This is a genomic window from Pseudomonas sp. N040 (assembly GCF_015637705.1).
Classification (GTDB): Bacteria; Pseudomonadota; Gammaproteobacteria; order Pseudomonadales; family Pseudomonadaceae; genus Aquipseudomonas.
Window position 1 is genome coordinate 55,508 of the sequence record NZ_JADOBE010000009.1, and the last position, 57,100, is coordinate 112,607.

General features: G+C 60.8%; 55 protein-coding genes (2 of these 55 cut by a window edge). 46 read left to right on the forward strand and 9 right to left on the reverse strand.

Annotation, left to right across the window (positions count from 1 at the left end):
• The 5 genes from tgt to ISX93_RS13735 form a co-directional block, all read left to right on the forward strand.
• On the forward strand, positions 1–167 hold the final stretch of the coding sequence (gene tgt / locus ISX93_RS13715) for a tRNA guanosine(34) transglycosylase Tgt (protein ID WP_195779447.1). The gene continues 946 nt to the left of window position 1, outside the view; the window shows 167 of its 1,113 coding nt (coding positions 947–1,113); the start codon falls outside the window, past its left edge; its stop codon occupies positions 165–167.
• Positions 168–212: 45 nt separating this feature from the next.
• Positions 213–548, forward strand: a complete 336-nt coding sequence (gene yajC / locus ISX93_RS13720; protein ID WP_195779303.1) for a preprotein translocase subunit YajC — start codon at positions 213–215, stop codon at positions 546–548.
• Positions 549–609: 61 nt separating this feature from the next.
• Positions 610–2,472: a protein translocase subunit SecD gene (secD, locus tag ISX93_RS13725; protein WP_195779304.1), complete on the forward strand. Its 1,863-nt coding sequence runs from the start codon at positions 610–612 to the stop codon at positions 2,470–2,472.
• 13 nt (positions 2,473–2,485) lie between these two features.
• A complete protein-coding gene (secF, locus tag ISX93_RS13730) occupies positions 2,486–3,397 on the forward strand; it encodes a protein translocase subunit SecF (protein ID WP_195779305.1) in 912 nt (303 codons plus the stop codon).
• A gap of 120 nt (positions 3,398–3,517) precedes the next feature.
• Entirely contained in the window at positions 3,518–4,060 is a 543-nt protein-coding gene (locus ISX93_RS13735; RefSeq protein WP_195779306.1) for a glycine zipper 2TM domain-containing protein, read from the forward strand.
• Positions 4,061–4,144: 84 nt separating this feature from the next.
• Here ISX93_RS13735 and suhB read toward each other — a convergent pair whose 3' ends face one another.
• Positions 4,145–4,960, reverse strand: a complete 816-nt coding sequence (gene suhB, locus ISX93_RS13740) for a type III secretion system regulator SuhB (RefSeq protein ID WP_195779307.1) — start codon at positions 4,958–4,960, stop codon at positions 4,145–4,147.
• A gap of 143 nt (positions 4,961–5,103) precedes the next feature.
• Here suhB and trmJ point away from each other — a divergent pair, with 143 nt between their 5' ends.
• From trmJ to ISX93_RS13850, 22 genes are all read left to right on the forward strand, one after another.
• The gene (gene trmJ / locus ISX93_RS13745) at positions 5,104–5,877 is read left to right on the forward strand and encodes a tRNA (cytosine(32)/uridine(32)-2'-O)-methyltransferase TrmJ (protein WP_195779308.1); all 774 of its coding nucleotides are present in this window, start codon (positions 5,104–5,106) and stop codon (positions 5,875–5,877) included.
• Positions 5,877–6,653, forward strand: a complete 777-nt coding sequence (cysE, locus tag ISX93_RS13750; RefSeq protein WP_195779309.1) for a serine O-acetyltransferase — start codon at positions 5,877–5,879, stop codon at positions 6,651–6,653. Before trmJ ends, cysE begins: the two co-directional genes overlap by 1 nt.
• A 135-nt stretch (positions 6,654–6,788) precedes the next feature.
• Positions 6,789–7,283, forward strand: coding sequence for a Fe-S cluster assembly transcriptional regulator IscR (gene iscR / locus ISX93_RS13755; RefSeq protein WP_195779310.1), 495 nt, complete (start codon positions 6,789–6,791; stop codon positions 7,281–7,283).
• Positions 7,284–7,312: 29 nt separating this feature from the next.
• Positions 7,313–8,527 carry an IscS subfamily cysteine desulfurase gene (locus tag ISX93_RS13760; RefSeq protein WP_195779311.1) on the forward strand — a complete coding sequence of 405 codons (1,215 nt, stop codon included), beginning with the start codon at positions 7,313–7,315 and terminating at the stop codon, positions 8,525–8,527.
• A gap of 47 nt (positions 8,528–8,574) precedes the next feature.
• On the forward strand, positions 8,575–8,961 hold the full coding sequence (gene iscU / locus ISX93_RS13765; protein ID WP_195779312.1) for a Fe-S cluster assembly scaffold IscU: 387 nt from the start codon (positions 8,575–8,577) through the stop codon (positions 8,959–8,961).
• A 25-nt stretch (positions 8,962–8,986) separates the two neighbouring features.
• A complete protein-coding gene (gene iscA, locus ISX93_RS13770) occupies positions 8,987–9,310 on the forward strand; it encodes an iron-sulfur cluster assembly protein IscA (protein WP_195779313.1) in 324 nt (107 codons plus the stop codon).
• 8 nt (positions 9,311–9,318) lie between these two features.
• Positions 9,319–9,840, forward strand: a complete 522-nt coding sequence (gene hscB / locus ISX93_RS13775) for a co-chaperone HscB (protein ID WP_195779314.1) — start codon at positions 9,319–9,321, stop codon at positions 9,838–9,840.
• A 42-nt stretch (positions 9,841–9,882) separates the two neighbouring features.
• The gene (gene hscA, locus ISX93_RS13780; RefSeq protein WP_195779315.1) at positions 9,883–11,745 is read left to right on the forward strand and encodes a Fe-S protein assembly chaperone HscA; all 1,863 of its coding nucleotides are present in this window, start codon (positions 9,883–9,885) and stop codon (positions 11,743–11,745) included.
• Positions 11,746–11,751: 6 nt separating this feature from the next.
• Complete coding sequence (gene fdx / locus ISX93_RS13785; RefSeq protein ID WP_195779316.1) at positions 11,752–12,090, forward strand: ISC system 2Fe-2S type ferredoxin; 339 nt, start codon at positions 11,752–11,754, stop codon at positions 12,088–12,090.
• A gap of 24 nt (positions 12,091–12,114) precedes the next feature.
• Positions 12,115–12,315 carry a Fe-S cluster assembly protein IscX gene (gene iscX / locus ISX93_RS13790; protein ID WP_195779317.1) on the forward strand — a complete coding sequence of 67 codons (201 nt, stop codon included), beginning with the start codon at positions 12,115–12,117 and terminating at the stop codon, positions 12,313–12,315.
• 93 nt (positions 12,316–12,408) lie between these two features.
• The gene (gene ndk / locus ISX93_RS13795; RefSeq protein ID WP_195779318.1) at positions 12,409–12,840 is read left to right on the forward strand and encodes a nucleoside-diphosphate kinase; all 432 of its coding nucleotides are present in this window, start codon (positions 12,409–12,411) and stop codon (positions 12,838–12,840) included.
• A 23-nt stretch (positions 12,841–12,863) separates the two neighbouring features.
• Positions 12,864–14,009: a 23S rRNA (adenine(2503)-C(2))-methyltransferase RlmN gene (rlmN, locus tag ISX93_RS13800; RefSeq protein WP_195779319.1), complete on the forward strand. Its 1,146-nt coding sequence runs from the start codon at positions 12,864–12,866 to the stop codon at positions 14,007–14,009.
• A gap of 12 nt (positions 14,010–14,021) precedes the next feature.
• Positions 14,022–14,783 (forward strand): type IV pilus biogenesis/stability protein PilW, encoded by a 762-nt coding sequence (pilW, locus tag ISX93_RS13805; RefSeq protein WP_195779320.1) that lies wholly within the window; start codon positions 14,022–14,024, stop codon positions 14,781–14,783.
• Positions 14,780–15,841, forward strand: coding sequence for a helix-turn-helix domain-containing protein (locus ISX93_RS13810; protein WP_195779321.1), 1,062 nt, complete (start codon positions 14,780–14,782; stop codon positions 15,839–15,841). Before pilW ends, ISX93_RS13810 begins: the two co-directional genes overlap by 4 nt.
• A 107-nt stretch (positions 15,842–15,948) precedes the next feature.
• Positions 15,949–17,061 carry a flavodoxin-dependent (E)-4-hydroxy-3-methylbut-2-enyl-diphosphate synthase gene (ispG, locus tag ISX93_RS13815; protein ID WP_195779322.1) on the forward strand — a complete coding sequence of 371 codons (1,113 nt, stop codon included), beginning with the start codon at positions 15,949–15,951 and terminating at the stop codon, positions 17,059–17,061.
• Between the two features lie 21 nt (positions 17,062–17,082).
• Entirely contained in the window at positions 17,083–18,372 is a 1,290-nt protein-coding gene (gene hisS, locus ISX93_RS13820; protein ID WP_195779323.1) for a histidine--tRNA ligase, read from the forward strand.
• 121 nt (positions 18,373–18,493) lie between these two features.
• Entirely contained in the window at positions 18,494–19,105 is a 612-nt protein-coding gene (locus tag ISX93_RS13825; RefSeq protein ID WP_229732216.1) for a tetratricopeptide repeat protein, read from the forward strand.
• Complete coding sequence (gene bamB / locus ISX93_RS13830; RefSeq protein WP_195779325.1) at positions 19,098–20,249, forward strand: outer membrane protein assembly factor BamB; 1,152 nt, start codon at positions 19,098–19,100, stop codon at positions 20,247–20,249. The genes ISX93_RS13825 and bamB overlap by 8 nt, the downstream gene beginning before the upstream one ends.
• A gap of 95 nt (positions 20,250–20,344) precedes the next feature.
• Positions 20,345–21,805 carry a ribosome biogenesis GTPase Der gene (der, locus tag ISX93_RS13835; RefSeq protein WP_195779326.1) on the forward strand — a complete coding sequence of 487 codons (1,461 nt, stop codon included), beginning with the start codon at positions 20,345–20,347 and terminating at the stop codon, positions 21,803–21,805.
• Between the two features lie 52 nt (positions 21,806–21,857).
• The gene (locus ISX93_RS13840; RefSeq protein WP_195779327.1) at positions 21,858–23,009 is read left to right on the forward strand and encodes a pyridoxal phosphate-dependent aminotransferase; all 1,152 of its coding nucleotides are present in this window, start codon (positions 21,858–21,860) and stop codon (positions 23,007–23,009) included.
• 83 nt (positions 23,010–23,092) lie between these two features.
• Positions 23,093–23,878, forward strand: a complete 786-nt coding sequence (locus ISX93_RS13845; RefSeq protein WP_195779328.1) for an amidohydrolase — start codon at positions 23,093–23,095, stop codon at positions 23,876–23,878.
• 43 nt (positions 23,879–23,921) lie between these two features.
• Entirely contained in the window at positions 23,922–24,260 is a 339-nt protein-coding gene (locus ISX93_RS13850; RefSeq protein WP_195779329.1) for a DUF5629 family protein, read from the forward strand.
• Positions 24,261–24,278: 18 nt separating this feature from the next.
• On the opposite strand, the gene ISX93_RS13855 is transcribed toward ISX93_RS13850, so the two are convergent.
• A complete protein-coding gene (locus ISX93_RS13855; RefSeq protein WP_195779330.1) occupies positions 24,279–24,659 on the reverse strand; it encodes a MerR family transcriptional regulator in 381 nt (126 codons plus the stop codon).
• A 74-nt stretch (positions 24,660–24,733) separates the two neighbouring features.
• Between ISX93_RS13855 and ISX93_RS13860 the strand changes: the two genes are divergently transcribed.
• Positions 24,734–25,789, forward strand: coding sequence for an SDR family oxidoreductase (locus ISX93_RS13860; RefSeq protein WP_195779331.1), 1,056 nt, complete (start codon positions 24,734–24,736; stop codon positions 25,787–25,789).
• On the opposite strand, the gene leuA is transcribed toward ISX93_RS13860, so the two are convergent.
• Both leuA and xseA read right to left on the reverse strand, forming a co-directional pair.
• Positions 25,786–27,456, reverse strand: coding sequence for a 2-isopropylmalate synthase (leuA, locus tag ISX93_RS13865; RefSeq protein ID WP_195779332.1), 1,671 nt, complete (start codon positions 27,454–27,456; stop codon positions 25,786–25,788). The genes ISX93_RS13860 and leuA overlap by 4 nt on opposite strands.
• A gap of 199 nt (positions 27,457–27,655) precedes the next feature.
• Positions 27,656–29,035, reverse strand: a complete 1,380-nt coding sequence (xseA, locus tag ISX93_RS13870; RefSeq protein WP_195779333.1) for an exodeoxyribonuclease VII large subunit — start codon at positions 29,033–29,035, stop codon at positions 27,656–27,658.
• Between the two features lie 123 nt (positions 29,036–29,158).
• On the opposite strand from xseA, the gene guaB reads away from it, so the two are divergent.
• From guaB to ISX93_RS13895, 5 genes are all read left to right on the forward strand, one after another.
• Positions 29,159–30,628, forward strand: a complete 1,470-nt coding sequence (gene guaB / locus ISX93_RS13875; protein ID WP_195779334.1) for an IMP dehydrogenase — start codon at positions 29,159–29,161, stop codon at positions 30,626–30,628.
• Positions 30,629–30,842: 214 nt separating this feature from the next.
• A complete protein-coding gene (gene guaA, locus ISX93_RS13880) occupies positions 30,843–32,423 on the forward strand; it encodes a glutamine-hydrolyzing GMP synthase (RefSeq protein WP_374987699.1) in 1,581 nt (526 codons plus the stop codon).
• A gap of 4 nt (positions 32,424–32,427) precedes the next feature.
• On the forward strand, positions 32,428–33,222 hold the full coding sequence (locus ISX93_RS13885; RefSeq protein WP_195779336.1) for a glycosyltransferase family 2 protein: 795 nt from the start codon (positions 32,428–32,430) through the stop codon (positions 33,220–33,222).
• A gap of 61 nt (positions 33,223–33,283) precedes the next feature.
• The gene (locus ISX93_RS13890; RefSeq protein ID WP_195779337.1) at positions 33,284–34,183 is read left to right on the forward strand and encodes a glycosyltransferase family 2 protein; all 900 of its coding nucleotides are present in this window, start codon (positions 33,284–33,286) and stop codon (positions 34,181–34,183) included.
• Between the two features lie 88 nt (positions 34,184–34,271).
• Positions 34,272–35,336, forward strand: coding sequence for a hypothetical protein (locus ISX93_RS13895; RefSeq protein WP_195779338.1), 1,065 nt, complete (start codon positions 34,272–34,274; stop codon positions 35,334–35,336).
• Between the two features lie 17 nt (positions 35,337–35,353).
• Here ISX93_RS13895 and ISX93_RS13900 read toward each other — a convergent pair whose 3' ends face one another.
• From ISX93_RS13900 to ISX93_RS13915, 4 genes are all read right to left on the reverse strand, one after another.
• Positions 35,354–36,946, reverse strand: coding sequence for a hypothetical protein (locus ISX93_RS13900; RefSeq protein WP_195779339.1), 1,593 nt, complete (start codon positions 36,944–36,946; stop codon positions 35,354–35,356).
• Between the two features lie 397 nt (positions 36,947–37,343).
• Positions 37,344–38,531: a hypothetical protein gene (locus ISX93_RS13905; protein ID WP_195779340.1), complete on the reverse strand. Its 1,188-nt coding sequence runs from the start codon at positions 38,529–38,531 to the stop codon at positions 37,344–37,346.
• Entirely contained in the window at positions 38,525–39,361 is an 837-nt protein-coding gene (locus tag ISX93_RS13910) for a hypothetical protein (RefSeq protein ID WP_195779341.1), read from the reverse strand. Before ISX93_RS13910 ends, ISX93_RS13905 begins: the two co-directional genes overlap by 7 nt.
• 68 nt (positions 39,362–39,429) lie before the next feature.
• Complete coding sequence (locus ISX93_RS13915; RefSeq protein WP_195779342.1) at positions 39,430–40,479, reverse strand: AraC family transcriptional regulator; 1,050 nt, start codon at positions 40,477–40,479, stop codon at positions 39,430–39,432.
• Between the two features lie 173 nt (positions 40,480–40,652).
• Here ISX93_RS13915 and ISX93_RS13920 point away from each other — a divergent pair, with 173 nt between their 5' ends.
• The 13 genes from ISX93_RS13920 (at position 40,653) to ISX93_RS13980 (ending at position 55,867) form a co-directional block, all read left to right on the forward strand.
• A complete protein-coding gene (locus ISX93_RS13920) occupies positions 40,653–41,495 on the forward strand; it encodes a TauD/TfdA dioxygenase family protein (RefSeq protein WP_195779343.1) in 843 nt (280 codons plus the stop codon).
• Positions 41,496–41,579: 84 nt separating this feature from the next.
• The gene (locus ISX93_RS13925; RefSeq protein ID WP_195779344.1) at positions 41,580–42,260 is read left to right on the forward strand and encodes a glutathione S-transferase family protein; all 681 of its coding nucleotides are present in this window, start codon (positions 41,580–41,582) and stop codon (positions 42,258–42,260) included.
• Between the two features lie 11 nt (positions 42,261–42,271).
• Complete coding sequence (locus ISX93_RS13930) at positions 42,272–42,712, forward strand: GFA family protein (protein ID WP_195779345.1); 441 nt, start codon at positions 42,272–42,274, stop codon at positions 42,710–42,712.
• An 8-nt stretch (positions 42,713–42,720) separates the two neighbouring features.
• Positions 42,721–43,734: a YeiH family protein gene (locus ISX93_RS13935; protein WP_195779346.1), complete on the forward strand. Its 1,014-nt coding sequence runs from the start codon at positions 42,721–42,723 to the stop codon at positions 43,732–43,734.
• A 53-nt stretch (positions 43,735–43,787) separates the two neighbouring features.
• On the forward strand, positions 43,788–45,083 hold the full coding sequence (locus ISX93_RS13940) for an MFS transporter (protein ID WP_195779347.1): 1,296 nt from the start codon (positions 43,788–43,790) through the stop codon (positions 45,081–45,083).
• A gap of 408 nt (positions 45,084–45,491) precedes the next feature.
• Positions 45,492–46,889 (forward strand): glutathione-disulfide reductase, encoded by a 1,398-nt coding sequence (gene gorA, locus ISX93_RS13945; RefSeq protein ID WP_195779348.1) that lies wholly within the window; start codon positions 45,492–45,494, stop codon positions 46,887–46,889.
• The gene (locus ISX93_RS13950; RefSeq protein ID WP_308705341.1) at positions 46,883–48,103 is read left to right on the forward strand and encodes an MFS transporter; all 1,221 of its coding nucleotides are present in this window, start codon (positions 46,883–46,885) and stop codon (positions 48,101–48,103) included. The genes gorA and ISX93_RS13950 overlap by 7 nt, the downstream gene beginning before the upstream one ends.
• Positions 48,104–48,358: 255 nt before the next feature.
• Positions 48,359–48,805, forward strand: a complete 447-nt coding sequence (locus tag ISX93_RS13955) for an aconitase X swivel domain-containing protein (protein WP_195779350.1) — start codon at positions 48,359–48,361, stop codon at positions 48,803–48,805.
• 16 nt (positions 48,806–48,821) lie between these two features.
• Positions 48,822–50,153: an aconitase X gene (locus ISX93_RS13960; protein WP_195779351.1), complete on the forward strand. Its 1,332-nt coding sequence runs from the start codon at positions 48,822–48,824 to the stop codon at positions 50,151–50,153.
• 121 nt (positions 50,154–50,274) lie between these two features.
• Positions 50,275–52,788 carry a glycyl radical protein gene (locus tag ISX93_RS13965; protein ID WP_195779352.1) on the forward strand — a complete coding sequence of 838 codons (2,514 nt, stop codon included), beginning with the start codon at positions 50,275–50,277 and terminating at the stop codon, positions 52,786–52,788.
• 97 nt (positions 52,789–52,885) lie between these two features.
• The gene (locus ISX93_RS13970) at positions 52,886–53,725 is read left to right on the forward strand and encodes an SDR family NAD(P)-dependent oxidoreductase (protein ID WP_195779353.1); all 840 of its coding nucleotides are present in this window, start codon (positions 52,886–52,888) and stop codon (positions 53,723–53,725) included.
• Positions 53,726–53,783: 58 nt separating this feature from the next.
• A complete protein-coding gene (locus tag ISX93_RS13975; RefSeq protein ID WP_195779354.1) occupies positions 53,784–54,908 on the forward strand; it encodes a 6-phosphofructokinase in 1,125 nt (374 codons plus the stop codon).
• A complete protein-coding gene (locus tag ISX93_RS13980; RefSeq protein WP_195779355.1) occupies positions 54,905–55,867 on the forward strand; it encodes a glycyl-radical enzyme activating protein in 963 nt (320 codons plus the stop codon). Before ISX93_RS13975 ends, ISX93_RS13980 begins: the two co-directional genes overlap by 4 nt.
• A gap of 496 nt (positions 55,868–56,363) precedes the next feature.
• Here the strand turns inward: ISX93_RS13980 and ISX93_RS13985 are convergent, their stop codons facing one another.
• Positions 56,364–57,100, reverse strand: the 3' portion of a protein-coding gene (locus ISX93_RS13985) for an AraC family transcriptional regulator (RefSeq protein WP_195779356.1). Its footprint extends 283 nt past the window's final position; only the last 737 of its 1,020 coding nucleotides appear in the window; the start codon falls outside the window, past its right edge — the gene reads right to left on this strand; the stop codon is at positions 56,364–56,366.

The window sequence follows — 57,100 nt, forward strand, 5'->3', positions numbered from 1 at the left end:
TGGACAAGTGCGGCGAAATGCTTGGCAGCATGCTCAATACCATTCACAACCTGCGGCACTACCAGCGCCTCATGGCTGGTTTGCGCGAGGCAATTCAACAGGGTACATTGGCCAGCTTCGTCGACGCCTTCTATGCCAAGCGGGGTTTGCCGACACCGCCAATTTAAGCGCAACTTTTTGTTTTAATTAGACTTTATAACTGGAGCAAGACAATGAGCTTTTTCATCCCTGCGGCTTATGCTGAATCCGCCCCGGCAGTAGCCGGCCCTGCCGGTACCGGTTTCGAGTGGGTATTCTTGGTCGGTTTCCTGGTCATTTTCTATCTGATGATCTGGCGTCCCCAGGCCAAGCAGGCCAAGGAAAAGAAAAACCTGCTGGGCAACCTGCAAAAGGGTGATGAAGTGGTCACCGTCGGCGGGATCGCCGGCAAGATCGCCAAGGTGGGTGATGATTTCATCGTTCTTGATGTATCCGACACCGTTGAACTCAAGATCCAGAAAGCCGCCATCGCTGCCGCGCTGCCCAAAGGCACGCTGAAAGCCATCTAAGCAAACTCTTTTCTACCAACACGGGGCGCTTCAGGCGCCCCGCGTCATAACGGGCGCAGTCATGCTCAACAGATTCCCTCTATGGAAGTACCTGCTGATCGTTTCGATCTTGCTGGTAGGCTTTATTTATTCCGCTCCGAACCTCTACCCGGATGATCCGGCGATCCAGATTCGCGGACAGAGTGTCGCGCTGAAGATTACCGATGCCCAAATGCAGCGTGCAGAGAGCGCCCTCAAGGCCGGTGGCATCGCGGTGAAGGCGGTTGAGCTCAGCCCGCAGGGTGGCATGCTGCGCCTCGCGGCAGCTGCCGATCAGTTGCCGGGGCGTGATCTGGTTGCCCGTGCTCTGGGCGACGAGTATGTGGTGGCGCTGAACCTGGCACCGACCACGCCGGCCTGGTTGCGCAGCCTGGGCGCAGGCCCGATGAAGCTCGGCCTGGACTTGTCGGGTGGCGTGCACTTCCTGCTCGAAGTAGACATGGACAAGGCGGTCACGGCGCGCATCAAGGTCTACGAGGGGGAAGTGAAGAGCCTGCTGCGCAAGGAGCGCCTGCGCTATCGCTCGCTGCCCCAGCAGGACAATGCGATCCAGCTCGGCTTTGCCGACAAGGCCCAGCTGGAAAAGGCCCATGGCCTGATACAGAAGAGCTTTCCTGATTTTGCCCTCACTGAAGCCGAACGCAATGGACAGGTGGTGCTGAGCCTGGCGCTGACCCCGGCCAAGCTGGCAGAGATTCGCGAGTATTCGATCAAGCAAAACCTGACCACCGTGCGCAACCGGGTCAATGAGCTGGGCGTGTCCGAGCCGCTGGTGCAGCGCCAGGGCGCCAATCGCATCGTTGTCGAGTTGCCAGGCGTGCAGGATACCGCCAGTGCCAAGGGTATTCTCGGCAAGACTGCCAACCTGGAATTCCGCCTGGAGGCGGACCGCGACGCACCGAAGGCGGCGACCGAGTCGTTCGAGTTCCGCGAACCGAACCGACCACCGGTGGCTCTGGAGCGCGGCCTGATCATCACTGGTGACAAGGTTACCGATGCCAGTGCCAGCTTCGATGAGAATGGCCGTCCGCAGGTCAACATTCGCCTGGATGGGCATGGCGGTGATCTGATGAACCGCGCTACGCGGAACAATGTCGGGCGCAGCATGGCGGTGATCTTTATCGAGCAGAAGCCGGTCACGCGCTACGTCAAGCAGACCGTGGATGGTGTCGAGAAGGAAGTGCCGGTAACGGCGTTCAAGGAAGAAAAGAAGATCATCAGCCTGGCCACTATCCAGTCGGCGCTCGGCAACAGCTTCCGCATCACCGGCCTGGATGGCCCGGGCGAGTCCTCCGAGCTGGCCTTGCTGCTGCGCGCCGGTGGCCTGGCGGCGCCGATGCACTTTGCCGAGGAGCGCACCATCGGCCCGAGCCTGGGTGCCGAGAACATCGAGCTGGGGATCAAGGCATCAATCTGGGGTTTTATCTTCGTTTCCCTGTTCATTCTCGCCATCTATAAGTTCTTCGGCCTGCTGGCGACCGTGGCGCTGGGTTTCAACATGGTGCTGCTGCTGGCGCTGATGTCCTTGCTGGGGGCGACTCTTACCCTGCCAGGTATTGCCGGTATCGTGCTGACCATGGGCATGGCGGTGGATGCCAACGTACTGATCTTCTCGCGGATTCGCGAGGAGATTGAAAATGGCATGTCGGTTCAGCGCGCCATTCACGAAGGTTTTGATCGGGCCTTCAGCGCCATCATCGATGGCAACCTGACCACGCTGCTGGTGGGCGGGATTCTCTTTGTCATGGGTACCGGGCCGGTAAAAGGGTTCTCGGTGACCATGTCCCTGGGGATTCTCACGTCGATGTTTACTGCGGTTTTTGTAACGCGGGCGATGGTCAATCTGATCTTCGGTAATCGTCAGCTCAAGAAGCTGTGGATTTAAAGGGGTAATGACGATGAAAACTGCAATCAATTTCATGGGCATCCGCAATATTGCATTTGCACTGACCATGCTGCTCACCGTCATCTCGCTGGGGAGTCTGGCTTTCAAGGGGCTGAATTTTGGCCTCGACTTCACTGGCGGTACCCTGATCGAGCTGGGATACCAGAAGCCGATTCAGCCCTCCGATGTGCGTGACCAGTTGCGCAATGCCGGTTATGCCGACGCCCAGGTGCAGAGCTTTGGTGCTACCACTGATGTACTGGTACGCCTGCGCGGCGATGATCCGCAGCTTGGCAACAAGGTTGCCCAGGCGCTCCAGGCGCAGACCGGGGATAATCAGCTGACGATCAACCGTGTCGAGTTTGTGGGGCCTTCGGTTGGCGAGGAGCTGCGCGACCAGGGTGGCTTGGGCATGTTGCTGGCTCTGGCTGGGGTGATGCTGTACGTGGCATTTCGCTTTCAGTGGAAGTTTGGTCTGGGGGCCATCGTTTCGCTCCTGCATGACGTTATCATCACGCTGGGCGTGTTCAGTTTCTTCCAGATCCCCTTTGATCTGTCGGTGCTGGCGGCCGTGCTGGCGATAATCGGTTATTCGCTGAACGACACCATCGTGGTGTTCGACCGGATCCGCGAGAACTTCCGCTTGCTGCGCAAGGCCGAGCTGATCGAGAACATCAATATCTCGACCACGCAGACCATGCTCAGAACTTTGGCTACGTCCATTTCGACACTGCTGGCGATTCTGGCGTTGATGGTGTTCGGTGGCGAGAATCTCTGGGGATTCTCGCTGGCACTGTTTATTGGTGTTACTGCGGGCACTTACTCTTCTGTCTATATTGCCAGTGTGATGCTGATCTGGCTGAAGCTGACCCGGGATGACCTGATCCCTCCGGTTGAAGCGGAGGCGGTTGACGATCGCCCATGAGCTTTGTGACGACTGTCGCGTTTTCCAGCAAGGCTCATCCCAAGTTGAACTAATGGTGGGATTTCAGGTCGAAGTTTTCGCTGGGGTACTGTGCCCCATTAATGGATTTTGGAGGTTAGCGTGGACAAGTCGATGCTCGTCGGTGCGGTTCTTGGTGCTGTGGGCGTTACTGCGGGTGGCGCGATAGCGACGTACACCCTGGTTGGCGGCGGCACGGAATATGCCAAGGTGGTTGCCGTGCAGCCGGTCAATGAGACGATCAAGACACCACGCCAGGTCTGCAAGGATGTCGTGGTGACCAAGCAGGCTCCGGTCAAGGATGAGCACCAGATTACCGGTACGGTGATTGGTGCGCTGGCGGGTGGCTTGCTTGGCAATCAGGTCGGTGGCGGCACCGGCAAGAAGGTCGCTACGGTCGCCGGTGCAGCGGCGGGTGGCTATGCCGGCAATAAGGTGCAAGAGAACATGCAGGAAAGCGATACCTATCAGACCACCGAGACGCGTTGCAGCACGGTCACCGACACCAGTGAGAAACTGGTCGGTTATGATGTCAAATACGAACTGGATGGCCAGGTCAACCAGGTGCGCATGGACTACGATCCGGGCAGCAAGATTCCGCTGGACGAACAGGGTCGCCTGATCCTCTCGCAGCAGGCCCAGTAACCTCTTCCCGGTTACTGTGGAACCAAACTAAAAAAGCGCCTGAAGAGGCGCTTTTTTAGTTTCTGCAGTAGGCCCGAGGCACATTCAGCGCTTCATGGCTTCCGGCAGGTGCGGCTGAATGGCGGTCAGCACGGCTTTGAAGCACTTGGTGTTGCCCGCTACCACATGGCCCTTCTCGAGGAACTCGTGGTTGCCGGTAAAGTCGCTGATCAGGCCACCGGCCTCCTGGACCAGCAGTGCCCCGGCCGCCATGTCCCATTCGGACAGGCCGAACTCCCAGTAAGCGTCAAAGCGCCCGGCGGCAACATAGGCCAGATCCAGGCTGGCCGCGCCGGCACGCCGAATCCCGGCGGTCTGCCCGACCAGGCTGCGGAACATGCCGAGGTAGTTGTCGAGGCTGTCCAGCTGGTTGTCGCGGAACGGGAAGCCGGTTCCAAGCAGGGCGCCTTCCAGGCTCTTGCGCGAGCTGACGCGCAGGCGGCGACCATTCAGTGCGGCGCCACGCCCGCGGCTGGCGGTGAATTCTTCCTGGCGTATAGGGTCGAGTACCACCGCGTGCTCCAGGCGGCCGCGATATTTGCAGGCGATGCTCACGGCGTAGTGCGGTACGCCGCGCACGAAGTTGGTGGTGCCGTCGAGAGGATCAATGATCCACAGGTAATCAGCGCCATCGCCGCTGCCTTCGCTCAGGCCGCTTTCCTCACCCAGTATGCCGTGGTTCGGGTAGGCCTTGCGCAGCGCTGCAATGATGCTCTGCTCGGCGGCAAGGTCGATTTCGGTCACGTAGTCTTTTGCATCTTTTTCGTTGACCGAAATGACGTCCAGACGCTCGGTCGAACGGAAAATCAGCTCGCCGGCACTACGGGCCGCGCGCAGCGCGATATTCAGCATGGGCTGCATGAAAATTACCTGGGGCTTTAAAGAGAGCGCGAAATTCTAGCAGAAAGCCTGTGCAAATGCAGGCGCAATAGCCGCCTGCTTGGTAATTGTGTTGGCTGTCCGGTAAGATCCGATCCCCCTTGAGGTTGGCTCCGGAGTAGGCATTGCTGCAGAGAATTCGCGTGGTGCTGGTCAATACCAGTCACCCCGGCAACATCGGCGGAGCAGCGCGCGCCATGAAGAACATGGGGTTGTCGCGGCTGGTGCTGGTTGACCCGCAAGACTTCCCCAGCGCCGAAGCTGTGGCTAGAGCTTCCGGGGCGAGCGATATTCTCGACGCCGCGCAGGTTGTGGCGACCCTCGAGGAGGCCTTGGCGGGTTGCAGCATGGTGTTTGGCACCAGTGCGCGTGAGCGGCGTATTCCCTGGCCACTGCTGGATCCGCGCGAGTCGGCCAGTGCCAGCATTGCGCAGTTGCAGGCGGGAGGCGAGGTGGCGCTGGTATTTGGTCGCGAATATGCCGGCCTGACCAATGAGGAATTGCAGCGTTGCCACTTTCATGTGCACATCCCGTCCGATCCTGAATTTTCCTCGCTTAACCTGGCCACTGCCGTTCAGGTGCTGACTTACGAGGTCAGAATGGCCTGGCTGGCTGCCGAGGGTTTGCCGACCAAGCTGGCCAAGGTCGAAACGACAGCAATGCTCAATGCGCAGCCGGTCACCATGGATGAACTGGAGCATTTCTACGGACAGCTTGAAGCTACGCTGATTGAAATTGGCTTCCTCGATCCGTTGAAGCCCCGGCATCTGATGCCGCGCTTGCGACGTCTCTATGGTCGTTGCGGGATAAGCAAGCTGGAAATGAATATCCTGCGCGGCATTCTTACGGAAACCCAGAAAACGGCTCGAGGCGAGCCGCACAAGCGGAGAGAACCCTGATGTTCGAGCGCGTGCGAGAAGATATTGAGAGTGTCTTTCACCGCGACCCGGCGGCGCGAAACTTTCTCGAGGTGCTGACCTGCTATCCGGGGTTGCATGCCATCTGGATCCATCGCCTGGCCCATGCCTTGTGGAGTTCCGGCTGGAAGTGGCTGGGCCGCTGGCTGTCCAATTTTGGCCGCTGGCTGACCGGCATCGAAATCCATCCGGGGGCGGTCATCGGCCGGCGTTTCTTCATTGACCACGGCATGGGGATTGTCATCGGTGAGACCGCCGAGATTGGCAATGACGTAACCCTGTATCAGGGCGTAACCCTGGGCGGCACCAGCTGGAACAAGGGCAAGCGCCATCCGACGCTGGAGGATGGGGTGGTGGTCGGGGCCGGCGCCAAGGTGCTGGGCCCCTTTACCGTGGGCGCCGGGGCCAAGATCGGCTCCAATGCCGTGGTGACCAAGGCCGTTCCGCCGGGAGCCACCGCCGTGGGCATTCCGGGGCGCATCATTACCCGTTCGGATGACGATCAGGAGGCCGTGCGGCAGGCGATTGCCGAGAAGTATGGCTTCGACTCCTACGGCCTCGGTTCGGACATGCCGGATCCGGTGGCGCGGGCCATCGGCCAGCTGCTGGATCATTTGCAGGCGGTGGATACGCGGCTGGAAGGCATGTGCAAGGCGCTCACGGCCCTGGGCAGTGACTATTGCGCCAAGGCGTTGCCGGAGTTGCGCAAGGAGGATTTTGACCAGGTCAAATGTGACGAAGACAATCCGCCTTCCTGAAGCCTGAGCGGCGTGTCTGCTATCATGCGCCGCGCCGCGCAATTCAATCCCTACTATTTTGCTTGGTCTTTTAGTTGACTTGAATGCTCGGGAATTGCATACTTCGAGTACCTAGACGCTTTTCTGGTACTTAGCATGCGACTCACAACCAAGGGCCGTTACGCCGTGACTGCGATGCTCGATTTGGCATTGCATGGTCAGCGTGGACCGGTTTCTCTGGCGGACATCTCCGAACGTCAGGCGATTTCGCTGTCCTACCTCGAGCAATTGTTTGCCAAGCTGCGCCGCAACAACCTGGTTACCAGTGTTCGCGGGCCGGGCGGTGGCTACAAGCTCGCGCGCGATTTGAAAGATATTCGGGTTGCCCAGGTGATCGATGCGGTCAATGAGTCGGTGGATGCGACCCGTTGCGGCGGGCAGGGCGGTTGCCATTCGGGCGATATCTGCCTGACCCATCACTTGTGGTCCGATCTGAGTCAGCAGATCCATGAGTTTCTAAGCGGCATCAGCCTGTTTGATCTGGTCATTCGCCATGATGTCCAGGAAGTCGCCCTGCGCCAGGATCAGCGCCGCTGTAATCCGCCGGCTGCAGGTGTTGAAACGATCATCCAGGCGTCCGCCATCGAATAAGCAGGCCGCAAGTCTTAAGGAGTGTTTTGATGAAATTGCCGATTTATCTGGATTATTCAGCCACTACGCCGGTTGATCCGCGGGTTGCCCAGAAAATGTCCGAGTGCCTGCTTGCCGATGGAAATTTCGGCAACCCGGCATCGCGTTCCCATGTGTTTGGCTGGAGGGCGGAAGAGGCGGTGGAAAATGCCCGCCGGCAAGTTGCCGACCTGGTCAATGCGGATCCGCGAGAGATCGTCTGGACTTCCGGGGCCACCGAGTCGGATAACCTGGCGATCAAGGGGGCGGCAAAGTTCTATGCCTCGAAGGGACGCCACCTGGTCACCAGCAAGATCGAACACAAGGCGGTGCTGGATACCTGCCGGCAGCTGGAGCGGGAAGGTTTCGAGGTCACCTACATCGAGCCTGGCGAGGATGGCATCATCACCCCGGCCATGGTGGAGGCGGCGTTGCGCGAAGACACCATTCTGGTTTCGATCATGCACGTCAACAACGAGATCGGCACGATCAATGATATCGCGGCAATTGGTGAGCTGACCCGCTCGCGCGGCATTCTGCTGCACGTCGATGCCGCGCAGTCGACCGGCAAGGTCAAGATCGACCTGGAAGCGATGAAGGTCGATCTGATGTCCTTCTCTGCACACAAGACCTATGGCCCGAAGGGCATTGGCGCACTCTACGTGCGGCGCAAGCCAAGGGTGCGGATTGAGGCGCAGATGCACGGCGGCGGTCATGAGCGCGGCATGCGCTCAGGTACCCTGGCCACCCACCAGATTGTCGGCATGGGCGAGGCCTTCCGGATTGCCGGTGAGGAAATGCTCAGCGAGTGCGCGCGGATCAAGGCGCTGCAGGAGCGCTTCTGGAATAACCTGAAGGACATGGAAGAGCTGTATCTCAATGGCAGCGCCACGGCGCGGGTGCCGCATAACCTGAATCTGAGTTTCAACTATGTCGAGGGCGAGTCGCTGATCATGGCGCTCAAGGATCTCGCCGTATCTTCAGGCTCGGCCTGTACTTCGGCCTCGCTGGAGCCGTCCTATGTGTTGCGTGCCCTCGGGCGCAATGACGAGCTGGCGCATAGCTCTATCCGCTTCACGTTCGGCCGCTTCACCACGCAGGAAGAGGTCGACTATGCCGCAGCCAAGAGCCGCGAAGCGGTAGAGAAGCTGCGCGAGCTTTCGCCGTTATGGGACATGTTCAAAGAGGGTGTCGACCTGTCGCAGGTCGAATGGCACGCGCATTGATTCTTGTGCGTTGCACCATCAGCAACTGATTGAAGAGGAATTGCATCATGGCTTACAGCGAAAAGGTAATTGACCACTACGAGCATCCGCGCAATGTCGGCAAGATGGACGCCGAGGATCCGGATGTCGGTACTGGCATGGTCGGTGCTCCGGCGTGTGGCGATGTCATGCGCCTGCAGATCAAGGTGAATGATCAGGGTGTCATCGAAGACGCCAAGTTCAAGACCTACGGCTGTGGCTCGGCGATTGCGTCGAGCTCCCTGGCTACCGAGTGGATGAAGGGCAAGACCCTGGACGAGGCGGAAACCATCAAGAATACGCAGCTGGCCGAAGAGCTGGCGTTGCCGCCGGTCAAGATTCACTGCTCGGTTCTGGCGGAAGATGCCATCAAGGCTGCCGTTCGCGACTACAAGCAGAAGAAAGGTCTGCTCTGAGTCCTGACTGTCTTAAGGAGCTGCTATGGCTATAACCATGACCGAGTCCGCTGCCCGGCATGTGCAGCGTTCCCTCGAGGGACGGGGCAAGGGTGCCGGTATTCGCTTGGGTGTGCGCACCACGGGCTGCTCCGGTCTGGCCTATGTGCTGGAGTTTGTTGATGACGTGGCTGCCGAAGATCTGGTTTTCGAGAACTTTGGAGTAAAGCTGATCATCGACCCCAAGAGCCTTGTATACCTTGAAGGTACAGAGCTGGACTTTGTCCGCGAAGGACTCAACGAAGGCTTCAAGTTCAATAATCCCAACGTGCGCGGCGAATGTGGCTGCGGCGAAAGCTTCAACGTTTGAGGCTATCCGTGGGCGCACCCTGTCACTTTGCCTTGTTTGATTTGCAACCGGACTTTCGTATCGACCCGCAAGTGTTGTCGGCGCGTTATCGCGAGCTGGCAAAGGTCGTGCATCCGGATCGTTTTGCCGATGCCTCGGAGCAGGATCAGCGCCTCGCGCTGGAGCATTCGGCACGCCTGAACGAGGCCTATCAGGTGTTGCGCAGTGCGCCGCTGCGGGCGCGTTATCTGCTGGCGTTGCGCGGGCGTGAACTGGCGCTGGATGTGACGGTGCAGGATCCGGATTTTCTGCTGCAGCAGATGAGCCTGCGCGAAGAGCTGGAGGATCTGCAGTGCAATGCCGACATTGCTGGCGTTGCCGCCTTCAAGACGCGCCTGAAAACGGCGCAGCACAGCCTGGAAGAGGCTTTCGCTGCCATCTGGGATAATTCTGCCTGCGTGGAAGAGGCCGAGCGTCTGGTTCGGCGCATGCAGTTTCTCGACAAGTTGTCCCAGGAAGTGCGCCGGCTCGAAGAGCGCCTCGACGATTAACCCCCGTACGGCTCAGGCTGTGCGATCGACCATCAGAACATCATGGCCCTATTACAGATTGCCGAACCCGGACACAGTCCCCAGCCGCATCAGCGCCGCCTAGCGGTAGGCATAGATCTCGGCACTACCAACTCGCTGGTTGCTGCTGTGCGCAGCGGTCTGGCCACTGCCTTGCCGGATGCGGCAGGTCAGGTGATTTTGCCCTCGGCGGTGCGTTATCACGCGGATCGCGTCGAGGTCGGTGCAGTGGCCAAGGCGGCTGCAGCCGAGGACCCTTTCAATACCGTGCTTTCGGTCAAGCGCCTGATGGGCCGTGGGCTGGAGGACGTCAAACAGCTTGGTGAACAGCTGCCCTATCATTTTGCCGCTGGTGAATCGCACATGCCGTTCATCGAGACGGTACAGGGCGTGAAGAGTCCGGTCGAAGTGTCGGCGGAGATTCTCAAGACGCTCCGGCAGCGGGCCGAGGCGGCGTTGGGTGGCGAGCTGGTCGGTGCGGTGATCACCGTGCCGGCCTACTTCGATGACGCCCAGCGTCAGGCGACCAAGGATGCTGCCCGGCTGGCCGGCCTGAATGTCCTGCGCCTGCTCAATGAGCCTACGGCGGCGGCGGTGGCCTACGGGCTGGACCAGCAGGCCGAAGGCGTGGTTGCCATCTATGACCTGGGCGGGGGTACCTTTGATGTGTCGATCCTGCGCCTCAGCCGCGGTGTGTTCGAGGTGCTGGCGACGGGTGGTGACAGTGCGCTGGGTGGTGATGATTTCGACCATGCGATCGCCGGCTGGATGATGACCCAGGCGGGCCTGTCGACCAATCTGGATCCGGGCACCCAGCGCAGCCTGCTGCAGAAGTCCTGCACGGCCAAGGAGAGGCTGACGGTTGTCGAGGAAGTGACCCTGAGCCACGGTGCCTGGAGCGGGGTGCTGACGCGCGGGCATTTCGAGAGCCTGATCGAACCCATGCTGTCGCGCAGCCTGAAGGCTTGCCGCCGGGCAGTGCGCGATGCCGGTATCGAACTGGTGGATGTCGAGGCCGTGGTCATGGTCGGCGGTTCCACCCGGGTGCCGCGGGTGCGTGCGGCTGTGGCCGAGCTGTTCGGAAGGCAGCCGTTGACGGATATCGATCCGGATCAGGTGGTGGCCATTGGCGCGGCGATTCAGGCCGATACGCTGGCGGGCAACCAGCGCGGCGCTGATGAACTGCTGCTGCTGGATGTCATTCCATTGTCCCTGGGCCTGGAGACCATGGGCGGCCTGATGGAAAAGATCATTCCGCGCAACACCACCATTCCGGTGGCGCGGGCCCAGGAGTTCACCACCTACAAGGACGGCCAGACAGCCATGAAGATTCATGTGCTGCAGGGCGAGCGTGAACTGATCAGCGATTGCCGCTCGCTGGCACATTTCGAGTTGCGCGGGATCCCGCCGTTGGTGGCTGGCTCGGCCAAGATTCGCGTGACCTTCCAGGTGGATGCCGATGGCCTGCTCAGCGTTTCTGCGCGTGAACTGGCTTCGGGTGTCGAGGCGAATATTCAGGTCAAACCATCCTACGGGCTCACCGATGGCGAGATCGCGCATATGTTGCGGGACTCCTTCCAGCATGCTGGCGATGACATGCAGGCGCGTGCGCTGCGCGAGCAGCAGGTGGATGCGCAGCGCTTGCTGGAGGCGGTGCAATCGGCGCTGGAGGCAGATGGTCAACAATTGCTCGGGGAAGATGAACGCTTTGCCATTGGCGTGGCCATGGACGAATTGCGCAACCTGGCGGTTGGTTCGGACACGGCTGCCATCGAGGCGCAGATCAAGCGCCTGTCGCAGATCACCGATGCCTTCGCCGCGCGGCGGATGGATGCCACGGTCCGGGCTGCGTTGTCCGGTCGTCGGCTGAATGAAATCGAGGAGTAACAGAGAATGCCGCAGATAGTCTTTCTGCCCAATGCCGAACATTGTCCCGACGGTGCAGTTGTCGAGGCCGAGGTCGGTGAAACCGTACTGGATGCTGCCTTGCGCAATGGCATCGAGATCGAGCATGCCTGCGAGAAATCCTGTGCCTGTACGACTTGTCACGTGGTGATCCGCGAAGGGTTTTCTTCTCTGGAGCCTTCCGACGAGCTGGAAGACGACATGCTGGACAAGGCGTGGGGGCTGGAGCCTTGTTCGCGGCTGTCCTGTCAGGCGCGGGTTGCGGGCAATGATCTGGTCGTGGAAATCCCCAGGTACACCATCAACCAGGTTTCCGAAGGGCACTGAGTCATTTGGTCAGGGAGTATTTGCATGAGTCTGAAGTGGTCTGATGTGCTGGAAATAGCCATCCAGCTGGCGGAAACCCACCCGCAAGTCGATCCGCGCTATGTGAATTTCGTCGATCTGCACGGCTGGGTGCTGGCCTTGCCGGATTTCTCCGACGATCCGCAGCGTGGCGGTGAAAAGGTTCTGGAAGCAATCCAGACGGCCTGGATTGAAGAGCTGGATTGACCCGAACGTCGCCAGCGCTACGCATTTTGCGCGAATCCGCGTACAATCCGCGGGTTAAATTTTCCGTTTTAATTTTTGTTTCTGGAGTTTCAAATGGCTGTTCAACGTACTTTTTCCATCATCAAGCCGGATGCCGTTGCCAAGAACGTCATCGGTGAAATCACCACCCGTTTCGAGAAAGCCGGCCTGCGCGTCGTCGCCTCGAAAATGCTGCAGCTGTCCGAGCGTGAAGCGGCCGGTTTCTACGCCGAGCACAGCGCGCGTGGCTTCTTCAAGGATCTGGTAGCGTTCATGACCTCCGGGCCAGTGATTGTCCAGGTACTGGAAGGCGAAGATGCGGTTCTGAAGAACCGTGAGCTGATGGGCGCTACCAACCCGAAAGAAGCGGCAGCCGGTACCATTCGTGCCGATTTCGCTGTGTCCATCGATGAAAACGCCGTGCATGGTTCTGACTCCGAAGCATCGGCTGCTCGCGAAATCGCGTACTTCTTCGCGGCTACCGAGGTCTGTGCTCGCATTCGCTGAGGCGAACCGGCGAGGGTGAGTCCATGAGCGAGTCTGCTGGCAAGATCAATCTGCTGGGCCTGACCCAGGCAGAAATGGAAACTTTTTTCGACTCCCTGGGCGAGAAGCGTTTCCGTGCCGGTCAGGTCATGAAATGGATTCACCACTTTGGCGTCGATGATTTCGACGCCATGACCAATCTCGGCAAGGCCTTGCGCGAAAAGCTCAGGGTCGCCGCCGAGATCCGCGGCCCGGAAATTGTCAGCCAGGACATTTCCAGCGATGGCACCCGCAAGTGGGTGGTTCGGGTCAATTCCGGCAGTTGCGTCGAAACCGTGTATATCCCGCAAGGCGGGCGTGGCACGCTGTGCGTGTCTTCGCAGGCCGGTTGCGCGCTGGATTGCAGTTTCTGCTCCACCGGTAAACAAGGATTCAACAGTGATCTGACGGCCGCCGAAATCATTGGCCAGGTCTGGATCGCCAACAAATCGTTCGGGTCGATCCCGGCGAAAATCGACCGTGCCATCACCAACGTGGTGATGATGGGCATGGGCGAGCCGCTGCTGAATTTCGATAATGTGGTTGCCGCCATGCGCATCATGATGGATGACCTCGGCTACGGCATTTCCAAGCGCAAAGTGACGCTGTCGACCTCAGGCGTTGCACCGATGATCGACAAGCTGGGCGAGGTGATCGATGTGTCACTGGCGCTGTCATTGCATGCACCGAACAACGAGCTGCGCAACCAGTTGGTGCCACTGAACAAGAAGTACCCGCTGGAGATGCTGCTGGATACCTGCCGGCGCTATGTTTCGCGGCTGGGTGAAAAGCGTGTGCTGACCATCGAGTACACCTTGCTCAAGGATGTCAACGATCAGCCCGAGCATGCGGCGCAGATGATTGCCCTGCTCAGGGACTTTCCCTGCAAGATCAACCTGATTCCCTTCAATCCATTCCCTTATTCCGGTTACGAGCGGCCGAGCAACAATGCCATCCGGCGTTTCCAGGATTTACTCCATCAGGCCGGCCACAATGTTACCGTGCGCACTACCCGTGGCGAGGACATTGACGCCGCCTGCGGCCAGCTGGTCGGCCAGGTTGCCGATCGTACGCGCCGCAGTGAACGCTATATTGCCGTGCGGCAGCTGGCGGATGATGCAGTAGAGCCGCTGGCGACCCACCGAAGCTGAGGGAGTGCATAGATGACATTGCGCGTTGCGTTGTTCTTGATGGTTGTGGGTCTGCTGGCCGGGTGTGTCACCACCGGCGACACCAATCCGATGAAAACGCCGGAGGGCCGCGAGAAGGCGGTCAATGCCTATGTCCAGCTGGGTGTCGGCTACCTGCAGCAGGGTGATACCGAGCGGGCCAAGGCGCCGCTGCAGAAAGCCCTGGATATCGATCCGTCGAATGCCGATGCCAATGCCGCGCTGGCGATGGCGTTCCAGATTGAAATGGAACCTGAACTGGCGGAAAAGTATTATCGCCGCGCGTTGTCGGAAAGCGATGACTCGACGCGCATCCTGAACAACTACGGCAGCTTCCTGTATGACCAGAAGCGTTATGAGGATGCCTACGAGTACTTCCAGAAAGCCGCTGCTGACACCATGTATCCGGAGCGCTCGCGGGTTTTTGAAAACCTCGGGCTGACGGCACTGAAACTGAACCAGCGCGACAAGGCCAAGCTGCATTTCCAGAAAGCCCTGCGTCTTGATCCGACCCAGCCGAGCTCGCTACTGGAGTTGGGCATCCTCACCTATGAGGACAAGGAGTACGTTCCTGCGCGTGATTACTACACGCGCTACCAGAAAGTTGGCCAGCAGAATGCCCGGAGTATTCTTCTGGGTATCCGTCTGGCCGTTATTTTTGAAGAGCGCGATGTCGCCGCCAGCGATGCATTGCAGTTGAAACGGTTGTACCCGGCCTCTCCGGAGTATCAGCAATATCTGTTGGAGAAAAAATGACACCTGTGCAACCGGAGCCAGTGGTGGCTGATCGCAGCCAGCCCGGCGAAACCCTGCGCAAGGCCCGTGAAGGCCGCGGCCTGGCACTCGGCGATGTGGCTGTCTCGCTGAATCTTTCGCCAGTGGCGCTGCATAATCTGGAGTCCGGGGCTTTCGAGCGTCTGCCAGGGCATACCTTTGCGCGAGGCTATATCCGTGCCTATGCCAAGTTGCTGGGCATGGATCAGGATCTGCTGGTGCGCGAGTTCGACCAAGCTAGCGGTACCGACGCTACCGGCAGCAGCGTCAACAGCCTGGGGCGTATTGAAGAGCCGGCCAGGGTTTCCCAGGGCCTGTTGCGCCTGGTCAGTCTGCTCGCGTTGTCGGTTCTGGTCGTGGCGGGCTTCTTCTGGTGGCAGGACAGGACTTCGCTTGACGACGACGCCGGATTGCTCGGCGGCCTCGAGCAGGTCGAGATCGAAAGTGCCAACGGTACAACGCAGATTCATCCGCTCGAACCCGAGGATCAGGCAGTTGAGCTGAACAAGCAGGAAGCGCTTGATTCCAGCCCCGAAGCTGAGGCTGCTGTCGCTCCTGTGCAACCCATGGTCACTGCCGAGCCGGCCCTTGCCCCTGTTGTGCCCGTGGATACGGCGCCTGCTGCGGCTGCTGTGATTGCGCCGGAGCCTGCAGCTAGTGTGGCTGCGGAGCCGCTCACTGGCGCAGCCGTGATCCCGCCGGCCATTGCGCCTGCGCCAGTTGTGCCAGTTGCGCCAGCGCCCGTTGCGGCCAGCGCGGACGCAACTACCGCCTCTGAGGATGTGGTGGCGGCAGCAGGAGAAGGGTTGTTGTCGATCAGCTTCACTGCCAATTGCTGGGTTCAGGTGACGGATGCCGATGGCAAGGTACTGATCAGTGCGCTGAAAAAGCCGGGCGAGCAAGTCGATCTCGCGGTCAAATTACCGCTTGAATTGCGTCTGGGTTATGCCTCTGGCGCACAGGTAGCCTTCAACGGCGTGGCCGTCGATACGGCGCCCTTCTCCACAGGTGAAACTGCCCGGCTAAAACTCGGTCAATAGGTTCTCTGCGTCTGTCCGCTGGAAACTGGCGGTTCGAGAAAGCGGACCCGTTTCGATGCGGTCCGCAGTGAGCCAAGTTCAACATTTTCTACAGAGCCTGACTAACAATGCATTGCGATTCCCCAATCAAACGCCGAGTTTCGCGCCAGATAATGGTTGGTTCGGTCCCGGTTGGCGGTGCTGCACCGATCGCGGTGCAGAGCATGACCAATACCGATACCTGTGACGTCGAGGCCACGGTTGGGCAGATTCGCCGCCTGGAAGATGCCGGTGCCGATATCGTCAGGATTTCGGTGCCCGATATGGATGCCGCCGAAGCCTTCGGCAAGATCAAGCAGCAGGTTCGCGTACCGCTGGTTGCCGATATCCACTTCGATTACCAGATTGCCCTGCGGGTTGCCGAGCTGGGGGTCGATTGCCTGCGCATCAATCCGGGCAATATCGGCCGGGAAGATCGGGTCAGGGCGGTGGTCGAGGCGGCGCGCGATCGCGGTATTCCGATCCGGATCGGCGTCAATGCCGGCTCGTTGGAAAAGGATCTGCAAAAGAAATATGGCGAACCGACCCCGGAAGCCCTGGTCGAGTCGGCCTTGCGCCACGTCGAGCACCTGCAGCGCCTGAACTTTCAGGACTTCAAGGTCAGCGTGAAGGCGTCCGACGTGTTCATGGCCGTGGCGGCCTATCGCCTGCTGGCCACCCAGATCGACCAGCCGCTGCACCTGGGCATCACCGAAGCGGGCGGCCTGCGTTCCGGCACGGTAAAGTCGGCTGTCGGTCTGGGCATGCTGCTCGCCGAAGGTATCGGCGACACCATCCGCGTTTCCCTGGCCGCCGATCCGGTGGAAGAGATCAAGGTCGGTTATGACATCCTCAAGTCCCTGCACCTGCGCTCGCGCGGCATCAACTTCATCGCCTGTCCGAGTTGCTCGCGGCAGAACTTCGATGTGGTGAAGACCATGAACGAGCTGGAAGGGCGCCTCGAGGATCTGCTGGTACCGCTGGATGTCGCGGTGATCGGCTGCGTGGTGAATGGGCCGGGCGAGGCCAAGGAGGCGCATATCGGCCTGACCGGTGGCAGCCCGAGCAACCTGATCTATCTCGACGGCAAGCCGGCGCTGAAACTGGGCAATGAAAATCTGGTCGCCGAGCTGGAAAGACTGATTCGCCAGAAGGCCGCGGAAAAAGTGGCCGCTGATGCAGCGCTGATTCTGCGCAGCTGAACAATTATCTAAGGACACTTTGTGAGCAAGTCCCTGCAAGCCATTCGTGGCATGAATGACATCCTGCCCGAACAGACTCCGCTGTGGCGTTATTTTGAGGGTACCGTTGCCGGTTTGCTGGATAGTTACGGCTATCGCCAGATTCGCATGCCGATCGTCGAGTTCACCGAGCTGTTCAAACGCTCGATTGGCGAGGTCACCGACATCGTCGAGAAGGAGATGTATACCTTCGAGGATCGCAATGGCGATTCCCTGACGCTGCGCCCCGAGGGTACTGCCAGCTGTGTACGCGCCGTGCTGGAACACGGCATCAGTGGCGGTGGGCAGGTGCAGAAGCTCTGGTACAGCGGCCCGATGTTCCGCCATGAGCGTCCGCAGAAGGGCCGTTACCGACAGTTTCACCAGATCGGCGTGGAGGTCTTCAACCTTGCCGGTCCGGATATCGATGCCGAGCTGATAGTGCTGACCTGGCGCCTCTGGGGCCTGCTCGGCTTGCGCGAGGCGGTGACTCTGGAGCTGAACAGCCTGGGCAGTTCCGCCGCGCGCGCGGTCTACCGGGATGCCCTGGTGGATTACCTCGAGGCGCGCCGTGAACAGCTGGATGAAGACAGCCGGCGCCGTCTGCAAAGCAACCCGCTGCGGGTGCTGGACAGCAAGGTGCCGGAAACCCAGGCGTTGCTGGTCGATGCGCCGCGCCTGGCCGACTACCTTGATGACGAGTCGCGCGCGCATTTTGCCGGTCTGCGCGCACGCCTGGAGGCGGCCGGAATTCCCTACGTGATCAATCCCAAGCTGGTGCGCGGGCTCGATTATTACGGCAAGACCGTCTTCGAGTGGGTGACTGACAAGCTGGGTGCGCAGGGCACGGTCTGTGCCGGCGGCCGCTATGACGGTCTGGTCGAGCAGATGGGTGGCAAACCGACTGCTGGTGTCGGTTTTGCCATGGGCATCGAACGCCTGGTGCTGTTGCTCGAGACCCTTGATAAAGTGCCGGCCGAGCTGTCACGGCAGGTGGATGTATACCTGGCGGCGTTTGGCGAGGCCGCCGAACTGGCTGCGCTGACCCTGGCAGAACGGCTGCGTGACACGTTGCCGGGGTTGCGTCTGGCTGTGAATGCGGGGGCCGGCAGCTTCAAGAGCCAGCTGAAAAAAGCCGACAAGAGTGGCGCCAGGTATGCGCTGGTGTTGGGCGAAGACGAGCTGGCCCAGCAAGTGGTCGGGGTCAAGCCGTTGCGGGACGAGAGTAACCAGCAAACAGTAGGTTGGGCACAGTTGCCCGAGTACCTGGCCAGCTGTCTTAAGCAGATTTGAGTATGTTCAGGCCAGCCGATTGAATGGCTGGCGGGTTATGATCCGTTCCGGAATAAACCGGCGGCTGACATTTGATAGGAGTATTGGGGTGAGTTCGCGTACCGAAGAAGAAGAACTGGCGATGATCCGCGACTGGTGGCAGCGCAATGGCAAGCCACTGATTACCGGTAGTGCCCTGGCCCTGATCTTGGTGTTTGGCTGGAAGGCTTGGCAGAATTACCAGGTCAATCAGGCGCAAACCGCGTCGATGCTCTATCAGCAACTGCTCGACAGTGTCCTGGCGAACAACGGTCAGGTAGATGCAGCTCAGGTCGCGGCGATTGCCGGTAACCTGCAGAAGGATTTTGCCGGTAGCGCCTACGCCCAGTATGGCCGCCTGTTTGTGGCCAAGGCGGCGGTTGAATCCGGCAAGCTGGACGACGCCGCGCTGGAGCTGCAGGCCGTCCTCGACAAGCCGGTAGACGCCACGCTTGAAGAGTTGGCGCGCCAGCGTCTGGCCCGCGTCCAAGCCGCCCAGGGCAAGGCTGACGCCGCCCTGAAACTGCTCGAAGGCAATGTGGATCCGGCCTTCCAGGCCTCCCGCGAAGAGCTCAAGGGCGATCTTCTGCTGCAGTTGGGCCGTACCGATGAAGCGCGGGCCGCTTATGAAAAAGCCAAGGTGGCGCTCTCGGATGAGGCCGCTGTCAGCGGCGTACAGATGAAGCTCGACGACCTGGCCACAAAGGATGAGTAATGCCATGCGCTGGAAGAATTTAGCTTTGCTCACGCTGGCCGCAGTGCTGGCGGGCTGTAGCAGTACCGATGACAAAGAGCTTGAGCCGGCCCCGTTGCCGGACTTCACCGAGCAGGCCAGCCTGGACAAGCAGTGGAGCCGTTCGGTCGGCGATGGCCAGGGCGAGCTGTTCAACAAGCTGGTTCCGGCGATTGAGGGCAACCGCATTTATGCATCGGACCTGCACGGCGAAGTCATGGCGATTGATCGCCTGAGTGGCGACAAGGTCTGGGAGCATGACCTCGAGCTGCTGGTTTCCGGTGGGGTGAGCGTCACTGGCACCACGCTGTTTGTCGGCACGCTCAAGGGGCAGATCGTCGCCCTCGACAGCAATACCGGCGAGGAAATCTGGCGCTCCCAGGTGCCCAGCGAGGTGCTTGCGCCGCCGGTAAGCAATGGCGATGTGGTGGTGGTGCAGACCCAGGATGACCGTATCTTCGGGCTGGATGCCGATACCGGCAAGCAGTTGTGGGTCTCGGAAAACTCGCCGGCCGTTCTGACCCTGCGCGGCACCAGCACGCCGCTGGTGACCAGCCGGCTGGTGATTGCCGGGCTGTCCACCGGCAAGCTGGTGGCACTGAACGTGGATAACGGTGCTCCGGTCTGGCAGCAGAAAGTTACCCTGCCGCAGGGTCGTTCCGAGCTGCAGCGGATTGTCGATATCGATGGTGGCCTGGTGCTCGATGGCAGCACGCTGTACGTCGTCACCTACCAAGGGCGCATGGCGGCACTGGATGTCGAAAACGGGCAGATTCTCTGGCAGCGCGATGCTTCCAGCTACGTAGGCCTGGATCAGGGCTCCGGCAACGTTTACGTCAGCCTGGCCAATGGTTTTGTCGAAGGGGTCGACAAGAATTCGTCTTCGGCACTGTGGAGCAATGACCAGCTGCTGCGCCGGCAGCTGACCGCACCGGCGGCGCTTTCCAACTATGTGGCAGTAGGTGATTTCGAGGGCTATATCCATCTGCTGAGTCAGGTGGATGGCCAGTATGTCGGCCGCGAAAGCGTCGATGGCGATGGCCTGCGGGCACGCCTGCTGGTGGTCGACAACTGGCTGTACGTGTTTGCCAACAGCGGTGACCTGGTCGCCTATACCATCAAATAACTGATGGGTTGCGCGGCCTGCGGGCGGCGTTTTGTGTACCGGCCGCTGCAATGCAGCGGCCGTTGCGTTTCATGGATTTACTGCTGGAGGAGCCCATGGTTCCGGTTATTGCCCTGGTGGGCCGCCCCAATGTCGGCAAGTCGACGCTGTTCAACCGTCTGACCCGCACCCGCGATGCGATCGTTGGCGATCTGTCGGGCCTGACCCGTGACCGTCAGTATGGCGAAGCCAAGTGGGAAGGGCGCAGCTACATCCTGGTCGATACCGGCGGCATTACCGGCGACGAAGAGGGCATCGACGAGAAGATGGCCGAGCAGTCGCTGCTGGCGATCGAGGAAGCCGACGTGGTGCTGTTCCTCGTGGATGCCCGCGCGGGCATGACCGTCGGCGACCAGATGATCGGCGAGCACCTGCGCAAGCGCAACAAGCGCAGTTTTCTGGTGGTCAACAAGATCGACAACATCGATCCCGATCTTGCCCGGGCTGAATTCAGCCCCATGGGCTTGGGTGAGGCATTGCCGATTGCCGGTGCCCACGGTCGTGGCATTACGCAGATGCTCGAAGCGGCGCTGGGCGAGTTCCCGCGTGACGATGAAGAAGAGGTCGACGAACACGTTGCCGAGGGTGAGGAAGCCAAGCGCATTCCCGGCCCGAGCGAAAAGGATGGCATCAAGATTGCCATCATCGGCCGGCCGAACGTGGGCAAGTCGACTCTGGTCAACCGTATGCTCGGTGAAGAGCGGGTAGTCGTCTTTGACCAGCCCGGCACCACCCGCGACAGTATCTACATCCCGTTCGAGCGCAATGACGAGAAGTACACGCTGATCGATACCGCCGGCGTGCGCAAGCGCGGCAAGATCCACGAGGAAGTGGAAAAGTTTTCCGTGGTGAAGACCCTGCAGGCGATCAAGGATGCCAATGTGGTGATCTTCGTCATGGACGCCCGCGAAGGCGTGGTCGATCACGATCTCAACCTGCTCGGTTTTGCCATCGAATCCGGCCGTGCGCTGGTCATCGCGCTGAACAAGTGGGATGGCATGCAGCCGGGCGAGCGTGACTTCGTCAAGACCGAGCTGGAGCGCCGGCTGTTCTTCGTCGACTACGCCGACATCCACTTTATCTCCGCCCTGCATGGCACGGGTGTGGGTAACCTCTATAAGTCGGTACAGGCCTCGTTCAAGTCGGCAATTACCCGCTGGCCGACCAACCGCCTGACCCAGATCCTCGAAGATGCCGTGCAGGAGCACCAGCCACCGATGGTCGCCAGCCGGCGCATTAAGCTGCGCTATGCCCACCTTGGTGGCGCCAACCCGCCGCTGATCGTGATTCACGGTAATCAGGTGGAGTCAGTGCCGAAGTCCTATACGCGGTATCTGGAAAATACCTTCCGGCGCGTGCTCAAGCTGGTCGGTACGCCGATCCGCATCGAGTACAAGGGTGGCGAGAATCCCTATGAGGGGAAGAAGAACAGCCTCACCGATCGGCAGGTGAACAAGAAGCGCCGGATGATGAGTCACCACAAGAAGGCCGAGAAAAAGCGTCGCGACAAGAAATAAGTCAAAGGACCGTTTTCTTGGGGCGGTGGATCTCCTCTGGGCGGGTAGCATGATGCAACTGATCAGCAAACTGCCGAATGTCGGCACCACGATCTTCACACGCATGTCGCAACTGGCTGCTGAAGCAGGTGCGCTCAACCTGTCGCAGGGCTTTCCAGACTTTGATAGCCCGGCCGCGCTGATTGAAGCGGCGGTAAAGCATCTGCGAGCCGGGCATAACCAATACGCGCCAATGGCTGGTTTGCCGCGCCTGCGTGAACAGGTGGCACTCAAGGTTGCCGGTCTGTACGGGCGTGGCGTTAATGCCGATACCGAAGTGACCATCGTGCCGGGTGCGACGGAAGCGATCTTCTGTGCTGTGCAGGCGCTGATCCGGTCTGGCGATGAGGCCATCGTGCTTGATCCCTGCTACGACAGCTACGAACCGGCTGTTGAGTTGGCCGGAGGACGCTGCATTCATGTGCCGCTGGCACTGCCGGCATTTACTGTCGACTGGCAGCGTCTGGCCGATGCCATCACTCCGCGTACCCGCTTGATCTTCATCAACTCGCCACACAACCCCAGTGGCGCTCTGCTCGGCCGGGCTGATCTGGATCAGCTGGCGGCATTGATTCGCGACCGCGATATCTATCTGATCAGCGACGAAGTCTATGAGCATCTGGTGTTTGACGGCGTGCAGCATGCCAGCGTGCTGGCTCATGAAGAGCTGTATCAGCGCTCGTTTGTGGTCAGTTCGTTCGGCAAGACCTATCACGTGACGGGATGGAAAACCGGTTATGTGGTGGCGCCACCAGTGCTTACCGCCGAGCTACGCAAAGTGCACCAGTTTGTCACCTTCGTCGCGGTAACCCCGCTGCAGCATGCGCTGGCCGACTTCATGGCCGATCATCCGGAGCACATCGCGCAATTGCCAGCCTTCTATCAGGCCAAGCGCGACCTGTTCTGTGACCAGTTGCGGGGCTCGCGTTTCAGTTTCACGCCTACCCCCGGCACCTATTTCCAGCTGGCTGATTATTCGGCGATACGTTCCGATCTGGATGACGTGGCCATGGCCGAGTGGCTGACCCGCGAGCAAGGTGTGGCAGCGATTCCCGTGTCAGTGTTCTACCAATCACCGCCCCCCGGCATGCGCCTGGTGCGCTTCTGCTTTGCCAAGCGCGAAGAAACCTTGCTGCAGGCTGGCGAGAAATTGTCTGCCATATAGGGTGGAAAACTGCGAAGCGTTTTCCACCGGCAGGATAGATTGGTGGGCAAGTCTGCGCCGTTGCTCACCTTACGGGAGTCCATATGAGCGACAAAATCGATCTTGAACTCGCGCTGATCCAGACCAGCCTGGTCTGGCAGGATCCGGCGGCCAACTGCGCGCAGTTCGAACTGTTGCTGGAGCAGGCGCGCGGCGCCGATCTGGTGGTGCTGCCGGAAATGTTCAGCACCGGCTTCTCCATGCAGTCGGCCGAACTGGCCGAGCCCGAGGACGGTCCGACCAGCCACTGGCTGAGCGCGCAGGCCCGGCGCATTGGTGCAGTGATCGCCGGCAGCCTGATCATTCAGGCTGCCGACGGCAGCTACCGCAATCGCCTGCTCTGGGCCCGGCCGGATGGCTCAATGGCGCATTACGACAAGCGCCACCTGTTTCGCATGGCCGGTGAACACAAGCACTACGCGGCGGGCAGCGAGCAGGTGGTGCTTGAGCTCAATGGGTGGCGGGTAAGACCGCTGGTCTGCTACGACCTGCGTTTCCCGGTGTGGAGCCGCGCTGCGGTGGGTACTGATCTGCTGCTCTATACCGCCAACTGGCCGGCCGCGCGTCGCCAGCACTGGAACCGTCTGCTGCCCGCGCGGGCGATCGAGAACCTGTGTTACGTGGCAGCGGTCAATCGAATCGGCGAGGATGGCAAGGGTTGCGCCTACAGCGGGGACTCCCAGGTGCTGGATTTCCAGGGCGACAGCCTGCTCAATGCCGGCGCAGGGTCGGGCGTGTTTCGCGTCACCCTCAAAGATTCAGAACTGGCGGCTTACCGCGAGCGTTTCCCCGCGCATCTGGATGCCGATCCGTTTGTTCTGCAGAACTGACCGGCTCTGCCTCAATCACGCTTGAGTTCAAGGAAACCCGAACATGCCCAGTGACAGCCCCTATCTGATTGACCAACTCGAGAACGCCACGCTGCTGGAAATCGATGGCCTGTATTCCTGGCAGTTCAGCCTGAATGAAGCCTTGCTGGATCAGGCGGATGCCGCTGCTGAGGCCGACGTGCCATTTGCCAGTGAAGAGACGCTGCTGCGCATCGAGCTGATGGATGGCCGCGACCATCGCAAGTGGCAGTTCAGCTACAACGATGTGATGGAGGCTGAGTATCTGGAGGCGGACCACAGCTGGTCGATTGCGGCTGGTGAGCGTCAGCATGTACTCAAGTGTCAGGCCGACATCGCCGCCAGTGCCGATAACGACGACTGAGGTTTTACCCCTGCCGGTTCAGGACTGCCGGGCGGCGTTCAGGGCCTGCTCGGCGGCGCTGTCTTCCAGTCGCTTTTTTTCGCTACGCAGAAAACGCTTCATTTGTTTCAGGCTGGCGATCTTTGCCTCCACTTCAAGCAGTTTCCGGCCTACCAGCAAAGCACCCTGAGCGCAGTCGAGCTGCTGGTCACGCTGAGCCTGCAGGATCTCGCGGATTTCACTCAGAGAGAAACCCATGCCTTGCGCCTGCTGGATAAAAGTCAGGTCGCTCAGGCTGCGCGGGCTGTACTCGCGGTAGTTGTTGCTGTGCCGCTGTACGGACAACAGGCCCACGCTTTCGTAGTAGCGCAGCGTATGGCGACTCGCGCCACTCTTCTGTTCCAGCTCGCCAATGCGCATGAAAATTTCCCTTGACTGTAGAGTGTGCTCGACAGTTTAGCCTGTGTTGGTCGTTTATTCCTGGAGGCTGAATCATGCGCGAAAACTGTTTTGTAACTGGTGGTACGGGCTATATCGGCCAGCACCTGGTGGCCCTGCTAACCAGCCGCGGGCATCCGGTGACGGTGCTGATGCGCAAGCCTGACACTCTGCCCGAGTTGCAGGCACTGATTGATCGGCATGGCGGCAATGCGCGCCTGCTGTCAGCGGTGGCCGGTGACCTGAGCAAGCCGGACTTGGGTTTGAGCGCGGAGGCGTTGCGGCGCATGCAGCAGGCGAAAGTGGTGTTCAGTCTTGGGGCGAACTTTGCCTGGGGCCTGAGCCTCGACGAGGCGCGGGCGGTTACGGTGAATGGCGCCGTCGCTGTCGCGCAACTGGCTGCCGGACACGGCAGCCGGTTACTCATGCTTGGTGGCTTTATGCTGGAGAATCATGCGCACCTGCAGCGTGTCGGGGTCGATTTGAGTGTTCCGGCGCGCACCGACTGGCCAGCAGTTTATCGGCGGGTGGGTGGCTATGAAGGCAGCAAGCTCGAGGCGCACTTCAAGGTTCTGGCGTGCATGCAGGCCCTGGGTGGCGAGCTGACCATCGTGCATCCGGCAACCGTCTGCGGTCATAGCCAAACCGGGCATATTCTGCCGGCACAGCCGCTGGCCGAACTGATCCGCAATCTGGCCAGCGGCAAGCTGAGTGCCATTCCAGGCTCCCCGGAGCACTGGCTGCCAGTGGTGCCGGTGGATTTTCTCGTCGAGTTGATGGTTGCCGCGGCCTTTGATCCCGAGCAGGCAGGCAAGCAGGTGCTTGCGCTGGATGCGCGCACGCCGAATCTGCCAGGCATGCTGGAGCTGCTGGCCGGGTCGCTTGGGGTGCGTGCGCCAACACGTTGCATGCCTATCGGTGTGTTGCGTTGGCTGCTGAAGATTCCGGGTTTGCCGACATTGCTGAACACCAGCCCGGAATCGCTGGACTTCATTCAGACCACCCGCTTCGACACCGCCGCCAGCAAAACGCTGGCGCTCAAGCATCGGCTGGAGTGGCCGGACCTGCAGGCGTCGCTGCAGGCTACGGCACGCTATGTGGCGAGTGCTTAGGCCGCCTGTTCCGTGGTTTGCCGCAGCGAGCGGTTGAGTGCGCTGAACAGCGCGCGGAAGCTGGCGGTGGTGAGGTTCTCGTCGATGCCGACGCCATACAGGGCGCGGCCGCCGTTGACGCGCAGTTCGATATAGGCGGCGGCCTTGGCGTTGGTGCCGGAACTGATCGCGTGTTCGTGGAAGTCCATGATTTCCACGCCCAGCGGCAGACCGGCCACCAAGGCTTCCAGCGGGCCCTTGCCAATGCCGCGCCAGTGCTGCGTTTCGCCCGCGTTGCTGATCTCGACATCGACGGCACTGGTGCCGTTTTCCTCCTGCAGGCGATGACCCTTCAGCGCATAGGGTGCGGTGGCTTGCAGGTACTCGCTATGCAGCAGTTGGTAGATCTGCCCGGCGCTCATCTCCAGGCCGAGGCGGTCGGTTTCCTTCTGCACCACCTGGCTGAACTCGATCTGCATGCGCCGCGGCAGGCTGATGCCGTACTCCTGCTCCAGCAGGAAGGTGATGCCGCCCTTGCCGGACTGGCTGTTGACGCGGATCACCGCCTCGTAGCTGCGACCGATGTCAGCCGGATCGATCGGCAGGTAGGGCACTTCCCAGACGCCGTTGGCATCCTGCTGGGCGAAGCCCTTGCGAATTGCATCCTGGTGCGAGCCGGAGAAGGCGGTGTGCACCAGGTCGCCGACGTAGGGATGGCGCGGGTGCACTGGCAACTGGTTGCACTCTTCGACCACCTTGCGCACCGCGTCGATGTCGGAGAAGTCCAGTTGCGGGTCGACGCCCTGGGTATAGAGGTTCAGCGCCACGGTGACCAGGTCGACGTTGCCGGTACGCTCGCCATTGCCGAACAGGCAGCCTTCCACGCGGTCGGCGCCGGCCATCAGGCCCAGTTCGGTGGCGGCCACGCCGGTGCCACGGTCGTTGTGGGTGTGCAGGCTGATCAGCACGCTGTCGCGCCGATTGATGTGGCGGCAGAACCACTCGATCTGGTCGGCGTAGATATTCGGTGTGGCGGCCTCGATGGTGGCCGGCAGGTTGAGGATCAGCTTGTGCGCGGGGGTCGGCTGGAACACGCCGATCACCGCGTTGCACACCTCGACGGCAAACTCGGTCTCGGTGGAGCTGAACACTTCCGGCGAGTACTCGAAGCGCCAGTCAGTCTGCGGGTTGGCCGCGGCCAGACGCTGGATGATCTGTGCGGCATTGACGGCGATCTCGATCACCCCAGCCTGGTCCTGGTTGAACACGATGCGGCGGAAGCTCGGCGCGGTGGCGTTGTAGTAGTGAACGATGGCCTGCCTGGCGCCCTTGAGCGATTCGAAGGTGCGGCTGATCAGGTCCTCGCGGGCCTGGGTCAGCACCTGAATGGTCACATCATCGGGAATGTGCCCGCCCTCGATCAGCTCGCGCACGAAGTCGAAATCGGTCTGCGAGGCAGAGGGGAAGCCCACTTCAATTTCCTTCAGGCCGACAGCTACCAGCGTTTTGAAGAAGCGCATCTTTTTCGCCGCATCCATCGGCTCGATCAGCGACTGGTTGCCATCGCGCAGGTCGGAGCTGAGCCAGATTGGTGCCTGACGGATCACCTGATTCGGCCAGGTACGGTCGGGGATGGCAATCGGTTGGAAGGCGCGGTATTTGTTCGACGGGTCTTTGCGCATGCTCATGGCTGCAGTCCTGCTGGAAAGGGGGGGCGCCGGCCGGATGGCTGCGGGCTGATGAGCAAGACACTAGGGGGCGTGAAGGATGATTGCAAGCAATGCGGATAAATTGGAATAAAAGTGCTTAATGGCTATTTATAAGCAATTTAATCTTTAATTTTTACTGAAATTGCATGAAATATTTCTCGGTACAAACTGTCGTTGGTCAGTCCAGCAGCGAGCCGGTTGTGGGTGTCAGGTAATTGTCCTCGACACGTACCTGCAGCTCGCCTTCTGCCAGACGGGCGCGTAGTTTCTGCCCGGGTTGCGTCTGGGCGGCGCTGCGAATGGCCTGACCGCGCTGGTCGAGCAGGATGCTGTAGCCGCGTCCCAGAGTGGCCAGCGGACTGATCAGTTGCAGGCCATGCACTGCCGCGCTAAACGCTTGCCGCCGCAGGGCTAATTGACTGTGCATTGCCCGTGGCAATCGCTCGGCCAGGTTGCGCAGGCGTTGTTCCAGCAGCGTCAGTTGTCTGCCGGGGTGCTGCGTGGCCAAATGTGCATCGACTCGCGCCAGCTTTTGCTGCTGGCCCTGCATCTGCAGTTGCAGGGCGCGGCGCAGGCGCATGTCCAGATCGTCCAGGCGCTGTGCCTGCTGGCGCAGACGCTCGCCGGGGTGGCGCAGGCGCCGGGTGCTGCCGTCCAGGCGCAGGTGGGCACGGGCCAGGTGGTTGCGCATGTGCAGCTGCAGCCGGCGGCGCAGGCTGTCGATGCGTTGCAGCAGGTCGCCGTTGTCCGGTGCCAGCAACTCGGCGGCGGCGGAGGGTGTTGGCGCGCGCACGTCGGCGACGAAGTCGCAGATCGATACATCGGTTTCGTGGCCCACGGCGCTGATGATCGGCGTCTGGCAGGCGGCCACGGCGCGGGCTACGGCTTCCTCGTTGAAGCACCAGAGGTCTTCCAGCGAGCCGCCGCCACGGGCCAGGATCAGCGCGTCGAAGCCTTGGCTGTCGGCCAGTTGCAGGGCGCGGACGATCTGTGCACTGGCTTCGCGGCCCTGCACGGCAGTAGGAATCAAGGTCAGCTCGACCTGCGGTGCACGGCGGCGGAACACGCTGATGATGTCGCGGATCACCGCGCCGGTCGGCGAGCTGATGATGCCGATGCGCCGGGGATGGGCGGGCAGGGCGATCTTGCGCTCGCTGCTGAACAGGCCCTCGGCACCGAGTTTCTCCTTCAGCGCCTCGAAGGCCAGGCGCAGCGCGCCATCCCCGGCCGGTTCGACACTGTCGAGGATCAGCTGGTAGTCGCCGCGACCCTCGAACAGCGAGACCTTGCCGCGCACCTTGACCGCCAGCCCGTCGCGCAGGGCCTGGCGCACGCGGCTGGCGTTCTGCCGGAACAGTGCGCAGCGCACCTGCGCCTGGCTGTCCTTGAGGGTGAAGTAGATGTGCCCGGAGGCGGGCTTGGCCAGGTTGGAAATCTCGCCTTCGACCCAGACCTGGGCGAACACGTCCTCCAGCAGCAGCCGGGCCCGGCCATTGAGCTGGCTGACACTGAGGACCTCGCGGTCGAGGCCGAGACGCTGGAAGGGATCTTTGAGCATGTTGGCGATGATAAGCCAATCGGCAGGCAAAAGCGCAGCGCCCCTGCAGGTTATGGCTTTCGGTTAGTGCCTGGCGTGGGTATAATGCCGCGCTTCTTATTTTTCCCGCTTGGGAGCCCCGCCATGCTGCGCATCAGCCAAGAAGCCCTGACCTTTGACGACGTTCTTCTGATCCCCGGTTACTCCGAGGTTCTGCCGAAGGACGTGAGCCTGAAAACCCGTCTGACCCGTGGGATCGAGCTGAACATTCCGCTGGTTTCCGCGGCCATGGATACCGTCACCGAAGCCCGCCTGGCGATTGCCATGGCCCAGGAAGGCGGCATCGGCATCATCCACAAGAACATGACCATCGAGCAGCAGGCTGCCGAGGTGCGCAAGGTCAAGAAGTTCGAGGCCGGCGTGGTCAAGGACCCGATCACCATCGAGGCCGATGCCAGCGTGCGTGACCTGCTGGAGCTGACCCACCAGCACAATATTTCCGGCGTGCCGGTGTTCTCCCACGGCCAGCTGGTCGGCATCGTCACCTCGCGTGACGTGCGCTTCGAGAATCGCCTGGATGCGCTGGTGCGTGACGTGATGACGCCGAAGGAGCGCCTGGTCACGGTACGCGAAGGCGCCGCCAAGGACACCGTGCGCGAGCTGCTGCACAAGCACCGCATCGAGCGCGTGCTGATCGTCGATGCCGACTTCAACCTGAAAGGCATGATGACCGTCAACGACATCGAGAAGGCCAAGGCTTATCCGCTGGCCAGCAAGGATGACCAGGGGCGCCTGCGCGTTGGCGCGGCAGTCGGTACCGGTGCCGATACCGAAGATCGCGTGGCGGCTCTGGTTGCTGCTGGCGTCGACGTGGTGGTGGTGGATACCGCTCACGGCCACTCCAAGGGCGTGATCGATCGCGTGCGCTGGGTCAAGCAGACCTTTCCCGAGGTGCAGGTCATCGGCGGCAACATCGCCACCGGCGAAGCCGCCAGGGCGCTGGCCGAAGCCGGCGCAGATGCAGTCAAGGTCGGTATCGGCCCGGGCTCGATCTGCACCACCCGCATCGTCGCGGGTGTCGGCGTACCGCAAATCTCCGCCGTGGCCAACGTCGCTGCTGCACTGGCCGGCACCGGTGTGCCGCTGATCGCCGATGGCGGCATCCGCTTCTCCGGTGACCTGTCCAAGGCCATCGTTGCCGGCGCTTCGGCGGTGATGATCGGTTCGATGCTGGCCGGTACCGAAGAGGCGCCAGGCGAAGTCGAGCTGTTCCAGGGTCGTTCCTACAAGGCCTACCGCGGCATGGGTTCGCTGGGTGCGATGGCGCAGAGCCAGGGTTCTTCCGATCGCTACTTCCAGGACTCCTCGGCCGGTGCCGAGAAGCTGGTGCCGGAAGGCATCGAAGGCCGCGTGCCGTACAAGGGTGCCATGGCCGCCATCGTGCACCAGATGATGGGCGGCCTGCGTGCCTCGATGGGCTACACCGGTTGCGCGACTGTCGAGGAAATGCGCAGCAAGCCGCAGTTCGTGCGCATTACCGGCGCCGGCATGGCCGAGTCGCATGTGCACGACGTACAGATCACCAAGGAAGCACCCAACTACCGGGTCGGCTAAAAAATCGATATGCCGCTGCTGCGCTCGAATAGGCGGCGTTGGAAGGAGGTTCGAAATGCTCATTGGCTACAGCCAACTGCGCTTTGTCACCTGCTTCCGCCTTGCCTCTCCTTCGCTCGCGACGTGGCAAATCGATTTTTGTGAAGTTTGATTAAGACGGGGCTGTTTCCAATCAGCCCCGTGTCATTTGTGAATTCCGCTAAGAGAGATGGCCATGGCCCACCACGATATTCACGCCCACCGCATCCTGATTCTCGACTTCGGCTCCCAGTACACCCAACTGATCGCCCGCCGCGTGCGCGAGATCGGCGTGTACTGCGAAATCCATCCGTTCGACATGGACGATGCCGCGATTCGGGCCTTCGCGCCCAAGGGCGTGGTGCTGGCCGGTGGCCCGGAGTCGGTACATGCGGCCGACAGCCCGCGTGCGCCGCAGGCGGTATTCGACCTGGGTGTGCCACTGCTGGGCATCTGCTACGGCATGCAGACCATGGCCGAGCAGCTGGGCGGCAAGGTCGAGGGCTCCAACCTGCGCGAGTTCGGTTATGCGCGGGTCGACGTGGTCGGCAAGTCGCGTCTGCTCGACGGCATCGAAGACCACGTGGATGCCGATGGCGTGCTCGGACTGGACGTGTGGATGAGCCACGGAGACAAGGTCACCCGCATGCCGGCCGGCTTCCATATCCTCGCCAGCACCCCGAGCTGCCCGATCGCCGCGATTGCCGACGACACGCGCGGCTACTACGGCGTGCAGTTCCACCCGGAAGTGACCCACACCAAGCAGGGCGGGCGCATCCTCTCGCGCTTCATTCTCGATATCTGTGGCTGTGAAGCGCTGTGGACCCCGGCCAATATCGTCGAAGACGCCATTGCTACCGTGCGTGCCCAGGTCGGCAGCTCCAAAGTGCTGCTGGGGCTGTCCGGCGGCGTGGATTCGTCGGTGGTCGCCGCGCTGCTGCACAAGGCCATCGGCGAGCAGCTGACCTGCGTGTTTGTCGACAACGGCCTGCTGCGTCTGCACGAGGGCGATCAGGTGATGGCCATGTTTGCCGACAACATGGGCGTCAAGGTGATCCGTGCCAATGCCGAAGAGAAGTTCCTCGGCCGGCTGCTGGGTGTCAGTGATCCGGAAGAGAAGCGCAAGATCATCGGCCGTTCCTTTATCGAGGTGTTCGATGAGGAAGCCACCAAGCTGCAGGGCATCAAGTTCCTCGCCCAGGGCACCATCTATCCGGACGTGATCGAGTCGGCCGGCGCCAAGACCGGCAAGGCCCACGTGATCAAGAGCCACCACAACGTCGGCGGCCTGCCGGAAGACATGCAGTTCAAGCTGGTCGAGCCGCTGCGCGAGCTGTTCAAGGACGAGGTGCGCAAGATCGGCCTGGAGCTGGGCCTGCCGTACGACATGGTCTACCGTCACCCGTTCCCCGGTCCGGGGCTGGGTGTGCGTATCCTCGGCGAGGTGAAGAAGGAATACGCCGACCTGCTGCGCCAGGCCGACCACATCTTTATCGAGGAACTGCGCAACTTCGACTGGTACCACAAGACCAGCCAGGCCTTCGTGGTGTTCCAGCCGGTGAAATCGGTTGGTGTGGTCGGTGATGGCCGCCGTTACGCCTGGGTGGTGGCCCTGCGCGCGGTGGAAACCATCGACTTCATGACCGCGCGCTGGGCACATTTGCCCTACGAGTTGCTGGAAAAGGTCAGCAACCGCATCATCAACGAAATTTCCGGGATTTCCCGGGTTACCTACGACGTATCGAGCAAGCCGCCGGCGACCATCGAATGGGAGTGAGTTGATGCAGCAGCAATCGCCGGTAGCCGTCTCCATCATCTCGCCAGTGTTCAATTCCTCGAGGTTTCTGCGGGAAACCCTCGAGTCGGTCAAAGCGCAAACCCGCGAAGACTGGGAGTTGATCTGCGTGGATGACGGCTCCAGCGATGATTCTGCTGCGGTTGTCGAGTCCTTCGCTGCCAGGGATTGCAGAATTCGCCTGATTCGCCTTGGGCAAAACTCCGGGGCAGCTGTCGCACGCAATGTGGGTATTGATGCTGCCCGCGGCCGCTACATCGCCTTCCTTGATAGTGATGATCTGTGGTTGCCGCACAAGCTGGAAACTCAACTCGAGTTCATGCGCCATAAACAGGCGGCATTCAGCTTTACGGCCTATGACCGGGTGGATGAGTACAACTACCATCTGCGCCGGGTGGACGTGCCGAGCCGCTTGACCTATGAGCAGATGCTCACAGCCTGTTATATCGGCTGCCTGACGGCAATCTACGACACGGCACATTTTGGCAAGCAACATATGCCGCTCATGCGCAAGCGCCAGGATTACGGCTTGTGGCTGCAGTTGCTGAAGAAAGTCGATTGCGCTCATGGCCTGCAGGAAGTTCTGGCAAGGTATCGTGTCCGGCCGCATTCGTTGTCAGCCAAAAAGCTCGGAACGGCCAGATATACTTGGAGGGTTTATCACGAACTGGAAGGATTCGGGGCCTGGAAATCCCATTACCTGTTTGTTCGTTACATGTTGTGTGCAGTCCTGCGAGCAAAATTCCCGGCGCTCGCATGCAAACTTCAGGCGCTGAAGTGACACTTTTTTATTCTTGCGAATATAACTTTCGATATATCCGAATAGACATGGAAGAGTGAGCATGAGTCCTGATCAGCGAACAGGTTGTGCGCAACCATTGGTTTCGGTCATTGTTCCTGTCTACAATCATTGGACGCTCATTCCCCGGCTGCTTGCCTGCCTTGAGGCTCAAACACTGCCGGAAAGTCAGTTTGAAGTCATATTGGTCGATAATGGTTCGGACTGGATTCCGGCCGATCTTTCATTGCCCGGCAATGCATGCATTCTTGTCTGCAAGACTCCCGGCTCCTATGCCGCGCGCAATGCGGCCATTGGTCAGGCTCGGGGGCAGTTTCTTGCCTTCACGGATGCCGATTGCCACCCTTGCCCGGTATGGCTGGAAGCTGGAATCGAAAGGCTGATGTGCTTTCCTGCAGGCAATACATTGATAGCTGGCGCCGTGCGAATGATTGCCGCCAATCCGACCCGGCCAACGTCTTCTGAACTGTATGATATTGCCTTGGGGATCCCGCAAAAGCTGTATGTCGAGCGCGGCTTTGGCGTGACTGCAAATCTTTTTGTGCCAAAGCGCTTGATTGAGTTGGCGGGTCCTTTCGATGCCGGCAGATTTTCAGGAGGCGACGCGGAGTTTTGTCGGCGGGCAACCAGGCTGGGCGCCAGACTTGTTTATCACGAGACGGCCCTGGTTGAACATCCGGCTCGGCAGCACTGGTCTGAGCTGGCATCTAAGGCCCGACGGATCAAGGGCGGGCAGGTATGCGCAGGGTCGTTGTTGAAGCGTCTTGAATGGATGGTTCGTACAGGCATTCCGCCCCTCCATGCATGGAAGCGCGTGATCCGTTCATCCGGGCTTTCTCGGGAGCAGAAACTGACGGTTTGTTTATTGCAGTTTCGCCTTTGGCTGGTTGGGTTGGGCGAAATGATTCAACTCGTACTGCGCCTGAAAAAGCCACAGCGCTGAGTAATTTAATCAGGTCTGATTGTTAAACTTTATATTATAAATGTAATTATAATTCTGCTTGATAATGAATTTGGATAAGGTGTTTTTGATGAAAAAACGAATTCTCGTGATTGCACGTTCTTATCCGAATGTTTCGCACTCATACATTGATAATGATGTCCGCTTTCTGGATGAGCGGGCCGATGTTTTGGTTCTCTCTAGAAAACAGCCAACGGCGCCATATTACTCTGCTGTTGAATTCAATTACTTCGATAATTTAAATCAGCTAGAACTCCAGGCGCGTCTTTTCAAGCCGGACATGATAATTTGCTGGATGTTGCCGCATCACTTCTATGCCCGGCAGATTGCTGAGTCCCTGAATATTCCATTTATTCTCAAGCTGCATACTCCGGATGTTTTTCGGTTGATTAAAGGGCCGGCCAGTATAAAGCAAGAGATCAAGGCATTTATGAGTGGCGAAGACGTACTCAGTGGTTCCTATAAGGTGCTGATGAGTTCGTTGAAGAGGACTGCGCAGTCGAAATGGCTGAAGGGTGTTTTTTGTATCCCGGCCTTGCAGCAGTCCTTCGCTGAATACTTTCCAAAGGGTCTGCTGCGCAATATGCAGCCGTGGATCGACTTTGAAACTTTCCATAATGACTCGCCGAATGGCGATAATGTTCTGGTACTTGGTTCGCTGGTAAATCGCCGTGAAAACCAGGTGACTTTTTCCAACTTCATCAATCAGATTGACGCGCAGGTTGACTGGATTCCCGTACCGACGCCAGGTTGTCTCTGGCTGGATGTCCCGGGAATTCCTGACAACGTCCATATCCGCAAGTTTTTGCCGCCCACGCAAATGCCGGCTTTATACAAGACCTACAAGGCCATGCTGGTGATCGGTGCCGGCGAGTTCGGGCGGGGGCTGCCGATGTCCGTGCTGGAGGCCCAGGCGGCTGGAGTTACGGTTATTGCGCCTTCGCTGCGGCCGGATTTCGATGCGTTCGTGACCGCCGGCGGTGGCTTCATCTTTCAGTCGGAAAGCGAGATACCGGGCTTGCTGGCCAGGGCTCAGGAGCCCGCGCGACGCAACATGGGCTTTGAGCATGCGGCACAGTATGGGCCGGAGAGCTTCAGCCGCGCGCTGGCGTCCCTGGGCCTGGAACTGGGCTAGTTGCGGGCAGGCAGGTTTCAGGGGCTGCCAGCATTTTCCAGGCGCTCCAGGCCGGCATTGATGGCCGGCAGCAGCGCCAGCGCCTGACCGAAGTCCTGGGCATGCCAGAGGTGCTCCAGGGCTGCGCTGAGGGCGACCAGGGCCAGGCCGGCCGGACTTGTGGTGGCCAGGTCGGTGCGCTGCACTTTTGCCTCATCGAGTGACTGGTGTAGCGCGGGGAGGTCCGTCGTTGCCACCGGCCAGCCAAAGCCGCAAGGTTCCAGCGCCCACTTGCCCCAGTGCAGCAGGAGTACCTCGCCATCTGCGCTTTCGACCAGGCTTCCGGGTTCAACCGGCACGCTGAACCCAAGGGCTGTGCTCTGCACCCGAGCGCGCCAGGCGGCCAGTTGCTGCCTGGCCTTGAGCAGCGGCAGTTCCGTCGACATATCGCTGGCAACAGCCATGCGCATGAGGATTCTTTCGCTGAGCCGCTGGCCGAGAGTTGGGTGGGAGCGGCAATACCGCTCCTGCAGAGCTTGCGGTGGTGACACCTTCAGCAGGCAGGCGCGTAACGCCTGAAGGTGTTCGGCTGTGGGTTGCTCAATCGGCCGGGATTGCGCAGCGAGCCGCAGAATATGGCAATGGAATCCCGCCAGCTGGGTGGTGCCCAGCAGCACTGGCGCGGGCAGCCCGGAAGGCGGATCGCTGAGCAGGGTCGCCTCATGCAGCGCCTGGTGGGTGCGGTTGCGCTCGAAGAGCTTGATCAGCAAGGCCGGACGGTCCTCGTACTCGCACAGCAGGGCGGCAATATTGTTTTCCTGCAGCGGCCACCAGCGAATCTGCAGCGGTGTGGCCCAGTCTGCCCCAAGCACTGTGGAGAGCAGCCTGGGGACCCAGTCGTTGCGCTGTTGCGCAAGCATCAACGGCCAGATTGTTTTCTCCTGGGCAGGCTCTGTCAGCAGAACCTGCCGATGAAAGAACAGGGCATCAATCTGGGGCCGCTGGTGTAACAGTCTTGCCAGGGAGTGGATGGAGGTCTTGACCTTGGTGGTCAGCTGGCGGGACAGCAGCAAGGCCACAATGGCCGGTGTCAGTGGTGGCGGGCTGCCCACCAGGAAGTCGGCAACGATGCCGGCGAATGCCAGAAGGAACCCGGCGCTGGTCGCTACGGGTAGCCATGCCAGCCATTTCTTTTCGACCGGTTGGCCAAATGTTACCTGGTCCAGGGCAATACCCAGCAGCAGACCGGTCAGTCCGGCATAGGCCAGCAGCAACAGGAAGATGGCGGGGTAGAGCCAGAGCAGCAGCAACATGGCCAGGCATACGAACAGTCCACCGGCTAGCGCAGAGGTGAATTGCTGGTAGGCCATTGTGGCGATTTTGTCCTGGTCTTCAAAAAGCAGAAGTTTGCCTGTGCTGGCCAGCAATTGTTGCGCACCGCGGTCTGCTGCCCGTTTCACCAGCGACTCACCCAGCAGATTCAGTCCGTAGAATACGACCGAGGCGATGCTCAGCCCGATGATCAGTGTGTCCCGGTTCAGCCCGGCCAGAATGCTCGGGTAGTAGCGCGGAATACCCTCCGAGCCCAGCAAGATCACCACTTTGAGTGGCAGCAGGAAGGCCGCCAGCATGGCCACTTGAGAGCCCAGCGAGGCGACGACGCACAGTGTGGTGGCCAGCGGAACCTTGTGCCTGAGCTTGTTGCCCAGGCTAAGTGTCCAGCGGAAAGCCCCTGTCGCGCTGTGCCGCCGATCATTTTCAGTCGCTTGAGGTGCGCGGTCTTGCGGTCGGCTGGTTCTACCCAAAATGCTATTCCCGTATCTGATATTCAGGGCCGCTGCTGCAGTTTGGAGTAGCCGGGCCGTGAGTGCGAGCTTTTGCTGCGTCTTGCCGCGCGATACAACCCGGCGCGTGGCTGTCCTGCGGCTTGGCCAGCCGTTGTCGGGCGCCGGCGCATCGAGCGGGCGTCTTGCACTGCAGTGCCTCGCAAAACCAGGGCAGGATCCAGCCCGGCGGAAGCACTTCGGTTCAAAACAAGGCCCTGATGCGCGCTGTATTGGTGGCCGCGCTGGCTCGGTCGGCAGCCATCACGAAGCCGGTGACGATGTGCGTGCCATTGCTCAGGGGATGTTTTTCCCCATTGAACAGGCGGGTCGGGATGAACCAGCCAGACTCGATCGGTCCGCGCAGCTTGCGCGCGACATCGGCGAAGCTGCCGCCTGGGGTTATCTGTAGCGAATGACTGATCGGCAAGCCGCTTCGCAGGGCTGCAGCCGGATGGAAAAGCAGTTGTGCGGTGGAAGAGGCGATGCGGAAGTTGGGGTCGAATAGCATCGGCCTGCCCTGGCGGTCGATGCCGATATCCAGCCCGGCGATGCCGCGAAAGCCAAGTGTCCTGACGCGTTCGCCGATCCGTACGGCCAGCGCATGGACTTTGGCCGGGATTGGCTGGCTGGAGTCAACGATGCTGCCGGATTGCTTGCAGGCGGACGAGAACACCTGTTCGGCACCGCCGAAACAGCGCGTTTCCGCTTCGCTTATGGCCAACCCCACGCACCAGCTGCCGGCGACGTTGATCCATTGCTCCACCAGCACGCATGGAATGCTTTCGCGGCGCTCGGCAAACCAGCTGCGCGCTGCCTCCAGGGCGGCCTGGTCCGGGCAGGGGAACACAGCAAAACCCCAGCCTGTTGCAGCATCTCCTCCAGCCTTGAGACACACCGGGCCAGGGCTGGTAAAGCTCGCCAGGGCTGCATGACTCAGACACTGCTGGTGCGCCAGGTGCTCCTGCGGCACCAGTTTTCCCAGGTTCTGCTTGGCGTTGAGGAACCGGTAGAGGTCTGGCGAAACCAGGTGCGCAGATTCCGGATAGAAGCCAGCCGGTAACGGGTAAGGCCAGAACAGTTTATGGCCCCGGGCCACCAGTTGTTCCGCGCACCGCCGGGCCTCGGCGGCGTTGCTGTAGATCTGCATCTGCTCGTCGACAGTGATCCCGGCGGCCGCAAACAATTCGATGACTTCGGTCCCGGCACAACCTTCGTGGCGCACGCTGGCATAGCCATTCAGCAAGCCCATCAGCATCGAGGTGGCGGTGTCCAGCTGCAGGTTGGTGTAGCCCAGCATGCGCACTTCTTGCAGCTGGGTGCGGGCCATGTAGACCGAGCTTGCCGGGTAAAGCTGGTCGGGCGAAAGTGCCGGCAGCAAAGGACTCAGCATTCGCCCATTCCCGGAAAGTCGTGCAGACCCTCGGCCAGGTCGCGCATGCGCGGACTGTCAGGTTTCGCCACAGTGGTCGGCGTTTTGTTGAGGTCGAGCAGCACCGCACGGCCCTCCACCTCCACGTAGTCGAACTTGCCGAAATCGAAACCGTGCTGCCGGCGAAAGCTTTGCAGCTCCTCCGGCACTTCATTAAGGATGTCGAAATGGGTGATGTTTCCGGCCTTGACCACCGGGCTTCTGGAATAAAGGCGGTAGGCATAGCCGCGCGTGCCAAAAAACAGCCAGCCGCGGATGGCGTACAAGTCACCTACCCGTTCCGGAAGGAAGCGTTCAACAATCAGGTCGTGACGGCGCCAGACCCAGCCGGGCACGTCGACAATGTGCGCCAGCACCGGGTAATCATTGGCCGGCAGCCTGCGCGCCAGTTGCCAGGATTTGCGGGCGAGCAAGCGCTGGGCTTTATCAATCGGCCCCGTTTGTTCCAGCCTTCTTTCCGGATTGCCGAAATAGTTCAGGTCGGATTTCACAATCACCGGCCCGCGCCATGCCGAATCGGGCTGGAGACGCAGGCTGGAGAAGCTGCTTTTGGATATGTCCAGAACCTGCCGGTTGAGCAGCGGATGGTGATCCGGTGTTGCAGGGACCTGGCGGGCATCCACCCTGGTGAGATTGACATGCATGATGCCCAGTCCGGCGCTCAGGCAGGCAAGCGGCCCCGTGCTTATTGGATGCCCCCATGCCTGCCAGTGCGCGGCGAGCTGGGCAAGCACATAGTTTTCCCGGAGTCGGCCCGGCTCCTCGGTGACGATGTGAATGGGGTTTTTCATAAGCCTGGAGCCTGTCTGGTAGATGAGTTGCTGCGCTCTGTCGAGCTATTCCCGGTTTACAGAATGCTTCAAGTCAGGGGTTGATCATCGCCGGACTCTACCGGCCTGCCCCGATTAATCAAGACCGTCGTTTGCCGGCGCCAGTGCAGCGGCGTGCAGGCGAACTGCTGGATGAACCAGCGGGTGAACGAAGCATGCCGGCTGAAGCCGAGCAGACCGGCGACCTGCCCGATTTCCAGGCGCGGGTTGGCCAGGTATTGCAGCACCAGGTCGCGGCGGATACCGCACAGCAAACCGGAAAACGACTCCCCTGCATCCTCCAGTTGCCGCTGCAGCTGGCGCACGCTGCACTGCCGCGCCAGTGCCAGTTGCGTCAGGGTGGCGCGGCCCATGGGCAGAAAAATGTGCAGGTGGCGTTTCAGTTCGGCCAGGGTCGAGGCTGGGTTGCTGCCCGGCAACAGGTCGATCAGGTGGCGTGCATAGCCGGCCATGGCCGGGTCGGCGGTCGGGTTGACCCGGTCAAGGTCGGCGGGGGCCAGGGTGATGCCGTTGAACGCGCTGGCGAATTCGCAGCGGCACTGGAACAGTCGGTGGTGTTCTTCCTGGGAGTGTGGCGGCGGGCGACGGAAGTGCATGCTCTGCGGACGCCAGTGATTGCCGGCAATCGAGCGGAACAGCTGCACGCTGGCAAACAGGTACAGCTCTACCGCCTGCGCGTTGGGTTGGGCGATATCGGTCAGCAAATCAACACGGACGATCACCCGCTCGGCACTTTCATCCACGTGCAGCACGGCGGCCTCATTGAGCAGGTGCATGTACTGCTGGGCGATGCGCAGAGCATCGCGGATGGTGCGTTGCTGGGTCAGCAGCAGGCCGGTGACACCGAACTCGGACAGCTGACGCACTTGCGCCAGGCGCAGGCCGAAGGCCGGACAGCCGCTGCTGCTGGCCGACAGTTCCAGCAGACGCACCACGGCATCCCCGGAAATCAGCCGGTCCGGCGCTTCCAGCTGGCTGGCGTTCAAGCCTACCTGCTGCAGTAACGCTGCCGGGTTCAGCCCGAGTTCACCGGCGACCCGTGTGTAGTTGGTCAGTATCCCGGCGCGCATCATCGGCATATTCAGTCCTCCTGAGGCGGCCTCGGGAAGGAGTGTTCGCTGGCTACCTGTGCGTAAAATGATAAATCAATGGCGTGATTTGAGAAACACAAACCGAGCGGCATCTATAGAATGCGATCCGTAGTGCGACGAATTGCCGCAATCGAATCAACGCAGCCAGCGAGGAATGAAGCATGAAAGTCGAACAACTCACCGGCGCCCTGGGCGCCGAACTCAAGGGCGTGAGCCTGGCCGAAGCGGCGAAGAATGCCGACCTTGCTGGCGAGATCAGGCAGTTGATGCTCAAGCACAAGGTCCTGTTCCTGCGTGACCAGAACATCAGCAATGAAGAACATGCCGCTTTCGCCCGTCACTTTGGTGAACTGGAAGACCACCCGCTGGCCCCCAGCGCCGTACCGGGCATTACGCAGATCTGGAAGACTCCGGACAATCCGCCCGAGCGCTATGAGAACTCCTGGCACACCGATGCCACCTGGCGCGAGTGCCCGCCAATGGGTTCGGTGCTGCGTTGCGTGCAACCCGCGCCTCTTGGCGGCGACACCATGTGGGCCAATATGGAGCTGGCTTACGAGCGTCTGCCCGGCCACATCAAGGACGTGATCGAAGGATTGAAAGCGCGGCACAGTATGGAAGCCAGCTTCATGGCAGCCAAGCCAGAAGAAGAGCGCCTGGCGATGAAAGCACGCTACCCCGACCCTGAACATCCGGTAGTGCGCACCCATCCGGAGACGGGCAAAAAGAGCCTGTTGACCGGTGGTTTCATTACGCATTTCACCAATTTCCACACCGCCAAGAATGTGCGTTATGGTCTGGATTTCCATCCCGGTATGTCCAACCTGCTGGAATATCTGTGCAGCCAGTCTTTTGTTCCCGAGTACCAGGTGCGCTGGCGCTGGAGTCAGGATGCCGTGGCGATCTGGGACAACCGCTGCACCCAGCACTACGCGGTGATGGACTACGCGCCATGCCACCGCAAGATGAACCGCGCCACCATCATTGGCGACAAGCCGTTCTAATTGCAGCAAGCTGCGCACCGGCGCTGGCATTCGCTGCCGCGCCGGTTGTGTCATTGACAACGAAGAATCAGATGGAGCGATCGCATGATTACCCTGTACACGGCCGCCACCCCCAACGGCCACAAAGTTTCGATCCTGCTCGAAGAGCTGGGCGTGCCCTACGAGGTGCAGGCGCTGGAATTGAGCAAGCAAGAGCAAAAGGCACCGGCCTACCTGAAGATCAATCCGAATGGGCGCATTCCGGCGATTGTCGATCACGACAACGCGGATTTCGCGGTGTTCGAATCCGGTGCCATCCTGATCTACCTGGCCGAAAAGTTCGGCAAGTTTCTGCCCGGTGATGTCAACGGCCGCTCCACTGTCATGCAGTGGCTGATGTTCCAGATGGGCGGTGTCGGTCCGATGATGGGGCAGGCGAATGTGTTCTTCCGCTACTTCCCCGAGAAGATTCAGCCCGCCATCGATCGCTACCAGAACGAGGTCAAGCGCCTGTTCAGCGTGCTCGACACGCATCTGCAGCACAACGAGTATCTGGCCGGCGATTACTCGATTGCCGACATGGCCACCTTCCCCTGGGTGCACACCCATGAATGGTCAGGTGTGGCGATGGATGACTTCCCGCATCTGGCGCGCTGGAGAGCGCAGATTCTGGCTCGTCCTGCGGTGCAACGCGGCCTGCTGGTGCCTGCGCCGAGGTTGACGTCAACAGAGGGCGCGGTCGCCGAAAAGTTCGTCGGCGAAGCCCGTCAGATCCTGCAAAAGTAAAGGAGATCGCCATGCACGTTACCGGAGCCTGTCTTTGCGGAGCGGTCACTTTTTCCGCCGAGGTCGATGAGTCCAGAGTATTGATTTGCCATTGCACGGATTGCCAGATCCAGGCGTCTGCGCCTTTCCGTATCGGCGCACTGGTGCAGCGCGACACCTTCAAGATGGAAGGCAAAATCCACGAGTACTGCAAGATCGGCACCAGTGGCGCACGGCGCATGCAGGTGTTTTGCCCGGTGTGCGCCACCAGCATCTACAGCTACACCCCCGACAGCCCGGCGCCGGTGTTGAGCATGCGTCTGGGTGGCGTGCACCAGCTCAGGCAATTGACGCCCGTACACCAGATATGGGGCAGCTCTGCCTTGCCCTGGCTGGGCAAGTTGAACGAGATTCCTTGCTCGATGCAGCAAGGGATCATCGCGGATGCGCTCAAACAACCTGACGCACGCTAGTGTCGGGGATGCCAGGCATGACGCTCTCGGGGCTGGGTGAAGCCTACCGGTTGTACGGCCCAGGGGTGATCGCGAGTGCCATAGTGGCCGCCGCTGCCACCTTCCTCTCGGAGCACTACCAGGCGCCGGTGATGCTTATGGCTTTGCTTTTGGGCATGGCCGTGGGCTTTCTCGCCGATGCCGACAGCCGCACCAAGGCGGGCATCGAGTTCACTGCCCGGCATATCCTGCGTTTCGGCGTGGCCCTGCTGGGGCTGCGCATTACCCTGGAACAGATCCTCGCGCTGGGCTGGTCGCCGCTGCTGATGGTGGTCGGTAGTGTGGTGCTGACCATCCTGCTCTCGGTGCTGCTGGCGCGCCTGTTCGGTTTCACCTGGATGTTCGGCATGCTCACCGGCGGCGCGACGGCAATCTGTGGCGCCTCGGCGGCGCTGGCGTTGTCTGCGGCGCTGCCGGCCAATGAGCGGAAGGAACAGGCCACCCTGTTCACGGTGATCGGCGTGTCCGCGCTGTCGACCCTGGCGATGATTCTCTATCCGACCATCGCGCGCAGCCTCGGTCTGGACCCGGCGGCGGCCGGCATTTTTCTCGGCGGCACCATCCATGATGTGGCACAGGTGGTCGGTGCCGGCTACAGCATGGGGCCGGAGACCGGTGACACCGCCACCGTGGTCAAGCTGATGCGGGTGGCCATGCTGGTCCCGGTGATCTTCTGTGCGGCCTTGCTGACCCGTGCCAGCCGGACGGCTGGCGATGCGCAGAAGACACCGCTGTTACCCGGTTTTGCCGTGGCTTTCGTGCTGCTGGCTGCGGTCAACAGCTCTGGTTGGTTGCCGCCGGCGCTTCCCGAGCTGGGCAGCGACCTGTCAAAGGTCTGCCTGGTCAGCGCCATCGCCGCCCTGGGCATGAAGACCCGGCTGCAGGAGCTGGTCCGGGTAGGACTCAGGCCGATTCTGCTGATGGTGCTGGAGTCGGCACTGCTGGTCGGGCTGGTGATCGGATTCCTGCGTTTTTCCAGTTGAACTGCAGCACGGGCCTTGCGGGTTCGGCGCGCATCCCTGTGTGGAGAGAATCAATGCTCAAGCTATATCCGCGTGCCGTGCTCGCAGCGCTGCTGCTGATCAATATCCTCGGCTACATCGACCGTGCCCTGATACTCGGCTTTTCGCCGCAGATCACCGGCGACCTCGGGCTGACCAACACCCAGTTCGGTTTGCTTAACGGTGCCATCTGGGTCCTGAGTTACGGGGTCATGGCAGTCGTCTGCGGCTCGCTGGCCGACCGCTACAGCCGCACGCGCCTGATCAGCATCGGCATGTTGATCTGGAGTGTCTGTACCGCGGCATCGGGCCTGGCCGATAACTTCAGCCACATGGTGCTGGCGCGTTTTCTGGTCGCCACCGGCGAGGCCGCGCTGGTGCCGGCCGGTACGGCGCTGCTGGCCGACCTGTTTGACGAGAAACATCGCGCGACTGCCAATGGCCTGTTCTTCATGGGCATCCCGCTGGGCATCGGCCTGGCCTACCTGCTCAGCGGCACGCTGGGGGCTGGCCTGGGCTGGCGCGGAACCTTTTTCATTCTCGGCGGGGTGGGTGTGGTAATCGCCGTCGCCCTGTGGTTTGTCAAAGATGACGCGCGTGACGCTACTCACGCCAGCCGGGTCAGCGAGATGTCTAGGCTGAGTCCGATGACGCAACTACTGAGCATCAAGCGCGCACTGGCGGACAGGCCGGTGCTGATCTATGCCATCTTTGCTTTCGTTGGTGTGCAATTCTGCATCGCCGCAAACTACTTCGTGCAGCTTTGGCTGGTACGTGAAATGGCTGCAGATCCCGCCAGCATTGCGCGGCAGATTGGCGTGCTGCAGATTGTTGCGGGCATTATCGGTGCCGCCTGCGGCGGCTTTCTCTCGGACTGGATTGTCCGTCACACCAAGGCCAGTCTCGCCTTCCTGCCTATCGTTGCCCTGTGCCTGTGCCTCCCGCTGATGGCGTTGTCGCGCTTTGCCGAAATGGGTCAGGTGCTGCTGTATGTCGGCCTTGCTGCCAGCTTCCTGCTGCCGTTCTCGATCTACGGGAGTGCCATCGGCCTGCTGCAACAGGAGTCGCCGGTGCATCTGCGCTCTTCCATCATCGGTCTGCAGATGCTGAGTCTGAACATCATTGCCTTGGCAATCGGGTCATTTTTCGCCGGCTGGCTATCCGATTTCCTGGCCGCATCAGGCAATCCCACACCGCTGCGCTGGGTCATGCTCACGTTCGACGGCCTGACGGCGCTGGCACTCATCGGCTATGTGGGGGCAGCTCGGGCACTGCGGCTTGGCAGATCACTCGATGGCGCTGCCCTGTCGGCATCGGCTGCGGCACTGTGAATGACCCGCGACCGTTCAAGCCAATTGTGGAATTCAGCAAGTCCCCCATGGCAGCAGCATCGAAACAACGCGTGCCGCCCCAGGGTTCTCGACCGCCACGCAGTAGCCAGGACTGGCTACGGTGCCAGCAAGCAGGGCAGACTATCCCTATGGAACCTCTGAAAAACTACTGCGCTCGGTTATGCGGCGTTGAACTCAGCCTCAAAATGCTCATTTACAGCACGTAAACTGCACTTTTTCGGCTGATTTCGCCTTGCCTAACCTTCGCTCGCTACCTTTTTCAGAGGTTCCCTATTTCCGGCAATTTCAGATTGGCCCGGGTGCTTTGCGCCCGGGCACTGTCCGACTGACTGTTCCCGGCAGGTGTTCAGCCTGCTTGGCCACACTACGCACTAAGGCTCGATAAACATGACGAACTTCGACTTTGATCTTTTTGTTATCGGCGGTGGCAGCGGCGGCGTGCGTGCCGCGCGCATGGCAGCGCAGCGTGGCGCACGTGTGGCGCTTGCCGAAGCCGCGGGGAAAAGCGGCCTGGGCGGCACCTGCGTCAATGTCGGCTGCATACCGAAAAAGCTCTATAGCTATGCTGCCCATTACGGGCATGCCTTTACCGAGGCCGTCGGTTTTGGCTGGGAGAAAGTTCAACCGAGCTTTGACTGGGAAACCCTGAAAAGCAATCGCCGCAGCGAAATCACGCGCCTCAACGGCGTGTATGAAAAGCTCCTGCTCGGCAATGGCGTAGAGGTCATCAACGGCTTCGCCCGCCTGCTTGATCCACACACCATCGAAGTCGCTACGGAGGAGGCCGGCGTGCAACAGGTGACGGCAGGGCACATCCTCGTCGCCGTGGGTGGCACGCCCAGCGTGCCTGACCTGCCGGGATGCGAGCTGGCCATCACCTCGAACGAGATTTTCGATCTGACGCCCTTCCCCAAGCGCCTGCTGGTGGTCGGTGGCGGCTATATCGCCAGCGAATTCGCTTCGATCTTCACCGGCCTGGGCAGTCAGGTCACCCAGCTGTATCGCGGCGCGCAGATCCTGCGCGGCTTCGACGACGATATCCGCCACTTTGTCGCCGCCGAGATGGTCAAGACCGGGGTTGACCTGCGGCTCAATGCCGATGTGGCGGCCATCGCCCGAAACGCTGATGGCTTGCAGGTGAGGCTGAAGGATGGCGCTGGGCTCACCGTGGATGCCGTGCTCTATGCCACCGGCCGGGTGCCCAAGGTGGTCAATCTGGGGCTCGACAGCGTGGGCATTGCCCGCAACGAAAACGGGGCGATCATCGTCGATGCCGGCTATCGCACCAATGTGCCCTCGATCTATGCCGTGGGCGATGTGATTGACCGCATCCAGCTCACGCCGGTGGCACTCGGCGAGGCCATGGTGGTGGTCGACCAGCTGTTCGGCCCGGCCAGGGGCAAGCCTGCACGTTCGATGAGCTACGAGTTCGTACCGACTGCCGTGTTCACCCAACCGAACATCGGCACGGTCGGCTTCAGTGAGGCGGAAGCGCGGGCGAATTTTGATGCTGTCAGCGTCTACAGCAGCGAATTCAAGGCGCTCAAGCACACGCTCAGTGGCAGCAGTGAACGCACCTTGATGAAGCTGATCGTCGACAAGGCCACTGATCGCGTGGTCGGCCTGCACATGGTCGGTGCCGACGCCGGCGAGATCGTGCAGGGATTTGCGGTGGCGATGAAGGCGGGCGCCACCAAAGCGATCTTCGACGCCACCATCGGCATCCACCCGACGGCGGCCGAGGAGTTCGTCACCATGCGGGAGCCGGTCGCCGACAAGTGCTGACCGGGTCAGTTCGAGGCAACAGCGCCGCCCCCGGCCCCTTGTCGCTCTATCTGATATTCCTGCTGGGCCTGGTCGGGGCGAGCATGTCGGTTTTCTCCGACATGATCATTGCGGCCCTGCCGGTCCTGCAGTCCGCATTCGCCGCCAATGACCGCGATACCCAGCAGTTGGTCACCCTGTATTTCATTGCCACGGCGGTGATGGCGCTGTGGGTCGGTGCCCTGGCCGATGCCTATGGCCGGCGGCCGCTCGTGCTCGCCTCGATGCTGCTGCTCACGATCTCCTCCATTGCCTGCCTGTTCAGCGAGCGCATCGAGCAGCTTTGGCTGCTGCGTGTCGTGCAGGGGGCGGCGGCTGGGGTCGGCATGATCCTCAGTCGAACCATTGTGCGTGACCTCGTCTCGGGCGTGCAGGCGCAAAAATCCATCGGGCAGATTTCGCTGATCCAGGCCCTTGTGGCCATCCTGACGCCAATCATCGGCGCCTGGACTGCCGCGCACTATGGCTGGCAGGCGGTGTTTGCCGTGGCGGCAGGGCTTTCATGCATCCTGCTGGTGGTTTTCTATCGGGTCTTGGCGGAAACCCTGCCAGCGCAACGGCGTACCGAGTTCCATCCCATTGCTCTGCTGGACGCCTATCGCACGGTGCTCGGCTCCGCGACCTTTCTGCGCATGTCGCTGGCGCATGCCATGAACTGGGGCGCCATGTTTCTGTACATCGCGGCCGCCCCGAAGATCATGCTGGAGCACCTTGGCCGCTCGCCGGCGGAGATGTATCAGCTGTTCCTGTTCGTCATGCCGCCCATGATCGCCGGCTTTCTGCTACTGCCGCATGCCCTGCACCGCTGGGGGGCGCACGGCGCACTGAAACTGGCTTACGGTATTTGTTTTGTCGCCGTCATCCTTAATCTGCTGGTCAGTGCTGGGGACATTTCCAGTCTCTGGGCGCTGACGCCATTCGCTCTGTACATGGTTGGCGTGGCCGCCACCACCGCCCTGTTGATCGGCGCGGCGATGGAGCCTTTCCCGAACAATGCGGGGATGGCCTCGTCATGCCAGATGTTCATCCAGTTCCTGTTCATGGGCCTGACGGCGGGTGTGGTGGCGCCATTGGCCTGGGGCTCCCTGCTGAACCTGGCCTGGGCGCACGGCGCCCTGGTGCTGACGGGATTTCTGATCCTGCTGTGGCAACGACAGGCCACTTCTGCGGCTTAGCCTGGGCAGAAGATGCGCGGTCTTGCCCGCGCCAACCTTCCGTATCCCAGCTGTCATTTTTCAACTCTTGCGTACCTTGATGCCCGGGATGGCCCGGGCGCTATTTCGTGTCCCGTCTTTGCCCTTCGGTGTCTCGTTTTTACATTTGCCACACTAAAAGTAGGTATTCAATTTAAGGCAGAAAGAAGTCGCGCCAATCGGCTGATTTCGGGAAAGCCACGGTGTCCTCTGCACCTCAAATTGAAGGAGACAGACATGGAACAAAAGAATGTATTTCACGGCATTGCCCGCTCCAAAGGGCGTGCGGCGGGTGAAGCGCTGGTCAGCGAGATCAATCTGAGCTGGGCGCCGTGCTCCATCCTCAATGACGGCACCATCCGGGCCTTCGGCAACAAGCTGAACGGACAGAGCGTGACCAACAAGATCATCGTTTACCCGACCGTCACCGGTTCCACCTCGGGGTCATTCGGCTTGCTGTTCAAGGTCAAGGAAAACCACACCGGGCCGCAGGCGCTCATTTGCCAGCAGGTGCATTTCATCGACATCGCCGGCGCGATTGCCAGCGATATTCCGGCCATCGACGGACTGGATGCCGATCCCATGCAGGTCATCCAGAGTGGTGACTGGGTGGAGATCGTTGCTGAGGAAGTGGGCAAGCCAGCGACCGTGACCGTGACCCGCAAAGCCGCTGCAGGCAATTAATCGAGGAGCAACGAAGATGAAACTGAATACTTACGAACAGGAAATGCTCGACGGCAAGCACGGTGCAGGCAAGCGGTTCGCCATGGAAAAACTGGTCGATTTCGGTCGCGCGGTCGGTGCCGAGGAAATGGTCCCGCTGACCTTTGTGCACTACATCGGTTGCGTCAAGGATCTGGATCGCAGCCTGCCCGAGTACAAGCAGTTCGAATGGGGCCAGGGTCTGCAGCTTGAGCCACTGTTCGAGATGGGTGCCAAGGTCAGCGAGGACCCGAACATCATCTGCACCACCGACCCCTTCCTGCACCAGCTGGATCGCTTTGGCGAGGAAGGCACGCCCTGGTGCAACAAGTTTTACAAACTGCCGGAGGTGGTCCATGAAGCGTCCGTGCGCGGCTACGAAGCCATGAAGGACGCCGGCTGGGTGCCGGCACATTCCTGCACGCCGCAGTTCAACACCGTCAGTCCCAAGTGCGGCGAGTACGCGGCTTCGTGCGAATCGAGCTGCGCTACCTACCTGAACACCATCATGGGCGTGCACACCAATCGCGAGAACGCGGTTACCGGCATGTACGCCGCCTACACCGGGGTACTGCCCAAGTACGGCATGCTGCTGGCAGAGAATCGCCGGCCTTCGGTGATCTTCGATCTTGACGATGAAATCAAGCAGAACATCGTTGCTGACTCCGCCGACTGGGCGGCCCTGGGCGGAGCCATCGCCATGCGCGTGAACAACCGCCTGCCGGCCGTAACCAACATGCCCGACCGCCTGAGTTCGTCGGCGGCCAAGGCCTTTACCGCCTGCGCTTCGCCCGGCATGAATGATCCGATGCTGCACCTGATCGGCATCACCCCCGGCTCACCGACCCTGGAAGCCGCCTTCGGTGGCGAGGTGCCCGAAGGCACGGAACGCATCCGCATCACCCTCAAGGAAGTCGAGCAGGTGTATCGCGACATGCGCACCGCCACGACCGACAAGGTGGACATCGTCCACATGGGCTGCCCGCACCTGACCTATGACGAAATCCGCCAGATCGCCCGCGCGATCAAGGGCAAGAAGGTCGACAAGGACGTCATGCTCTGGGTACAGACCGATACCCCGAGCTATCACATGGCAAAACACTACGGCGAGGCCCAGATCATCGAGGAAGCCGGCGGCAAGATCTATCACCAGACCTGTGCCGGCATGAACATGCTGAGTGTTGACTGGGGCAGCAACTTCACCCTCGCCACCAACAGCTTCAAGCAGGTCAAGATCTTCGGCGGCCTGGGGCATGGCGTGATCTTTGCCAGCCTGCCGGAACTGATCAATGCCGCCGTCACTGGTCAGTACACATCAATGCGGTGGTAACTGAATCACGCCTGAGTACTCCGGCAATAGCGGTATCGACGGTGGGTGCAGGGGACCGTGATCGATTGTCGATACCGCTGGTAACTGAAGACTGCCCGAACAATTCACAGGAAGATGCGCCATGAACTCACCCGAAAAACTCAACGTCTATTCCGCCCAGGAAGCCGCCCTGATCGAAGGCAAGCGCTCCGTCTTTGAAAACGTCTCGGAGCGCGCCCTGCGCCTGTTCGAGCGCGTGCGCAGCGCCGGTCTGCAGCCGCGCATCTCCCTTGAGCGTGCCGTCTACTTCACCGAGTCTCTCAAGGAAACCGAAGGCCAGCCCATTGTCCTGCGCTGGGCCAAGGCGCTCTTGCACACCACGCAGAACCTGCCTGTCTGCATTTTTGCGGACGAACTCATCGTCGGCCGTCCGAACGACTTCTTCGGCAAGCACGGGATCATTTATCCCGAGCTGGACGGCAGCCTCATGCTGGAGGCCGTTGAGGCGTTCCGCAAAGCCCATGCCGAGGGCAAAAAAGATGCCGTCATCATCACCGACGAGGACGAGCGCGTCATCCGGGATGTCCTCTTTCCTTACTGGAACGGCCGCGACTTCACCACCAGCTTCATCCAGGCTCTGCCCGAAGAAGCACGCAATTACACCTACGGCGCCGACAAGTCGAATATCTCGCGCCAAAGCATGGCCATCATGTGTACCTCGACCATGCGTTCCTCGCAGAACTGGGTCATCGACCACGGCAAGTTGCTGAGGCTCGGCCTCAAGGGCATCCGCGCCGAAGCGCAAGCGCGCCTGGCCGAGCTGACCAGCCCCTTCGACCTCACCCAGAAGGCCCCCTTCCTCGAAGCCGTCATCATTACCTGCGACGCCCTCTCGACCTGGGCCCGGCGCTTCAGTGAAAAGGCGACGGCAATGGCCGCGACCGAAACCAGCGCCGAACGCAAGGCCGAACTGCTGGAAATCGCCGATGTCTGCGCCTGGGTACCGGAAAATCCCTGCCGCAGCTTTCGCGACGCGATCCAGGCCCAGTGGTTTTCGCAGTGCTTCTCGCGCCTCGAAGAAATGATCGGCGGCGACATCAACCAGGGGCGCATGGACCAGTACCTGTGGCCCTACTACCAGGCGGACATCGAGGCCGGGCGCCTGACCGAAGAGAAAGCCACCGAGTTGTTCCACTGCCTGTGGATCAACATGATGCAGTACCTGCAGCTCAATCTCTCGCCAACCGCAGCCGCTGGCCGTGAAGGCTTCTCGCACCACGAGACTGTCACCATCGGTGGCCAGACCCGTGAAGGCGAGGACGCCACCAACGAGCTCTCCTACGTCCTGCTCGAATCCACCCGCGGCCTGCGCACCAGCTACCCGGAACTCTCGGCACGGATCCATTCGAACACACCGGAGCGCTTCCTGCATGCCGTGGTCGAAGCCAACAAGGACGGCAAGGGCAGCCCGAAGATCATCAACGACGAATATGTCGTGCCCTTCTACCTGTCGCATGGCGTCGGCATGGCCGATGCGCTCGATTACGCGGTGTCCGGCTGCATGGAATCGCGCCTGCCCAACATCGAGACGCACAAGACCGGCAACTCGGCGGTGAACTACGGCCCGATCATCGAGATGACCCTGCGCGATGGTCGCATGAAGCTCTGGAATGACCACCAGTTCGGCCTCAGAACCGGCGACCCGCGCAGCTGGACCAGCTTCGACCAGGTCTGGGCGGCGTTCAAGGCGCAAACCGAGAACGTCCTCAAAAACATCATGATCCAGGGGGATACCGCGCGTAAGCTCAAGTCGCGCTACTTCGCCGCGCCCTATGCCTCGATGATGCATGACGCCGCGAGCAAGGCCTGCATGGACCTGCAGCGTCACGACGAGGTGATCCCCGGCGGCCTGGATCTCTCCTGCATCGACGGCATTGGCGGCTTTGCCACGGCGATCGACTCGCTGGTGGCGATCAGGACGCTGATCTTCGAGCAGAAGAAACTGACCTGGGACGAACTGCTCGATGCGCTCGAGTGCAACTGGGAAGGCAAGGAGGCGATTCGCCAGCTGTGCCTGAATGCGCCCAAGTTCGGCAACGGCGACGAGTGGATCGAACTGCTGGGCAAGGAGATGTACCGCATTTCGCTGGACTACACGCGCAACAACCCCAAGAGCAACGGTACGCCGACGATGGTGCGGATCATCCCGATCACCTTCCATGTGCCGGCTGGCCGCGTGACCATGGCGACACCCTCCGGTCGCCCCGCCGGCGAATACCTTTCCGAAGGCATTTCGCCGACCCACGGCATGGACATGAAGGGCCCGACCGTGACCATGAACTCGATGGCCAAAGCCACCGCGATCGCCTGCAAGGAGAAAGGTGCCAACCTGATCAACATGAAGTTCGCCCCGGCCAACATCGCCGGCGAGACCGGCACGCGCCGGCTGATGCAGATCATCCGCCACTGGTGCAACCTGAAGCTCTGGCACGTGCAGTTCAACGTGATCAACCGCGACACGCTGCTGGCGGCGCAGAAGGACCCCGAGAAGTACCGTGACCTGGTGGTGCGTATTGCCGGGTATTGCGCTTATTTCGTCGAGCTGACACCCATGCAGCAGGCGGAAATCCTGGCGCGCACCGAAGAGCACGCGTAAGCGGCGCCCTCCGTCCCTGCGGGGGCGGAGGGGCTGCCTGCTGTCGGGCTGCGGTCGGTTAGTTCACAAGGGTTCCAGCGTCGACTTGGAGAATAGAATGCGATTTGCCGGGAAAGTGGTGCTGGTCACCGGTGGCTCCGATGGACTGGGCAAGGGAATTGCGAAAGCCTTTCTGCGCGAGGGTGCGCGTGTCGCCATCAGCGGGAGGACTCGCGAGAAACTGGACGCGGCACTGAAGGACTTGATCACCGTGTCCGGCGCCTCACCCGACGCTGTGCTGGGCATTGCCGCCGACATCGGTGACAGCGCTGCCGTTACCCGGATGTTCGTCGAGCTGCTGGCGAAGTTCGGCACGCTCGACATCCTGATCAACAATGCCGCGCGCACACCGAGCGATCAGGACAGCTCGCGGGCACGCATGGAAGCCATGAAACTGATGACGACACCGGTGCCAAAGCATTCCTTGCAGGTGACCAGCCACATGAGCGACGAGACCTGGCTGGCCATGCTGAACACCAATCTCAACGGGTTGTTCTATTGCACCCGGGAAGCGCTGAAGATCATGGAGGCCAAGGCCTGCGGCAAGATCGTCAACATCGCCTCGGTCGCCGGCATCAGTGGCGTGTCCTTCCACAGCCCGCACTATTCGGCCTCGAAAGGCGGCATGGTGGCCTTCACCAAGTCCGTCGGCGTCGAGGTCATCGGCGGCGGTATCAATGTCAATTGCATCGCCGCCGGTGGCATTGCCACCGAGGCCTGGGAGCAGATCATGGCGCAGGGCGGCGAGCAGTTGCGCGCCCAGTTGATGCAGATCGTTCCAGCGGGGCGCATGGGCAGCATCGAAGAGTTTGCTTCGCTGGCACTTTATCTGGCCAGCGAAGAAGCCGCGTATCTTGTCGGCCAGGTGATCAGCCCCAACGGCGGCTGGGTGACCTGAGTATCCAGTGCCAGACGAAGCGGTGTGAGCATGAGCGAACAACTGACGGAGAAGCCCTGTGAGTGAGCCGATTCGACGCATTGCCATCAGCCTCGGCGGCGGCTACGTGCCCGGCCTGGGCAGTGTCGTTCGCGCCCTTGCGCGCAGTGCACAACACAAGGGCTGGGAGGTGCTGGGCATCCGTGACGGCTTCGATGGTTTGCTCTGTCCTGAGCGTTATGCCGACGGTGGCGTCATCACCATCGATGCGGACGCTGTGTGCGAGGAGGGCAGTCTGTTGGGTACCGGCCCGCGCATCGATCCGTTCCGCATGCAGTTGCCCAGCGCCGAAGGATTCATCGAGGAAGTTGATGCCTCGGAGCGAATTCTGGATCGCCTGCGCGAACAGCGAATTGATGCGCTGGTCGGTATCGTCGGCGGCAGTGCCGTGACCGGCGCATATGCGCTCTCGGTGCTGTGGAAACTCTCACGCAAGGGCTTGCCCTGCGTGTGCATCCCCAAGTCGGTGGAGAACGATCTGTTCGCCACTGCGCAGCCTTTTGGTTATGACAGCATCCTCGCTTACACCACCCAGATGCTGAGCCGCATCCGCATCGCCGCCCGTGACCAGGGGCGCGTCGCCCTGGTCGAACTGCCCGGGCAATACGCCGGCTGGCTGGCGCTGGATGCCGGGCTGGCAGCGGGAGCAGACGTCATCCTGATTCCCGAACGGGCTTATCACGTGGCTTCAGTAGCCCGGCATATCGACGCGCATCCGGACAGCGCCCTCATCCTCGTGGCCGAAGGCGCCCATGCGGATGGCCTGCCGGAACAGGCCGAGCATCAGACCCATGCTGGGTACTCCGGCTCCGCGGTGATCCAGCGTGCCGGGCGCGTGCTGCGCCAGGTGCACGAGGAAATCCAGCGCTGCAGTGGCCGCGAGATTTTTCCGTTGCTCCTCGACCAGCTGGTCAGGGCCGGCGAGGTGACGGCGACCGATCGCATTCTCGGTGCGGGCTATGCAGTCAGTGCCGTGAATGCCCTGGCAGACGGAAAAACCGCCCACCTGCTGGCTGCCCGGGACGCGGACTTTGTTGCCGTGTCGCTGGCTGATGCGGTCAACCGGGTGCGCACCATCGAGCCGAAGGCCACCGCTCTGGTTCGTGCACGGGCGTTGGGAATCTGTCTGGGAGAATCGGCATGATCCGCCCGGGCAGCGCCGAGGATATTTCCGGCTATGTAGTCAACCTGCAGCATTTCTCGACCCACGACGGGCCGGGCATACGCACCACGGTCTTCCTGAAGGGCTGCACCCTGCGCTGCAAGTGGTGCTGCAACCCCGAGACCATCGCCCCGAAGCCGGAGTTGGCGTTCAATCTCAAGCTCTGTATTGGTGTCAAGGAATGTGGACGCTGCATTCCCGTCTGCCCGGAGCAGGCCCTGCACGTGCTCGATTCGGACGGCAAGGTGCGGGTCAACTGGGATTTGTGCAGCAACTGCGGCAAGTGCGTCGAGGTCTGCCCGTCCAAGGCGCTGTACCACTTCGGTAGTGCCATGACCGTCACCGAGGTGCTGGCCGAAGTCGAGCAGGATGGCGGCTTCTATAGCGAATCCGGTGGTGGCATCACGCTCTCGGGCGGCGAGTGCCTGATGCAGCCCGAGTTCTCGGCGGCATTGCTCAAGGAAGCACGCGCACGCGGACTCACCACGGCGATCGAAACCGCCGGCAACGTGCCATGGAAATTCATGGCCATGGTGCTGCCTTATGTCGACACCATGCTGCATGACTACAAACTCACCGACCCGGTGGCGCACCGGCGCTGGACCGGGGTCGAGAACACGCGGATTCTGGAAAACTTTCGCCGCGCCTATGACGAGTTTCCCGACATCGATTTCATCGCACGGATTCCGCTGATTCCCGGCGTGAACGACGACGAGGCGCATATCGACGCGGTGCTCGCCGCCGTGCTGCCCTATCCCAATGTCAGCGGGCTGGAATTGTTGCCGTACCATCGCTATGGCGACAGCAAGTACGGCTTTCTGGGACAGGTCTATGCGCTGGAGGATTTCACCTCTCCTGCGCCAGAACAGCTGGCTCGCTTGAGGATGCGTATAAGCGAGCAATTCAGTAAACGAAACCCGCAGGGGCTACGCAGTCAGTGACTCGTGCCCTTTGCATATTCACGCAGATCCATTTCCAGGAATGTGCAGAAAAGCGGGGGAATTCGGGCCGATTCCTGATCGGCGCGTGCAGACCTTCGAGTGACCAGTGTTTCGGCGCACTTTGGCTGCAGGTTGCTGACGTTGAGTCTGTCCATAGAGGGAACCCTTGGAACAGACCCTAGGCATTGCTGCCTTAAAAAGCTGCTGCACAAAAGCGAAGCGTTGAACGCGCTTCAGCGCGGCCCGAAGGGTGAGCAACGCGAATCAAATGCTCATTTACCCCATGTAAACTCGGCTCGGGCTTCCTGCTTCGCTCTACCTCCTGCATCCATGCAGTCGTGCGCTTTCTCGCTTCTTTTGACTGCGCTTCGCTTGCCCTGCGGGCCAACCTTTGGTTGTTACTCCGCTTCGCTACGTTGCGCCTTGCACTGTTGGCGCTCGATACCTTTTTCAGAGGTTCCCGTGGGGGCCGGCGCTTGCGTCGAGGCGAACCCGGTTACTCGATATCTGTGTTCTCCTCAGGTCTTTCGCTTTGGGCAAGTTGCCGAAGCGGCTTCGAGAAATGCCGCTTCACCCAATGTGACAAGCCATTTGCCGACGCGAGTCCGACCAGTTCGGCTACATCGCTTGCCGCGCGCTTGCCGTCGAGATAGTCAATCACCAGTTCCTTGCGTCGTTCCTCAAGCAGGTCACGAAATTGAATATTTTCGGCGGCAAGGCGTCTATGCAGGGTTCGTCGATCTATACCCATGCTGGCTGCCACGGTATCGGCGTTGCACCGTCCGGAAGCCAGCAGAATGGAAATTATTTCCTTGACCTCGTCACAAGTACTCTGTTTTGCGCTGCGCGCAAGGTTGTCGATATAGGCCTGGATGTAGCTGACAAATACTGGGTCGGAGGCGGGGAAGCTGATATCGAGATCCCTGCTGTCAATAACCAGGCCATTGAAGTCCGACTTGAACACCGGCATACAGTGAAACACGCGGCGATGCAACGCTGTGTCAGTCGGTTCGGCATGTCGGAAGTGCACCGCTTTCGGTCGCCAGTCGGAGCCGACGGCTAATCCCAAGTAATGGCTGAGTCCGCCAACAATCAGTTCGACAAGATGCCGTGATGTCTGCCAGTGGGAAACCGTAAGTTCCACCCGCAATACGGTCACCCCTCTGGATTCCTCCAGTGCCAAAGTAAGCGGTTCAACGTTCAATCGCTGAAATTTGCAGAAAACACGCAGCA

Coding starts and splice junctions, on each gene's coding strand:
- ISX93_RS13850 (WP_195779329.1), top strand. CDS start 23,922: ATGCCCAGTGACAGCCCCTATCTGATTGACCAACTCGAGAACGCCACG.
- ISX93_RS13810 (WP_195779321.1), top strand. CDS start 14,780: ATGACACCTGTGCAACCGGAGCCAGTGGTGGCTGATCGCAGCCAGCCC.
- ndk (WP_195779318.1), top strand. CDS start 12,409: ATGGCTGTTCAACGTACTTTTTCCATCATCAAGCCGGATGCCGTTGCC.
- ISX93_RS13915 (WP_195779342.1), bottom strand. CDS start 40,479: ATGCCGATGATGCGCGCCGGGATACTGACCAACTACACACGGGTCGCC.
- ISX93_RS13910 (WP_195779341.1), bottom strand. CDS start 39,361: ATGAAAAACCCCATTCACATCGTCACCGAGGAGCCGGGCCGACTCCGG.
- rlmN (WP_195779319.1), top strand. CDS start 12,864: ATGAGCGAGTCTGCTGGCAAGATCAATCTGCTGGGCCTGACCCAGGCA.
- guaA (WP_374987699.1), top strand. CDS start 30,843: ATGGCCCACCACGATATTCACGCCCACCGCATCCTGATTCTCGACTTC.
- suhB (WP_195779307.1), bottom strand. CDS start 4,960: ATGCAGCCCATGCTGAATATCGCGCTGCGCGCGGCCCGTAGTGCCGGC.
- ISX93_RS13760 (WP_195779311.1), top strand. CDS start 7,313: ATGAAATTGCCGATTTATCTGGATTATTCAGCCACTACGCCGGTTGAT.
- ISX93_RS13925 (WP_195779344.1), top strand. CDS start 41,580: ATGATTACCCTGTACACGGCCGCCACCCCCAACGGCCACAAAGTTTCG.
- ISX93_RS13845 (WP_195779328.1), top strand. CDS start 23,093: ATGAGCGACAAAATCGATCTTGAACTCGCGCTGATCCAGACCAGCCTG.
- ispG (WP_195779322.1), top strand. CDS start 15,949: ATGCATTGCGATTCCCCAATCAAACGCCGAGTTTCGCGCCAGATAATG.
- ISX93_RS13855 (WP_195779330.1), bottom strand. CDS start 24,659: ATGCGCATTGGCGAGCTGGAACAGAAGAGTGGCGCGAGTCGCCATACG.
- cysE (WP_195779309.1), top strand. CDS start 5,877: ATGTTCGAGCGCGTGCGAGAAGATATTGAGAGTGTCTTTCACCGCGAC.
- bamB (WP_195779325.1), top strand. CDS start 19,098: ATGAGTAATGCCATGCGCTGGAAGAATTTAGCTTTGCTCACGCTGGCC.
- secD (WP_195779304.1), top strand. CDS start 610: ATGCTCAACAGATTCCCTCTATGGAAGTACCTGCTGATCGTTTCGATC.
- hscA (WP_195779315.1), top strand. CDS start 9,883: ATGGCCCTATTACAGATTGCCGAACCCGGACACAGTCCCCAGCCGCAT.
- ISX93_RS13890 (WP_195779337.1), top strand. CDS start 33,284: ATGAGTCCTGATCAGCGAACAGGTTGTGCGCAACCATTGGTTTCGGTC.
- ISX93_RS13920 (WP_195779343.1), top strand. CDS start 40,653: ATGAAAGTCGAACAACTCACCGGCGCCCTGGGCGCCGAACTCAAGGGC.
- ISX93_RS13900 (WP_195779339.1), bottom strand. CDS start 36,946: ATGCTGGCGGCCTTCCTGCTGCCACTCAAAGTGGTGATCTTGCTGGGC.
- ISX93_RS13935 (WP_195779346.1), top strand. CDS start 42,721: ATGCCAGGCATGACGCTCTCGGGGCTGGGTGAAGCCTACCGGTTGTAC.
- pilW (WP_195779320.1), top strand. CDS start 14,022: ATGACATTGCGCGTTGCGTTGTTCTTGATGGTTGTGGGTCTGCTGGCC.
- iscR (WP_195779310.1), top strand. CDS start 6,789: ATGCGACTCACAACCAAGGGCCGTTACGCCGTGACTGCGATGCTCGAT.
- ISX93_RS13970 (WP_195779353.1), top strand. CDS start 52,886: ATGCGATTTGCCGGGAAAGTGGTGCTGGTCACCGGTGGCTCCGATGGA.
- ISX93_RS13825 (WP_229732216.1), top strand. CDS start 18,494: ATGATCCGCGACTGGTGGCAGCGCAATGGCAAGCCACTGATTACCGGT.
- fdx (WP_195779316.1), top strand. CDS start 11,752: ATGCCGCAGATAGTCTTTCTGCCCAATGCCGAACATTGTCCCGACGGT.
- ISX93_RS13940 (WP_195779347.1), top strand. CDS start 43,788: ATGCTCAAGCTATATCCGCGTGCCGTGCTCGCAGCGCTGCTGCTGATC.
- ISX93_RS13885 (WP_195779336.1), top strand. CDS start 32,428: ATGCAGCAGCAATCGCCGGTAGCCGTCTCCATCATCTCGCCAGTGTTC.
- ISX93_RS13905 (WP_195779340.1), bottom strand. CDS start 38,531: ATGCTGAGTCCTTTGCTGCCGGCACTTTCGCCCGACCAGCTTTACCCG.
- iscU (WP_195779312.1), top strand. CDS start 8,575: ATGGCTTACAGCGAAAAGGTAATTGACCACTACGAGCATCCGCGCAAT.
- yajC (WP_195779303.1), top strand. CDS start 213: ATGAGCTTTTTCATCCCTGCGGCTTATGCTGAATCCGCCCCGGCAGTA.
- guaB (WP_195779334.1), top strand. CDS start 29,159: ATGCTGCGCATCAGCCAAGAAGCCCTGACCTTTGACGACGTTCTTCTG.
- ISX93_RS13895 (WP_195779338.1), top strand. CDS start 34,272: ATGAAAAAACGAATTCTCGTGATTGCACGTTCTTATCCGAATGTTTCG.
- ISX93_RS13930 (WP_195779345.1), top strand. CDS start 42,272: ATGCACGTTACCGGAGCCTGTCTTTGCGGAGCGGTCACTTTTTCCGCC.
- ISX93_RS13965 (WP_195779352.1), top strand. CDS start 50,275: ATGAACTCACCCGAAAAACTCAACGTCTATTCCGCCCAGGAAGCCGCC.
- ISX93_RS13960 (WP_195779351.1), top strand. CDS start 48,822: ATGAAACTGAATACTTACGAACAGGAAATGCTCGACGGCAAGCACGGT.
- iscA (WP_195779313.1), top strand. CDS start 8,987: ATGGCTATAACCATGACCGAGTCCGCTGCCCGGCATGTGCAGCGTTCC.
- secF (WP_195779305.1), top strand. CDS start 2,486: ATGAAAACTGCAATCAATTTCATGGGCATCCGCAATATTGCATTTGCA.
- xseA (WP_195779333.1), bottom strand. CDS start 29,035: ATGCTCAAAGATCCCTTCCAGCGTCTCGGCCTCGACCGCGAGGTCCTC.
- iscX (WP_195779317.1), top strand. CDS start 12,115: ATGAGTCTGAAGTGGTCTGATGTGCTGGAAATAGCCATCCAGCTGGCG.
- ISX93_RS13980 (WP_195779355.1), top strand. CDS start 54,905: ATGATCCGCCCGGGCAGCGCCGAGGATATTTCCGGCTATGTAGTCAAC.
- ISX93_RS13955 (WP_195779350.1), top strand. CDS start 48,359: ATGGAACAAAAGAATGTATTTCACGGCATTGCCCGCTCCAAAGGGCGT.
- der (WP_195779326.1), top strand. CDS start 20,345: ATGGTTCCGGTTATTGCCCTGGTGGGCCGCCCCAATGTCGGCAAGTCG.
- ISX93_RS13840 (WP_195779327.1), top strand. CDS start 21,858: ATGCAACTGATCAGCAAACTGCCGAATGTCGGCACCACGATCTTCACA.
- gorA (WP_195779348.1), top strand. CDS start 45,492: ATGACGAACTTCGACTTTGATCTTTTTGTTATCGGCGGTGGCAGCGGC.
- leuA (WP_195779332.1), bottom strand. CDS start 27,456: ATGAGCATGCGCAAAGACCCGTCGAACAAATACCGCGCCTTCCAACCG.
- ISX93_RS13860 (WP_195779331.1), top strand. CDS start 24,734: ATGCGCGAAAACTGTTTTGTAACTGGTGGTACGGGCTATATCGGCCAG.